The organism is Atopobium fossor DSM 15642 (assembly GCF_000483125.1).
Classification (GTDB): Bacteria; Actinomycetota; Coriobacteriia; order Coriobacteriales; family Atopobiaceae; genus Atopobium; species Atopobium fossor.
Genome location: NZ_AXXR01000003.1, coordinates 57,672 through 115,342, shown reverse-complemented (window position 1 = coordinate 115,342; position 57,671 = coordinate 57,672). Strand labels below are relative to the sequence as shown.

At 45.6% G+C, this 57,671-nt stretch carries 60 protein-coding genes (2 of these 60 cut by a window edge); 41 read left to right on the top strand and 19 right to left on the bottom strand.

The window, feature by feature from the left end; translation table 11 throughout:
• From G469_RS07855 to G469_RS0100540, 4 genes are all read left to right on the top strand, one after another.
• Positions 1-927, top strand: the 3' portion of a protein-coding gene (locus G469_RS07855) for a helix-turn-helix domain-containing protein (protein WP_051353663.1). 129 nt of this gene lie to the left of the window's left edge; only the last 927 of its 1,056 coding nucleotides appear in the window; the start codon falls outside the window, past its left edge; the stop codon is at positions 925-927.
• Between the two features lie 160 nt (positions 928-1,087).
• On the top strand, positions 1,088-1,783 hold the full coding sequence (locus G469_RS0100550) for a TetR/AcrR family transcriptional regulator (RefSeq protein WP_028263390.1): 696 nt from the start codon (positions 1,088-1,090) through the stop codon (positions 1,781-1,783).
• Positions 1,784-1,792: 9 nt separating this feature from the next.
• Complete coding sequence (locus G469_RS0100545; RefSeq protein WP_028263389.1) at positions 1,793-2,143, top strand: arsenate reductase family protein; 351 nt, start codon at positions 1,793-1,795, stop codon at positions 2,141-2,143.
• Positions 2,122-2,568 carry a hypothetical protein gene (locus G469_RS0100540; protein ID WP_028263388.1) on the top strand — a complete coding sequence of 149 codons (447 nt, stop codon included), beginning with the start codon at positions 2,122-2,124 and terminating at the stop codon, positions 2,566-2,568. The genes G469_RS0100545 and G469_RS0100540 overlap by 22 nt, the downstream gene beginning before the upstream one ends.
• 106 nt (positions 2,569-2,674) lie before the next feature.
• Here the strand turns inward: G469_RS0100540 and G469_RS07850 are convergent, their stop codons facing one another.
• Genes G469_RS07850 through G469_RS0100520 form a run of 4 tightly spaced genes read right to left on the bottom strand, consistent with a single transcriptional unit; the run spans position 2,675 to position 7,065 of the window.
• Positions 2,675-4,642 (bottom strand): hypothetical protein, encoded by a 1,968-nt coding sequence (locus G469_RS07850; RefSeq protein ID WP_051353662.1) that lies wholly within the window; start codon positions 4,640-4,642, stop codon positions 2,675-2,677.
• Between the two features lie 37 nt (positions 4,643-4,679).
• Positions 4,680-5,465, bottom strand: a complete 786-nt coding sequence (locus tag G469_RS0100530; RefSeq protein WP_028263387.1) for a metal ABC transporter permease — start codon at positions 5,463-5,465, stop codon at positions 4,680-4,682.
• A 6-nt stretch (positions 5,466-5,471) separates the two neighbouring features.
• Entirely contained in the window at positions 5,472-6,119 is a 648-nt protein-coding gene (locus G469_RS0100525) for a metal ABC transporter ATP-binding protein (RefSeq protein ID WP_245579091.1), read from the bottom strand.
• Position 6,120: 1 nt separating this feature from the next.
• A complete protein-coding gene (locus tag G469_RS0100520; protein WP_028263385.1) occupies positions 6,121-7,065 on the bottom strand; it encodes a metal ABC transporter solute-binding protein, Zn/Mn family in 945 nt (314 codons plus the stop codon).
• A 196-nt stretch (positions 7,066-7,261) separates the two neighbouring features.
• Between G469_RS0100520 and G469_RS07845 the strand changes: the two genes are divergently transcribed.
• From G469_RS07845 to G469_RS0100500, 4 genes are all read left to right on the top strand, one after another.
• Entirely contained in the window at positions 7,262-8,113 is an 852-nt protein-coding gene (locus tag G469_RS07845) for an AIM24 family protein (RefSeq protein WP_084522247.1), read from the top strand.
• A gap of 278 nt (positions 8,114-8,391) precedes the next feature.
• Complete coding sequence (locus G469_RS0100510) at positions 8,392-9,450, top strand: NAD(P)-dependent alcohol dehydrogenase (RefSeq protein ID WP_028263384.1); 1,059 nt, start codon at positions 8,392-8,394, stop codon at positions 9,448-9,450.
• Positions 9,451-9,543: 93 nt separating this feature from the next.
• Complete coding sequence (locus G469_RS0100505) at positions 9,544-10,620, top strand: CobW family GTP-binding protein (RefSeq protein ID WP_028263383.1); 1,077 nt, start codon at positions 9,544-9,546, stop codon at positions 10,618-10,620.
• A complete protein-coding gene (locus G469_RS0100500; RefSeq protein WP_051353661.1) occupies positions 10,617-11,351 on the top strand; it encodes a hypothetical protein in 735 nt (244 codons plus the stop codon). The genes G469_RS0100505 and G469_RS0100500 overlap by 4 nt, the downstream gene beginning before the upstream one ends.
• Here the strand turns inward: G469_RS0100500 and G469_RS0100495 are convergent.
• Positions 11,335-12,189: a DeoR/GlpR family DNA-binding transcription regulator gene (locus G469_RS0100495; RefSeq protein ID WP_084522246.1), complete on the bottom strand. Its 855-nt coding sequence runs from the start codon at positions 12,187-12,189 to the stop codon at positions 11,335-11,337. The two genes, G469_RS0100500 and G469_RS0100495, sit on opposite strands and share 17 nt — an antisense overlap.
• A 416-nt stretch (positions 12,190-12,605) precedes the next feature.
• Between G469_RS0100495 and G469_RS0100490 the strand changes: the two genes are divergently transcribed.
• The 6 genes from G469_RS0100490 to brnQ all read left to right on the top strand — a co-directional run bounded on the left by G469_RS0100490 (position 12,606) and on the right by brnQ (position 18,676).
• A complete protein-coding gene (locus G469_RS0100490; protein WP_028263380.1) occupies positions 12,606-13,457 on the top strand; it encodes a class II fructose-bisphosphate aldolase in 852 nt (283 codons plus the stop codon).
• Between the two features lie 21 nt (positions 13,458-13,478).
• Positions 13,479-14,396 carry a 1-phosphofructokinase family hexose kinase gene (locus tag G469_RS0100485; protein ID WP_028263379.1) on the top strand — a complete coding sequence of 306 codons (918 nt, stop codon included), beginning with the start codon at positions 13,479-13,481 and terminating at the stop codon, positions 14,394-14,396.
• Positions 14,397-14,460: 64 nt separating this feature from the next.
• Entirely contained in the window at positions 14,461-15,978 is a 1,518-nt protein-coding gene (locus tag G469_RS0100480; RefSeq protein WP_028263378.1) for a PTS fructose transporter subunit IIC, read from the top strand.
• A gap of 346 nt (positions 15,979-16,324) precedes the next feature.
• Positions 16,325-16,777, top strand: a complete 453-nt coding sequence (locus G469_RS08800) for a LytTR family DNA-binding domain-containing protein (protein WP_051353660.1) — start codon at positions 16,325-16,327, stop codon at positions 16,775-16,777.
• 10 nt (positions 16,778-16,787) lie between these two features.
• Entirely contained in the window at positions 16,788-17,267 is a 480-nt protein-coding gene (locus G469_RS07835) for a hypothetical protein (protein WP_051353659.1), read from the top strand.
• 77 nt (positions 17,268-17,344) lie between these two features.
• Positions 17,345-18,676, top strand: coding sequence for a branched-chain amino acid transport system II carrier protein (gene brnQ, locus G469_RS0100465; protein ID WP_028263377.1), 1,332 nt, complete (start codon positions 17,345-17,347; stop codon positions 18,674-18,676).
• A gap of 115 nt (positions 18,677-18,791) precedes the next feature.
• Here the strand turns inward: brnQ and G469_RS0100460 are convergent, their stop codons facing one another.
• Entirely contained in the window at positions 18,792-19,727 is a 936-nt protein-coding gene (locus tag G469_RS0100460; RefSeq protein ID WP_028263376.1) for a 3-hydroxyacyl-CoA dehydrogenase, read from the bottom strand.
• A gap of 215 nt (positions 19,728-19,942) precedes the next feature.
• Between G469_RS0100460 and G469_RS0100455 the strand changes: the two genes are divergently transcribed.
• The 12 genes from G469_RS0100455 (at position 19,943) to G469_RS0100400 (ending at position 30,745) form a co-directional block, all read left to right on the top strand.
• Entirely contained in the window at positions 19,943-20,512 is a 570-nt protein-coding gene (locus tag G469_RS0100455; protein WP_028263375.1) for a nitroreductase family protein, read from the top strand.
• A gap of 231 nt (positions 20,513-20,743) precedes the next feature.
• Positions 20,744-21,055 carry a hypothetical protein gene (locus G469_RS0100450; protein WP_028263374.1) on the top strand — a complete coding sequence of 104 codons (312 nt, stop codon included), beginning with the start codon at positions 20,744-20,746 and terminating at the stop codon, positions 21,053-21,055.
• Complete coding sequence (locus G469_RS0100445) at positions 21,052-21,321, top strand: hypothetical protein (RefSeq protein ID WP_028263373.1); 270 nt, start codon at positions 21,052-21,054, stop codon at positions 21,319-21,321. The genes G469_RS0100450 and G469_RS0100445 overlap by 4 nt, the downstream gene beginning before the upstream one ends.
• Before the next feature lie 154 nt (positions 21,322-21,475).
• Positions 21,476-22,390, top strand: coding sequence for a substrate-binding domain-containing protein (locus G469_RS07830; RefSeq protein ID WP_035425199.1), 915 nt, complete (start codon positions 21,476-21,478; stop codon positions 22,388-22,390).
• Positions 22,391-22,395: 5 nt separating this feature from the next.
• Positions 22,396-23,265, top strand: a complete 870-nt coding sequence (pstC, locus tag G469_RS0100435; protein ID WP_028263372.1) for a phosphate ABC transporter permease subunit PstC — start codon at positions 22,396-22,398, stop codon at positions 23,263-23,265.
• Positions 23,262-24,116: a phosphate ABC transporter permease PstA gene (pstA, locus tag G469_RS0100430; protein WP_051353658.1), complete on the top strand. Its 855-nt coding sequence runs from the start codon at positions 23,262-23,264 to the stop codon at positions 24,114-24,116. Before pstC ends, pstA begins: the two co-directional genes overlap by 4 nt.
• 41 nt (positions 24,117-24,157) lie before the next feature.
• On the top strand, positions 24,158-24,922 hold the full coding sequence (pstB, locus tag G469_RS0100425; protein WP_028263370.1) for a phosphate ABC transporter ATP-binding protein PstB: 765 nt from the start codon (positions 24,158-24,160) through the stop codon (positions 24,920-24,922).
• Positions 24,923-24,927: 5 nt separating this feature from the next.
• On the top strand, positions 24,928-25,581 hold the full coding sequence (phoU, locus tag G469_RS0100420; protein ID WP_028263369.1) for a phosphate signaling complex protein PhoU: 654 nt from the start codon (positions 24,928-24,930) through the stop codon (positions 25,579-25,581).
• A 15-nt stretch (positions 25,582-25,596) separates the two neighbouring features.
• Positions 25,597-26,295, top strand: a complete 699-nt coding sequence (locus tag G469_RS0100415) for a response regulator transcription factor (protein ID WP_028263368.1) — start codon at positions 25,597-25,599, stop codon at positions 26,293-26,295.
• A 6-nt stretch (positions 26,296-26,301) separates the two neighbouring features.
• Positions 26,302-27,684 (top strand): sensor histidine kinase, encoded by a 1,383-nt coding sequence (locus tag G469_RS07825; RefSeq protein ID WP_051353656.1) that lies wholly within the window; start codon positions 26,302-26,304, stop codon positions 27,682-27,684.
• A gap of 91 nt (positions 27,685-27,775) precedes the next feature.
• On the top strand, positions 27,776-28,075 hold the full coding sequence (locus G469_RS0100405) for a metal-sensing transcriptional repressor (protein WP_028263367.1): 300 nt from the start codon (positions 27,776-27,778) through the stop codon (positions 28,073-28,075).
• Between the two features lie 9 nt (positions 28,076-28,084).
• Complete coding sequence (locus G469_RS0100400) at positions 28,085-30,745, top strand: heavy metal translocating P-type ATPase (protein WP_051353655.1); 2,661 nt, start codon at positions 28,085-28,087, stop codon at positions 30,743-30,745.
• 1 nt (position 30,746) lies between these two features.
• Here the strand turns inward: G469_RS0100400 and G469_RS0100395 are convergent, their stop codons facing one another.
• From G469_RS0100395 to G469_RS0100375, 5 genes are all read right to left on the bottom strand, one after another.
• A complete protein-coding gene (locus G469_RS0100395; RefSeq protein WP_028263365.1) occupies positions 30,747-31,562 on the bottom strand; it encodes a metal ABC transporter permease in 816 nt (271 codons plus the stop codon).
• Positions 31,563-32,279, bottom strand: a complete 717-nt coding sequence (locus G469_RS07820) for a metal ABC transporter ATP-binding protein (protein ID WP_051353654.1) — start codon at positions 32,277-32,279, stop codon at positions 31,563-31,565. It lies immediately after the preceding gene.
• The gene (locus tag G469_RS0100385) at positions 32,276-33,328 is read right to left on the bottom strand and encodes a metal ABC transporter solute-binding protein, Zn/Mn family (protein WP_028263364.1); all 1,053 of its coding nucleotides are present in this window, start codon (positions 33,326-33,328) and stop codon (positions 32,276-32,278) included. The genes G469_RS07820 and G469_RS0100385 overlap by 4 nt, the downstream gene beginning before the upstream one ends.
• A 15-nt stretch (positions 33,329-33,343) precedes the next feature.
• Positions 33,344-33,754 carry a Fur family transcriptional regulator gene (locus G469_RS0100380; protein WP_028263363.1) on the bottom strand — a complete coding sequence of 137 codons (411 nt, stop codon included), beginning with the start codon at positions 33,752-33,754 and terminating at the stop codon, positions 33,344-33,346.
• 159 nt (positions 33,755-33,913) lie between these two features.
• Positions 33,914-34,510, bottom strand: a complete 597-nt coding sequence (locus G469_RS0100375) for a DUF3267 domain-containing protein (protein ID WP_028263362.1) — start codon at positions 34,508-34,510, stop codon at positions 33,914-33,916.
• A 197-nt stretch (positions 34,511-34,707) separates the two neighbouring features.
• On the opposite strand from G469_RS0100375, the gene G469_RS0100370 reads away from it, so the two are divergent.
• Entirely contained in the window at positions 34,708-35,178 is a 471-nt protein-coding gene (locus G469_RS0100370) for a deoxycytidylate deaminase (RefSeq protein ID WP_028263361.1), read from the top strand.
• Positions 35,179-35,184: 6 nt separating this feature from the next.
• Positions 35,185-35,817: a GNAT family N-acetyltransferase gene (locus tag G469_RS08795; RefSeq protein ID WP_051353653.1), complete on the top strand. Its 633-nt coding sequence runs from the start codon at positions 35,185-35,187 to the stop codon at positions 35,815-35,817.
• Between the two features lie 47 nt (positions 35,818-35,864).
• Here G469_RS08795 and G469_RS0100360 read toward each other — a convergent pair whose 3' ends face one another.
• From G469_RS0100360 to G469_RS0100345, 4 genes are all read right to left on the bottom strand, one after another.
• Entirely contained in the window at positions 35,865-36,197 is a 333-nt protein-coding gene (locus G469_RS0100360) for a hypothetical protein (protein WP_028263360.1), read from the bottom strand.
• On the bottom strand, positions 36,191-36,463 hold the full coding sequence (locus G469_RS07810; protein WP_035425195.1) for an AbrB/MazE/SpoVT family DNA-binding domain-containing protein: 273 nt from the start codon (positions 36,461-36,463) through the stop codon (positions 36,191-36,193). Before G469_RS07810 ends, G469_RS0100360 begins: the two co-directional genes overlap by 7 nt.
• Before the next feature lie 178 nt (positions 36,464-36,641).
• Positions 36,642-38,453 carry an ABC transporter ATP-binding protein gene (locus G469_RS0100350; protein WP_028263359.1) on the bottom strand — a complete coding sequence of 604 codons (1,812 nt, stop codon included), beginning with the start codon at positions 38,451-38,453 and terminating at the stop codon, positions 36,642-36,644.
• Between the two features lie 39 nt (positions 38,454-38,492).
• Positions 38,493-39,680 (bottom strand): cation diffusion facilitator family transporter, encoded by a 1,188-nt coding sequence (locus G469_RS0100345; RefSeq protein WP_245579090.1) that lies wholly within the window; start codon positions 39,678-39,680, stop codon positions 38,493-38,495.
• Between the two features lie 270 nt (positions 39,681-39,950).
• On the opposite strand from G469_RS0100345, the gene G469_RS0100340 reads away from it, so the two are divergent.
• A complete protein-coding gene (locus tag G469_RS0100340; RefSeq protein ID WP_028263357.1) occupies positions 39,951-42,449 on the top strand; it encodes an ATP-dependent helicase in 2,499 nt (832 codons plus the stop codon).
• 2 nt (positions 42,450-42,451) lie between these two features.
• Complete coding sequence (locus G469_RS0100335; protein WP_028263356.1) at positions 42,452-43,159, top strand: 5'-methylthioadenosine/adenosylhomocysteine nucleosidase; 708 nt, start codon at positions 42,452-42,454, stop codon at positions 43,157-43,159.
• A gap of 15 nt (positions 43,160-43,174) precedes the next feature.
• Here G469_RS0100335 and G469_RS0100330 read toward each other — a convergent pair whose 3' ends face one another.
• A complete protein-coding gene (locus G469_RS0100330) occupies positions 43,175-44,044 on the bottom strand; it encodes a DegV family protein (protein ID WP_028263355.1) in 870 nt (289 codons plus the stop codon).
• Between the two features lie 161 nt (positions 44,045-44,205).
• On the opposite strand from G469_RS0100330, the gene nhaA reads away from it, so the two are divergent.
• Positions 44,206-45,618 carry a Na+/H+ antiporter NhaA gene (gene nhaA, locus G469_RS0100325; RefSeq protein ID WP_211225384.1) on the top strand — a complete coding sequence of 471 codons (1,413 nt, stop codon included), beginning with the start codon at positions 44,206-44,208 and terminating at the stop codon, positions 45,616-45,618.
• A 23-nt stretch (positions 45,619-45,641) separates the two neighbouring features.
• Here the strand turns inward: nhaA and G469_RS0100320 are convergent, their stop codons facing one another.
• Positions 45,642-45,887: a hypothetical protein gene (locus G469_RS0100320; RefSeq protein ID WP_051353652.1), complete on the bottom strand. Its 246-nt coding sequence runs from the start codon at positions 45,885-45,887 to the stop codon at positions 45,642-45,644.
• A gap of 114 nt (positions 45,888-46,001) precedes the next feature.
• On the opposite strand from G469_RS0100320, the gene G469_RS0100315 reads away from it, so the two are divergent.
• The 10 genes from G469_RS0100315 to G469_RS0100270 all read left to right on the top strand — a co-directional run bounded on the left by G469_RS0100315 (position 46,002) and on the right by G469_RS0100270 (position 56,805).
• Positions 46,002-47,291 (top strand): aminotransferase class I/II-fold pyridoxal phosphate-dependent enzyme, encoded by a 1,290-nt coding sequence (locus tag G469_RS0100315; protein WP_028263352.1) that lies wholly within the window; start codon positions 46,002-46,004, stop codon positions 47,289-47,291.
• Between the two features lie 90 nt (positions 47,292-47,381).
• Positions 47,382-48,134, top strand: a complete 753-nt coding sequence (locus tag G469_RS0100310) for a tetratricopeptide repeat protein (RefSeq protein WP_028263351.1) — start codon at positions 47,382-47,384, stop codon at positions 48,132-48,134.
• 40 nt (positions 48,135-48,174) lie between these two features.
• Positions 48,175-48,489 (top strand): STAS domain-containing protein, encoded by a 315-nt coding sequence (locus tag G469_RS0100305; protein WP_028263350.1) that lies wholly within the window; start codon positions 48,175-48,177, stop codon positions 48,487-48,489.
• 10 nt (positions 48,490-48,499) lie between these two features.
• A complete protein-coding gene (locus G469_RS07805; RefSeq protein ID WP_051353651.1) occupies positions 48,500-49,021 on the top strand; it encodes a twin-arginine translocase TatA/TatE family subunit in 522 nt (173 codons plus the stop codon).
• Between the two features lie 25 nt (positions 49,022-49,046).
• Entirely contained in the window at positions 49,047-49,823 is a 777-nt protein-coding gene (gene tatC / locus G469_RS0100295) for a twin-arginine translocase subunit TatC (RefSeq protein WP_028263349.1), read from the top strand.
• Between the two features lie 86 nt (positions 49,824-49,909).
• Positions 49,910-52,462, top strand: a complete 2,553-nt coding sequence (locus tag G469_RS0100290; protein ID WP_028263348.1) for a DNA topoisomerase I — start codon at positions 49,910-49,912, stop codon at positions 52,460-52,462.
• Positions 52,462-53,091 (top strand): dTMP kinase, encoded by a 630-nt coding sequence (gene tmk / locus G469_RS0100285; RefSeq protein WP_028263347.1) that lies wholly within the window; start codon positions 52,462-52,464, stop codon positions 53,089-53,091. The genes G469_RS0100290 and tmk overlap by 1 nt, the downstream gene beginning before the upstream one ends.
• A 1-nt stretch (position 53,092) precedes the next feature.
• Positions 53,093-54,250, top strand: coding sequence for a DNA polymerase III subunit (locus tag G469_RS0100280; RefSeq protein ID WP_051353650.1), 1,158 nt, complete (start codon positions 53,093-53,095; stop codon positions 54,248-54,250).
• Positions 54,250-55,830 (top strand): PSP1 domain-containing protein, encoded by a 1,581-nt coding sequence (locus tag G469_RS0100275; RefSeq protein WP_028263345.1) that lies wholly within the window; start codon positions 54,250-54,252, stop codon positions 55,828-55,830. The genes G469_RS0100280 and G469_RS0100275 overlap by 1 nt, the downstream gene beginning before the upstream one ends.
• Before the next feature lie 204 nt (positions 55,831-56,034).
• Positions 56,035-56,805 carry a hypothetical protein gene (locus G469_RS0100270; RefSeq protein ID WP_028263344.1) on the top strand — a complete coding sequence of 257 codons (771 nt, stop codon included), beginning with the start codon at positions 56,035-56,037 and terminating at the stop codon, positions 56,803-56,805.
• On the opposite strand, the gene dtd is transcribed toward G469_RS0100270, so the two are convergent.
• Together dtd and G469_RS0100260 are read right to left on the bottom strand one after the other, a co-directional pair.
• Positions 56,802-57,254: a D-aminoacyl-tRNA deacylase gene (gene dtd / locus G469_RS0100265; RefSeq protein WP_028263343.1), complete on the bottom strand. Its 453-nt coding sequence runs from the start codon at positions 57,252-57,254 to the stop codon at positions 56,802-56,804. The genes G469_RS0100270 and dtd overlap by 4 nt on opposite strands.
• A 14-nt stretch (positions 57,255-57,268) precedes the next feature.
• Positions 57,269-57,671 carry the 3' portion of a pyridoxamine 5'-phosphate oxidase family protein gene (locus tag G469_RS0100260; protein ID WP_028263342.1) on the bottom strand. The gene runs 68 nt beyond the window's last position, so the window shows 403 of its 471 coding nt (coding positions 69-471); the start codon falls outside the window, past its right edge — the gene reads right to left on this strand; it ends in the stop codon at positions 57,269-57,271.

Below are 57,671 nucleotides of genomic sequence, written 5' to 3'. Positions count from 1 at the left end.
ATTCAAAAGATTATGGCGTTGGCTAAGCTCTTTGATGTCTCTACAGATTATCTACTGCGCGATGAGTTGGATGAGCCTGTAGCGTCTGTGTGCGTTGTTGGAAATACGCAGGATACAGTTGCAGCACAGGTAGATGTTCCTACGGCCCACTCTGTTATGGAAGCTCTTTCTGGCACCGCTGATAATAAGCCTGCTCACGTGGTAACACTAGACGAAGCTAACGCATTTTTAGAAACCACGCAAAAGTTGTCTAACCGTACTGCTTTTGGAGCGTTTTTATGTGCAGCAAGCCCAGTGATTCTTCTAGCCACTTCGACCATGATGGAGCATAACTATCTAGGCGAAGAGCAGGCTATGGCTATTGGTATGACTGTGTTGTTTTGTATGGTTGCCGTGGGCGTAGCTCTGTTTATTGCTCAGGAATCCAAACTTTCGCGCTTTGAATACCTTTCCAAAGAAGTGCTTACCTTGCAGTATGGCGTAGAGGCAGTTGTCCGTCGCAAGCAGGAGGCACATAATCCAGTTAATCATTTGCTGATGATCATAGGTGTAGTGCTATGCATTTTGTCTCTCGTTCCCTTGTTTTTGCATGTGTATATGACAGATTTACTGGGCTTAGATATTTCAGTCTCTGTGATGCTTTTTATAATCGCAATCGGGGTATTTTTATTAGTAAAATCTGATATTGAAATGGATAGTTTTAAGAAGCTACTCCAAGAGGGAAAGTATGATCCTACCGAGAAGCTCATGGCTTCTCGCACATCTTGGCTTCCTAAAATGTATTGGCCTGTGGTTCTAGCTATCTATTTGATTGCCAGCTTTACTACAAACAGGTGGGATAAAACATGGATTATATGGGCAGTTGCTGGTATTTTGTACCCCGTCGTAAGTACGTTTGTTCAGAAATTTACTACTCTTAACAAGTAAAGATCATACTCTTACAGAAAATATTCAGAAAATTTATCCTTTTTGATAGGTGTGCCGTAACTGCACACCTATTTTTTTGTAACCTTGACATATATGAGCGTACTTTCATATTCCAAATCGGGGTACACTTATGCTCAAGTTAACAAGGAGGGGGATTATTGTGCCACGTCAGCATGTAGCCAATTCGGCTTCAAAGACTTCACTCACCAATAAAGGTACTGCCTCGCGCGAGCATATTATTCAAACTGCGCTACAGGAATTTTCTACCCATGGCTATGAGAAGTCTTCCATGCGCGCCATAGCTGCAAGTGCAGGACTTACTACGGGCGCTATTTACGGGTACTTCCCTGGTAAAGGGGAGCTTTTCGATGCGATTATTACTCCCGTTGCAAACCAGTTACTCTCTTTATATGATGCTGCTCAAGAGCGATTCTTGGATTTACCTGAAGAGGATCGAACATTAGATACTATGTATGAAATGGAACAGGTATTTATTGAACAGCTTGCCCAAGTAATGTATGACAATCGTGACGCTTTGTTGTTGCTGTTGGAAAGCCCCGAAGGCACCAGTTGGCAAGACTTTATTTCTGAGCTTGCAGACATTGAGGACAAGGCTAAGGTAGCGTACCTAAATTCCAGAAATAAAGCCTCTCATAAAGCTCATTCTCAAGAGCAATCTGCCGATACAATCAATGTAGATGAACTATCGCCTGCTCTATCCAAAGTTTTTGCCATCTCGTACTTCAATACCTTGTTTACTGTGTTTAAGTTTGAACCCGACTTCAAGAAGGGGCTTGCTTCCATGCGCGTACTGGTAAAGTTCTTCCATTCTGGTTACGAAGCAGTTATGCCCTAAGGAGTAGTTATGCTGTTTGTTGAATATCCCAAATGCACCACCTGTAAGCGTGCCAAGAACTGGCTTGATGAGCATGCTGTTTCATATGAGGATAGGCACATCAAGGAACAAAATCCTACAGCGGCTGAGCTTAAAGAATGGCATGCAAAAAGTGGTCTGCCTCTTAAAAGGTTTTTCAATACCAGCGGTCTTCTCTATAAGTCTTTGAACCTCAAGGAAAAACTTCCTACCATGTCAGAAGATCAGCAGTATGAGCTTCTTGCTACCGATGGTATGTTGGTAAAAAGACCAATTATTGTTGAAGGTAACACCATTTTGGTTGGCTTTAAAGAGTCCGAGTGGGAAGAAAAGCTCTTATAGCACGTGGCGTCATGATACAAAATAAACATGAGTATGCCGTTGCTGATGAGGTTGATTTTCTAAGAGTGCGTACCTTGCTTGTTGCTCGTGCTCAACAGATGCAACATCCCAATAGCATGAGTGACCAGCAGATTGAAGAATTATTACGTCAGCAGCAAGTTGCCAATGCACCAAAGATACTTGCAAAACCTTCGCTTATCAAAAGCGTGTTTGTCCCTACCGCTTCATATGCGCTCATATGGATAGTGCTTTTAGTTGTTGGTACGATTATTGCTTCTGTTTTACAGGAAGATAGAGAGTTTTTAGTAGGTCTACTTACAGGCATGCTGGTACTTGCCCCCATACTTGTTTTGACGCTATTCATTAGATACATTGCACTAGTGATTGCACATAAGAGATCAAAGAAGCAAGCAATGTTAAAGTAACCAAACGACCTCAAACAAATAGACAAAAACGCCCGCGTAGCTGAATAAATCCAACTGCGCGGGCGTTGCAAAGAGAGGGCTTTTTGACGCCTGAACTACTCAAACGCTACTCTGTACCAGCGCTTTCTGCGCTAGCATCCGTACTGGTGTCTGTATTGGTATTGACATCTGCGTGATTGGTGTTGTCAGGCTCGTCAATCTGGTCTACCTGATCTGTCTTGTCAATTTCATCCATATCACTGTCTGCGGAGTCTGTATCGGTATTCGTATCCACATTAGTATCTGATTTTGAGTCTGTCTCTGCGGGCTTCTCGGGCTGCTCAGCAACAGGTTTAAACTGGTATTTCTTGCCATACACAATTACGGTACCATCCATATTAAATTGGATGTCTTCTATAGGAATATAGGGAAGATTGAGGTAAGCTTCTTCAAACTCATCGCGCGTCATGCCATAAATCTTTGACCACTTGGCAATGATTTCTTCTTGAGTCATGTTGCCATTAGGCTTGTTGCTTTGAGGTTTTTCTACTTGTATACCAGGCCATTTATAAGAGGGGTCGTAGGTAAATTCCTCGGTGGTACCATCCTCGTAGTAGACCAACCAAATGTTTTTAGCTGCGGCAATAATGCGTGTTGCTTTCTTGGCAGGGTGCTCATGGTCATCGTCAGAGCCATTTTGGTTATCCGTGTTACCGCCTGCATCTGGTGAAGGAGTTTTGCCTATAGAAGAATCTGAGCCCCAGCCATTCTCACCTTTAGGACGTGCCTCAGGATTAGCAATCAAGTATTTAATGGTTGCAACAACATCACGAGCGGAAGCATTACCAAAAGCACTGGCAAAGTAGCTGTCCTTGCAACCCTGGATGATGGTCTCCAAGGTTATATAGTGGTAGTGATCGTGGTGAGGAATAACAAAGGCATTGCGGTTACGGTCAAAGCCATTGGCGTGAATCAGATTGCCATAGGTGATGGTTTTAATATCCACTATCAACTTGGGTTTTACCTCGTCATACGAGAATTTCTCACTCTGATCAAGAGGATCGAATTTGTGACCATGGTTGGGATCGTACTCTTCAATCTTGATATCAGGATATAAAGCAGAAGGATCTTCATAGGTAATTGACTCGGTACCGTCTGCATGATGCAGGTGCCAGTGATTCTCGTGATGCTCAATGCCAATCACGCGCTTGGGATCATTGGGATCTTGGACGATGGGACCTCGAGGAGGTTGAGGCTTACTGTGATCACCATGGTCACCATGGTTACCGTGATATTCACCAATTACAATGCCGGGGAATACGCCAGTAGGATCATCCTTGGTAATGTACTCGGTGTTATCTGCGGTGTAGCAGTGCCAATGGTCGTCGTGACGCAAAATCTTAGTAATGGGCAAGCGACGTAGCTCATCAAGATTTACCACACGTACGGTATGTAATCCTGGGTTACCGGGAAGGCTTCCACCCTGATTGGAAGAGCTGCCACCTTGACCACCTTGATTGGTCTGGTGACCAGCCTGATAGGTGTTGCCATTTCCGTTGCCGCTACCGCCATAGTTGCGACGATCACCATGGTTGCCTACATACTCACCAACAGCAGCATTGGGGTAGTAGGGGCGAGGATCTTCATAAGTTATAAACTCAGCACCGCCAGCAGTAATAATGTGCCAGTGGTTGTCATGCTTAAGCAGACGCACTACGGTATTGGGATCAAGACGCTTGAGTGAATCTCCTTCTAGCACCCTAGCGGTATTCTTAAGATTGGCAACACTTCCAGCCTTTGTTGGATCAGAGTAAGTAATAATCTCACGGCCGTCCTTGGTAAATACGTGCCAGTGGTCTCCGTGCTTAATGATTTTTACAATCTCATCGGATGATACAGCAGGGGCATCAATGAGTACCTGAGTTGTAGTGTCTGCAGCATAATTGCCCTGTTTTTGCTGGAAGGGCGTGGTTGTAATAGCAGTGGAAGTATGAGTTACTGTTTGTTGTTTAGGTTGATTGGCAAGTGTAAATCCACCAACACCCAACGACACAGCAAGCAAGCCAGCTACAACTGCCCCAGTCTTACTAATCATGCTAACTCCTTATCTATATAGCGCCTAAGCGCCTTTATTACTTACGTTTACAGATGAGCGAAACAATCAAAATACCTACAGATAAAAGCACAATAACCGCGCCAGGTCGTAGGTTGTAGATGTACGAGATGTACAAGCCTGCATATACTGCCAACACCGATAAAAGCATGGATATGCCTAAGGTGGAGCGGTAGGTCTTGCTAAACTGCATAGCACTGATAACAGGTACAACCAACAGGGACGAGACAATCAACGAACCAATAGTTTTGGCTGCAATGGAGATGGTGATAGCAACCAAAAATGAGAACACAAAGCTCAACAGTTTGGTATTGATGCCCAAAAGGGGTGCAGACTGTGGATCAAACACACTGAGGTACAAGCGGTTGTACAGTATCTTGTAGGTGCTAACAACAAGAGCCGCCACGGCAATAACCAGGTAAAATTCCAAATCCCCAATGGTTACGATGGAGCCAAAAAGATAGGAACTAATAGAGTTGCTATTCCCAGCCAGGCTGGTAAAAATACCTGCCAAGCCAATGGATGCCGCTAATACAATAACGGTAGAAATCTCCTGATAGGCCTTAAGACGTGCACTAATGATTTCGATGGAAAGACCAGCCACAATGCAAGCTACCACCGATCCCAGCAAGGGATTAAAACCAAAGCATAGGCCAATTGCTACACCCGCCAAAGAAGCATGAGAAAGAGTATCTCCCATCATAGATAGACGCTTAAGCAAGATGGGCAAGCCAATGCACGGTAGGATACCAGCTAAAATACTGCCTACAATAAAGGCGCGCTGCATAAATTCATACTCAAACATGAGCGCTCACCTCCATTGAGCATGCTCTAGCTCGCAGCAACAGCCATCCTCTAAGCAGATGGTCTTATCAACAAAATCGCGGGCTTCTGATAAGTGATGTGTGATAATAACAACGGTTTTACCCTGATCACATAGTTCTCGCAGGATTTGATATAACTCTGCCGAGAATTTCTTATCAATTCCCGAAGTGGGTTCATCCAGCAAGATAAGCTTGGCGTCCTTAATGAGTGCTAACAGCAACCCAATGCGCTGTAGTTGACCACCGGAAAGCTGATTAAGCTTCTTGTGTACATGCGCTTCTAAACGGACAGTGGCAAGAAGTTGATCTACGCACACCTCTTTTTTAAGGTGCTTGAGGTGTATGCGAACTACTTCTTCAATGGTTGTTGGAAAATGCTTATATCCTAAAATCGAATATTGCGAGACATAGGCAATGTCGTTGTAGTGATTGTTGGTAGTGCGCACATCACCAAATAGACGGATTTCTCCTGCGCTGGGCTTGAGATTTCCCAAAATGAGGTTCATAAGGGTTGACTTACCTGCGCCATTCTCTCCAACAAGTGCTACAAATTGAGACTGCTCTACACTAAGCGTAACGCCCATAAGAACAGGCTCATCTTCGTAAGCAAAACAGACGTTTGATATGTCTAACACCTTACTCACTGAAGGATTTCACCAACTCGTCCAAGTTGTGTTCCATAAGCTTGAGGTAGCCCATCTGCTGTTCTTCTTCAGTGAGGCTTTCCATAGTGTATATAGTTGCCGTTTTGGTGCCTGTGTTCTTTGCTAACGTCTCGGCAACCTTAGGGGTAGCCTTACCTTCAAAGAAAATGGTGCTAATGTTGTGCTGCTTTACAAAATCAGCAATGGTTGCAAGCTGGGCTGCGGAAGGCTCGTCTTCGGGGGAGATACCCGTAACAGCAACCTGCTTAAGGCCATAATCATTAGCAAGATAGTTAAAAGCTGCGTGTGAAACTACAAAGTACTTCTCGGAACTAGAAACCTTGGACAGCGTGTCCTCAAATTTCTTGTCCAACTCTTTAAATTCTGCAGAGGCTTTTTCATAGTTTTGCTTGTAATAGTCTGCATTTTCGGGGTCTATTGCCGAGAATTTGTTGTAAAGCGTGTCAAGTTCTATCTGGGCGTTTTTAATAGAAAGCCAAGTATGTGGGTTAACACTGGAGTGGTCATCTACGGCAGCATCCTTGCTTTGCAGCAAGGTTAAGCCTTGAGATAAATCCAAGAACTTGTCGTCATCCTTGGCGGAAGCCTTAAGATCGTCGATAAAAGACTCCATGCCAGCACCGTTGTATACGATGAGGTCCGCCTTGGTGATTTCTGCCATATCGGCTGCCTGGAGCTCAAAATCGTGAGGTTCCTGGTTGCCCTTAATAATCATCTTGACGTCCATCTTGTCCCCAACAATGCGCTTGGTGAGGTCGTATACAGGAAAGAACGTGGTGTAAACCGTTTTTTTAGTGCCTGCACCAGTTGTAGACATGCCATCAGTACCATTTTTATTGCTGCATGCTGCAAGAGGCATGGCAATCATACTGGCTACGAGGACAGCCAGTAATAGTTTAGTAATACCCTTACGCACGGTACCTCCTTAGGGTTTAGCTGGTTTTCAATCTCTTTTTCAATTTGAAATTGAAAACCAAATTAGTTTTGTATAACAAGTTAACATAAGCTAACAATTCTGCAAGATACTCTATAAAAGAGTTACAAAATATTTGACTTAAGGTATAATTCTGAAAAGGCGCAACGCTTCGTTTGCGCAGTTGAATGGAGGAATTATGGCTTTTTTTGATGGCGTTACGGGGGGCACTTCACCCAACTCCGGCGGAGCTTCGTCTTTTAGCGTTTCTCGCCTAGAAAATGAAGAGCGCAGTGTAGTGGCAAAACTTGGCCGTTTTAGTGTGCTTGAGTACACACGTGACCGCTCAGTTGGGCCAGACAATGCAGTAACCGAGTACTTTATGTCCAAGATGGATGTCCGTCGTCGTCAGGTCATTATTGATTTGGATGGCTCTGTGCCAGCGGTATTGCAGGCGGGTGCTATGCAATGGGTTGCTGGTAATGTTGAGAGTGAGACGGGCATTAAAAGTGCAGGTGACTTCTTTGGTAAAGCCTTGCGTGGCGCTGTTACTAATGAATCTGCCATAAAGCCTGAGTATTCCGGCATAGGTAAACTGGTTCTGGAACCTACCTACAAGTACATTATTTTGCAAGATGTAAGCAGTTGGCCTGGCGGCATGGTTATTGAAGATGGCATGTTCTTGGCATGCGATGGTAGCGTGCAGCATTCTGTTGTAGCGCGTTCCAATCTGTCCTCTGCACTTGCAGGCGGCGAGGGCTTATTTAATCTTTCGCTTTCCGGCAACGGTGTTGTGGCGCTAGAGGCTAACGTTCCCATGAGCGAGCTCATAGAAGTTGAGCTTAACAACGACACCCTCAAGATTGATGGCAACATGGCTGTTATGTGGTCTGCTGGTTTGCAGTTTACGGTGGAGCGTTCCAGCAAGAGCTTGCTTGGCTCGGCCATTAACCAGGAGGGTCTGGTCAATGTATTCCGTGGTACGGGTAAGGTTTTGATGAGTCCTGTTGCTCCAACAAGCAGTCTGTTTGCTGCTACGCACAGCGAGTAAGCTATCGAGAAGTTCTGTGTAACATGTGAGATTTGACACGTATTGCACGTGCAAGATACCCCAAAGTTGCAGTGAGGTTGTTGTGACTTTGGGGTAGTTTCTTATACAGAATGCCATGAGGATTTGAAATCAAAAAATTTCTTAAAATGCAATAGTACACATTCAAAATAATATTAGGTATGCTGAATATATCTTCCATATTATGCGTGTAAATAGTAAGGATTCCGCAAAGAAAGCGGTTTCATATACTCTGTAGATTTCTACAGGAAGGGGTTTTTATGAAGGGTTACGCAATGCTCAAGATTGGCGAGTCTGGCTGGATTGAGAAAGAGCGTCCAACCTGCGGTCCTTTGGATGCCATTTGTAAGCCACTTGCTATTGCTATTTGTACATCTGACGTACATACCCTGTGGGAAGGCGCTATTGGTGACCGTCACAATATGATTTTGGGTCACGAGTGCTCTGCCGAGGTTGTAGAGGTTGGCGAGTGTGTTAAGGACTTCAAGCCTGGCGATCGCGTACTGGTGCCTGCAATTACTCCTGACTGGAACTCTCTTGAGGCTCAGGCTGGCTATTCCATGCACTCTGGTGGCATGCTTGCTGGCTGGAAGTTCTCCAACTTCAAAGATGGCGTGTTCTCTGAGTTCTTCCATGTAAATGATGCAGATGGTAACTTGGCACATATGCCTGAGGGTATGGATCCTGCAGATGCCTGTATTTTGTCTGATATGGTTCCCACAGGCTTCCATGCAGTAGAGCTTGCTGATGTTCAGTTTGGTGATACTGTCTTGGTAATTGGTATTGGACCTGTAGGTTTGATGAGTGTCGCTGGTGCGGCACTTCATGGTGCTTCTCGCATTATTGCCGTTGGTACTCGTCCTGTATGTGTTGAGGCTGCAAAGGGCTATGGTGCTACTGACTTTATCTCTTACAAGAATGGTCCCATTGCTGATCAGGTCCTAGAGATGACCAATGGCAAGGGTGTAGACCGCATTTGTGTAGCTGGTGGCGGTGTAGAGACCTTTGAAGAGGCCGTTAAGGCTCTTAAGCCTGGTGGCAAGATTGGTAATGTTAACTACCTGGGCTCTGGTGATTTTGTAACCATTCCTCGCGTTGAGTGGGGCGTTGGTATGGGTCACAAGGATATTCGCGGTGGCCTCATGCCTGGCGGTCGCCTGCGCATGGAGAAGCTATCAAGCCTAGTAGAGGCTGGTCGTCTTGACCTACATCCTGAGGTAACCCATGTATTCCATGGCTGGGATCACGTAGAGGAAGCACTGTTCCTCATGCGCGATAAGCCCGCAGATCTTATTAAGCCCGTTGTTGTTATTGACTAACGTCGGCTTGCTTTGGCCGCACGCTTGTTGTGTGGTGTAGATACACGTTGCAGGGTCGTCGGGTTTCTCGACGGCCCTGTTTTTGGAGTGGTAATGGATATCTTGATTGTCTCTGGCTTTTTAGGTGCAGGTAAAACTACGTTTATTCGTGAGTTGGCGCGTCGTACGGGTCGCGATTTTGTGGTGTATGAAAACGAGATTGGCCAGGCAGATATAGATGCACAACAACTACGGAATTCTTCCGAGCTAGAGGTATGGGAGTCTACCGAGAATTGCATTTGTTGCTCGGGCAAGCAGGACTTTGCTTCTTCTGTGCTCACCATTGCCAATACGTTTGATCCTGATTACTTGGTGGTTGAGCCTACCGGCATTGCGCGACTAGGCAGTGTGCTAGAAAATTTATCCAAGGTAACATATGAACACATTCGTTTATTGCCATCTGTTACCGTGGTTGATGTGCTTAATTGCGAGCATCAGCGTTTAGTACAGCCAAGCGTGTTTGATAATCAAGTTGCAGCTGCTTCTACAATTGTGTGTTCCAAGGTTGCCCATGGTACGTCAGATGAGGCTGCTGCTCGAGTGAATGATATAGTGCACAAAGCTAATACTTCTGCTGCACTTGTATGCGAGCCTTGGGATGCACTTCCAGATGAGTGGTGGGCCTCGCTGCTTAGTATGCCTGCTAAGAAAACAGCTGCTGGTAATCTAACGCAGGATGCTGCTAAAAGTGTAATACTATCTGATACGAGCGATGAGGTCGATGAGCTGGAGACGTTAGCACTTAAGTATGTAGCACTACCCACTCCTTCGCATCTTATTTGGATTGTTGACGCTTTGGCGTGCGGAGCATTTGGCCAAATCTCTCGTGCAAAAGGCGTTGTAAAGTGTGGAAATCAGCTTGTTCGTTTTGATGTGGTTGATCGTTCATGGGCTCTTACCGGTGCGGAAGATTCTATTGATGAAGAAGATATTCGTGCCGTTTTTATTGGTCGGCATCTTAACCGTCATGCGCTGCGAGAGTTCTTTGTACCAGTGTTGCAGCGTGAGCATGCAGAGATTAAGGGCCATCACCACCACCATGAGCCTGGTGAACATAAACATGGCGAGCATGAACATGGAGAGCATGAACATGGGCATGATGACTGCCACGATGGGTACGAGCATTCATGAATCCCGTTACCTTAACAATTGCGTCCAGGTCGGGCAAAACCGCCACACTGTATAGACATGATTCATTGGATGTCTACCTTCCACTTATAGTACTCAATGCTAGGAATCCCAGTGCTTCGGAGCTTTTTGTACAGTGTCAGGAATTGGACTGCAAACCATTTAACTTGTTAGTGATTTCTGGCTTTGACTGGAACAATGATTTGTCACCTTGGCAGTCTGATTCTGTCATGAAGCATGATGGAGGTTTTGCAGGGTATGGACCCAAGCATCTAGATTTTATCGTGAGACAAGCTTTGCCTGCTGTGTTTACACAACTAGGATTTACAAAAAAAGATACGCTGCCGCCTTGTTATCTTGCCGGGTATTCTTTGGCAGGCTTGTTTGCACTTTGGGCTCAGTTTGAGACTGACGTATTTTCTGGTGGGGTAAGCAGTTCGGGTTCGTTGTGGTTTCCAGGCTTTTTTGATTTTGCAGTAACGCAGAGTATGCTCAAGACAAAATATCCTAAAATCGAATATCTTTCTTTAGGAAGTCGAGAATCAAAAACGCGCCATCCACTTCTAAGCCAGTCAGAACAGTTAGCAGTTGCTTTGTCTTCTCATTTTAAAAAGCAGGGGGCTGTCTGTACGTTTGAACTCAATTTAGGTGGTCGCTTTACTGACGAATGGTTGCGCCTTGCAAAAGGTATTACATGGCTGCTTCAAGAAGTACAAACTAAGACTGAGCAATAATAAGCTGTGTAGTACTGCCTTCCAAAGATTCGGTTAGCTGCTGTTTGGGATCCTTCTCACAAATAATAAGATCTGCTTCTTGAGGGCTGGCAAATTTAATCAAACCCTGTGCGCTAATTTTACTGGAATCTATAAGCACGCAGGTTTTTTGTGCACAGGTCATAAAAGCACCTTTGAGCTCTGCCATTTCTTGATTGTTGGTCATAAGGCCACGCCTTGGCACAAATGCAGTGGGACATACAAAAGCAATATCAGGATGTAGAGATTCGAGCATTTGCAAGGAAAGCCAGCCGCTCGAGTAGCGGTGCCCCTTACGTAGTTTGCCACCCAAAACAATAACGTCCATAGCGGGCATAGAGCGGTCAACCAAGTCTGCAATGGTAAAGTCATTAGTGATAAGCGTAATACCTGTTTTGCCTGCTAAAGTTCTTACAAATTCAACAGCTGTGGTGCCTGAATCTACCAAAATTGATGTGTTGTTGGAAACCAGCTTTGCTGCTGCTTGCGCAATAGCCCGCTTGCCTTCTGCATTGAGGTTAACACGCTGGTCTTGCAAAGAAACGGTAACAGTGCGCGCAAGGGCAATAGCACCACCGTGAGTGCGTCGTAAACGGCCGTCCCTCCCTAATACATCTAAATCATTGCGTACGGTGACGCGAGAAACACCAAACAATTCTGCAAGTTGATTGACTTGAACCGAGCCCTCGCGGTCTAACAAATCCATAATGCGGGCACGACGTGCTTCCACAAAGCCAGTAATGACATTGTCAGTTTGGGTGGCTGAACTGACGGAACTAAGTGGGGGTAGTGTTGTAGAGGAGGAGGGTTTTATAGTCATCAGGATCTTCTTAGCAGTATACTTAAATGTGTATAAAACGTGTAGAAACTATGAAGCGTTGTTCTAAAATAATGATAACAGTTCAACTTGTTTTTTCTTGCTTTTATCGATAAACGGTGCACATCAAAACAAAACGTAAACAAAAGATAAGAGAAGCATGATTGAATGTCTGTAATCTTAAATTATTTGCAGGTAAATAGATATAAATAGCATGAGAACTATGCTAAAAAAGCGCGTAAAATATACCTAACAGCACATTTGTTTTATGGATAAAAACAAGCTCTAAAGGAAAGTTTTCTATCGTAAAACAAGATCTGTTTGTCCATGTAGTACTGCATGTAATTGTGAAGAACTACAGAGGTCTTGTGCCAGAAGTGCTCAGGACAAGACAGAACAAGTGGGAAGGAAACCCTGCAATGCTCGTAAGTACTAGGGAAATGTTGTTGGATGCACAGACACAGCACTATGCAGTTGGCGCTTTTAATGTAGAGAACCTCGAGTTTGTGATGGCTGTTATTCGTGCTGCTGAGGTTAAAAAATCACCTGTGATTATGCAAACTACCCCTGGTACGCTAAAGTATGCGGGTTTGGATCATTTTGCTTCCATGGTACGTACGGCTGCAAAAAATGCAAGTGTGCCCGTAGCTTTACACTTGGATCATGGTGATGGTTTTGACCGCTGCATACAGGCAATCCGTGCAGGTTATACCTCCGTTATGATTGATGGATCACATGTTGCGTTTGAGGATAACATTGCGCTTACCTCATCTGTTACTAAGGTTGCCCATGCAATTGATCTGCCAGTAGAGGCAGAACTTGGTAAGGTGGGCGGTAAAGAGGATGATGGTCCTGCGGTAGAAGGAGAGAATCCCTATACCGATCCCGATGAAGCAGTAGAGTTTGTAGAGCGTACAGGCTGCACTTCGTTGGCTGTTGGTGTAGGTACTGCACACGGCGTTTATAAGGGCATTCCCCATATTGAACAGAGTGTTCTTAAGAAGCTTCGTTCGTGCTTGGATATTCCTTTGGTATTGCATGGAACTTCTGGGGTGCCTGATGAACAGGTAGCAGAGGCAATTCAAAACGGTATTTGTAAGGTTAACTATGCAACCGAATTACGCCAGGCGTTTATGGCTGGCTTTATGGAGTATATGGCTGCTAACCCGGATTGCTTTGATCCTAAGAAGCCTGCAACTTTTGGCATGGCAAATATCCAGAAGGTTGTTGAAGATCACATGGATAACCTTGGTTCTGCCAATCGTGCATAAGAGCAGGTATGGGAGTAGGTAATGATTTACACCCTCACAACTAATCCTGCAGTGGATATGAATATCACGAGCGATGAGCTGCGTTTTGATAAGGTCAATCGCACACGGGATGCCGTGTATACACCTAATGGTAAAGGTTTAAATGTGTCTTTTACCTTGGCACAGTATGGCGTTGATTCCCAAATCCTTGGTTTCTTTGGTGGCTTTACCGGTAACTACATTGTGGATGGCGCCTCTAAGATTTGCCCCGTCAAACCAGTGTGGATTGAGGGCATTACGCGTCTGAACGTATTTCTCACCGTGGGTAATAAGGAATACAAGCAGGTAAATGCTGGTGCACCAGTAAGCCGAGAAGCTCAGCTACAAATGCTCGACCTTATTGATAGCTTGAAAGATTTGGATTGCTTGGTTATTTCTGGCAGCTTATCTCCCCATATGAACCCTAGCTATTACGATGAGCTCATTGATGTGGCACAGGCAAAGGGTGCGGAGTTTGTACTGGATATTTCCCATCCATGTTTGGCTCATTTGGTGGAACGCAAGCCTTTGCTCATTAAGCCAAATGACGAAGAAGTAGCAGATATTTTTGGTGTGGATGTTCGCTCTGAGCGGGACATTATCAACGCATTACATATATTGCATGAACGTGGTGCAAAAAATATTTTGCTTACACTGGGTGGAGAAGGCGCATATTTTTATGATGGGCAGCAGGTATATCACGCTACAGCTGCCAAGGTTGATGTTCTTTCTACGGCTTGCGCGGGTGACGCAACCCTTGCGAGTTTTTTGTCTGTTTGGAAAGACAGCCGTAGTGAGGTCAAACGTGCTTTATCTCGTGCTATGGCAACGGGTGCCAATGTTGCTATGAGTGCTGGTTTGGGAGACTTTGCTTTAGTGGACGTGCTGTCCAAACAAATTGAAGTCTCACAGATAAAGTAGGGTAATCGCGCGTAAGCGCAAAGGGGGATGTGCCATAGAGCACACAAGAAGGGAGGAGTTGCACATGGCTGAAGACACACAGGTCTACGACATCATCGCAGCTACCGGTTGTCCAACGGGCATTGCACACACCTTTATGGCCAAGAAGGCGCTGGAGGATGCTGCAGCTGCCAAGGGTCTTACCATTAAGGTAGAGACTCACGGTCAAGTAGGCATCGAGAACGAGGTCACGCCAGCCCAGATCAAGGCTGCCAAGGCTGTAGTTGTTGCTGCCGATAAGGACGTTAATGCCGAGCGTTTTGCTGGCAAGCCTATGGTTTCCGTAGGTGTTAGCAAAGCAATTAAGAAGGAGGATGCCGAGGCTCTTATCGAGCAAGCTTTGGCTGCTCAGGCTTCTGGCGAGATGACCACTGAAGTTGCAAATTCTGGTGCCCAGTCTGCTGCTCCTGCAAATGAGTCTATAGGTCACCAGATTTACAAGCACCTTATGAACGGCGTAAGTCACATGCTGGTATTTGTTGTTGCTGGTGGTGTACTTACTGCTATTTCGTTCCTCTGGGGTATTACCTCATTTGATTCTACTGCTGCAGACTACAATGCCTTTGCTGCATTGCTTAAGACCATTGGTGGTATTTGCATGGGCCTTATGGTTCCCGTGCTTTCTGCTTATATTGCAGAGTCCATTGGTAAGCGTCCTGCATTAGTACCTGGCTTTTTGGCAGGCATGATTGCAATTCAAGGTCTTCCCGTATCCCCAGATACAGGTCTTATTGATGCCGGTGGCGCTGGCGTAGGCTTTGGTTTCTTGGGTGGCATTATTGGTGGTTTCTTGGCCGGTTATACCATTTTGCTTTTGGAGAAGGTCTTTGCTAAGCTTCCCGAGAACCTCAACGGTCTTAAGGCAATGTTCCTCTATCCTTTGTGCTCTGCCTTTATTGTTGGCCTAGTAATGCTTGGCATTTCCGGTCCCATGGCAGCAATTAATACTGCAATGATGGACTTCCTTAAGGGTCTTTCTGCTTCCGGTCCTATCGTATTGGGCCTTGCTATTGGCTGCATGTGTGCATTTGACATGGGTGGTCCTGTTAACAAGGCTGCTTACGTAACCGGTACTGCAATGCTTACCGAGGCTCTAGCTACTGGTGTTGGTACCTCTACCTATAACTTTGGTACTAACTTCATGGCTGCGGTTTCTGCTGCTTGCATTGTTCCTCCGCTGATTACTACCTTTGCTGTTCTTCTGGGTAAGAAGTACTTTACTCAGGAAGATCACGATGCTGGCTTGGTTAACTTCATCTTGGGCTGCACCCACATTACCGAGGGCGCTATTCCTTTCATGACCAAGAATATTTGGCCAGTTATGCCCATCATGATGCTTGGTTCTTCCATTGGTGCCATTCTCACCATCTTCTTTGGTGTACATGATCCAGCGCCTCACGGTGGCTTCTTGGTATTGCCTGTTGTTGACGGCGGCCTGATGTGGGTTGTAGCAATACTGGCTGGTACCATCGTTGGTGGCTTGTTGTTCTTGCTCTTTAAGCGTAACCAGTACATCAAGAATGGCAATAAAGTTATTGACTAAGCTTCCGCCCGCAAAAGTTGTGCTTTACAAGCTGTCTAACTAACCAATCGTTGCTTCTTTTGAATAGATAAAATACTAGGAGCAATAGAACCCAGTTCACATGTGAGCTGGGTTCTATTTTTATATAGCTCGATTACCCTCTAGTCATTATTAATATTAATAATGACTAGAGGCAACAGCTACAGCATTTTATCCAGTGCTCTTCATCCAACTCTATGTGCATCCAAACAGCATAAAAAAGGGTTATGGTGCAACTGAGTTGGCAATGATTGCATCTTGGCTGTCTGTTGAGGGTAGATGAACGCGCGCTTTGTATACTTGAGCCATCGAAGAGAGGGATAGAGTAATGCGAATTTTTATTGACGAGAAGCGCGGTTTTGAGGGTATTGAAGTACATCTGGTAGTAGATCCAGACAATCCTCGTCTACCACGCTTGCTTGAGCTTTTGCGGGTTAGTGAAGGTAAGTTTATTGCATATGAAGGTTCAGGAACTGTACGGAAGGTGCTTCCATTTGCACAGGTGGCATTTATAGAGGCCCATGAGCCAGGAGCACTTATTCATTGTATGGATGGACGCGTTTTTGAAAGCGCTCAGCGTTTGTTTGCTCTAGAGAATGCCCTAGGAGGCACAGAGTTCATCCGTATTTCAAAGCAGCTTATTGTTAATTTTGATGCTGTGGTTGGTATTAGGCCAGAGCTCAATGGTCGTATGGTGCTTGAGCTACAGGGCGATACCACTGTGTTGGTATCACGGACATATGCAAGCGTCATTAAACAAAAACTAGCTTCATGGAAGTAAGGAGAGTGCTATGGGTTTCTATTTTGCAGAATCTTCTCACGAAAAAAACAATGCTTTTACTCGTATGTTGCGCGGTGCAGCACAGGGATGCGTTCTAGCTGTTGTCATGCTTGTGGTGGGGGTGCTTCTGGATTATGTTATGAAAGGATCCTTTTTGCATAACAACCTCATAGCAAGCATTATTGTTGCAGGAGTTGCCGGAGGAATTTTGCAAGAATTTTGGTTTGACTACGATACCAAGATTCTGGCTTCATTACACTACACGCTACGTATCTTAGGCTTTGGTCTGAGCTATTTTGTGGTGCTCTTTGGTTGTGCATGGTTTGGTATGTGGCTGCCTGTTACTAATATTGCCGCATGGGTTACGTTTGTAATTCTCTACCTACTCATCTTGGCAATGCATACCATAGTGATCAATGCTGCATTTAAAAAGCAGGGTGGTACCTATGTGGAGCAGCTTGAAGAGTATAGAAAACATCAGGATAAATAATTGTTTCTTCGCAGTGTGCTACAGGGCTTTTTTTGATAACGTAGGATAATTATTATCCAAACGAACAAAGGAAGCCCATGCAAGAGCAGACTGCCATGCGCTTAAGTACAAAAAACTCCATCGTAGTTGGCATTACCCTTTTCTCGATGCTCTTCGGTGCTGGCAATCTTATTCTTGCTCCTATGGTTGGCGCTCAAGCTGGTACTGCTGCAATTCCTGCTTTAGCTGGATTTATTGTTTCTGCAGTTGGATTGCCTATTTTGACCATCGCTGCTGTTGCAAAGATTGGTTCTGCAGCGCAATTGGGCAATCTGATTCATCCGGTATTTTCCAAAGTGTTTATGGCACTTGTTTATTTATCAATTGGTCCGTTTTTGGCAATACCCCGTACAGCCTCTACGTCTTTTAGGATGTTATTGCCGTTATTGGACCTTTCTCAGGATGGCGTAGCCCTTGCACAGGTGCTTTTTACGCTTGCATTTTTTGCGGCAGCTTTTGCACTGGCAATGCGACCTACTATGCTCAATAAACTTATGGGTACGTTTTCTGGTCCCGCTCTTATTGTTCTTATTACGTTGCTTGTAGGTAAAACGCTCATGTTTCCACCTGCCACTCCAGAGCTCACTCAGGTGGCCGCCTATGCTTCTAATCCAGCAGCAACAGGCTTTATTCGCGGCTATGAAACTATGGATATGCTGGGCACTCTTGCCTTTGGTGTAGTAGTTGCATTAAATATTAAGTCTCTAGGGCTGGAAGATCCTAACGCTATTTCTGGTCAGGTGATTTACTCTGGTATTGTTGCTGGCATTATTATGGCAGCGGTATACATCGGCATGGGTTTTATTGGTTTAACCACCGGTCCTTTAGTTGGTGCTACTGTAAATGGTGCGGATATTATTTCTTCTGCAGCCAATATGCAGTATGGAGTTGCTGGGTCTGTATTGGTGGCGGCAATCTTTTTAATTGCCTGTCTTAATGTGTGCGTTGGTCTTGTTAGTTCTATTTCCGAATACTTTGTTACTACGGAGGTAGGGGAGCATCTAAGTTATAAGCAGCTCACAATTATTACTGTTTTAGTTTCTGCTGCATTTGCTAACTTTGGTCTTGACGCTATTTTGGCATATTCGGTACCAGTGCTTTCTGCCTTGTACCCCGTTACAATTATTCTGATGATAATGGGACTTGCTGGTGGGATTAAGCCTGCTACTGCACTTGCATGGAGGCTTACTGTGGCAGTGTGTATCATTATTAGTGCTTCTGTAGCTATAAGAAACGGTTTTGCTCCAAAGACGTGGATTGTGTTTGATGTGCTTCCTTTGGCAAAGCTTAGCTTGGCTTGGCTTATTCCTTCGGTTGTAACCTTTTTGCTTGGCTGGATGTATAGCGTTGCTGCAGGTAAAAAGCATTAAAAGTTGACGTAGTATTTCATAAAAATTTATGCGAATCAAAGAAGGACCTCCTCATAAAAGGAGGCCCTTCTCGTAAAAGGTTTATTGACAAGAAAACTCGAAAACTTACATGGTCTTACTTGCTGTAGTTGTAAAAGCCCTTGCCTGCATTAATGCCAAGCTCACCAGCATCAATCTTGGCTTTAAGCTTTGCAGCAATTTTTGCATGCAAAGAAGTGGGATCTGATGCGTCAGGCTGCATGACATTGATGTTGTAAGCAGTGGTCAAACCAACAATGTCTAGGATGCGGAAAGGACCAGCGGGGGCACCTGTGCCAAGCATCCAGGTTTTATCGATAGTCTCTGGATCAGAGACATCGTTAGCCCAAAGCGCGAGACTGGAGTTAAGGAAGGGAACGAGCATAGAATTGAGGATGTATCCTGGCTGCTCCTTGTGGAGTTGTAGGGGAACCATGCCAATTTGATCTGCAAATTCTACAACCATATCGTAATACTTTTGCTCTGTGCCAGCATGACCCATGACCTCGCCAGTGTTGTGAGCCCAAATCTCGTTTGCAAAGTGCAAGGCCAAGTATTTCTCAGGGCGACCAGTAGCCTGAGCAAAAGTGCTAGGAAGCATGGTAGAGGAGTTAGTTGCTACAACGGTGCGCTCGGGGAGGTACTTTGCAAGCTCCTGATAAAATGCGGTCTTTTGCGCGGGATCTTCTGCAATAGATTCAATAACAAAGTCTACATTTGCAGCCTCTTCGTAGCTGGTGGTGAGCTTAAGGCCGTTGTATGCCTTGAGCACCTGCTCCTTAAGAGCATCAATGCCATTAGCATCAGGCTTTACACCCCAGCTTGCGGGCCAGGCGATATTTTCATTAGTCTTTGCATCTTCAAGAATACCCAAGTAAATATCGCGCAGGCGATCAAACTTAGGCTGAGCACGCTTAATAGAATCCTCAGAACGTAGCCATACTGTGGTGTCAAAACCCTTAAATGCAGTTTGGAATGCAATCTGGCTGCCCAAAACGCCGCCGCCTGCTACCGTAACCTTCTTAAAGCTCATGACAAACCTTCTTTCTTATAAAACGCGCGGGATGCGCGTTGTGTATGTTGGAACTACAGCCCTTCTGCCCACAATATGCGTTTCAAAACAGATATTTCGCAATTCTCAAAAAAAAGATTGTATACAACCAAATTTAAAGGGGGATACCTAGAATAATCACAAAAGAATGCGGACTGAGGCAAAGTTTCCTCGGCTCTATAAGGAAGGATCCAACCATGTCTTTGTTTGATGCTCTTGAGAAGCGCCGTACGGTGTATGCTCTTAATAAGCAGCTTCCTATCTCTGATGAGGAGGTTATCAACATTGTTAAGCGTGCTACCGCGCTGACTCCCGATGCCTTTAATATGAAGAGCGCTCAGGCCTTTGTGGTAATGGGCAAAAAGCAGGATGAGCTCTGGGATGCTATCTATGATGCTTTTGATGGTAAGGTTGCTCGTGAGAAGATTGATGGTTTTAAGGGCGGTGCTGGTAGTGTCTTGTTTTACATTGACGAGAACAAGGTAAAGACAATGCAGGAGCAATTTGCTCCCTATGCTGCAAATTTCCCTATCTGGGCTAACCAGGCAAACGGTATGCTTCAGTCTAATATTTGGTCTGCTTTTGCAGAGCAGGGTATTGGTGCAAACTTGCAGCACTACAATCCCGTTATTGATCAAAAGATTGCAGAACTGTTTGATATCCCCGAGGGCTTTAAGCTGGTGGCACAGATGGTGTTTGGCGGTATTGTTACCCCTCCCGATGCTAAGCCTGCAGATGATGGAACGCGTGTAAAGGTTATCCGTTAAGGTGTAATAAGCTTGCTACCCTGGGCGAGAAACCCAAGCAAGATTATCCAGATTAACATTCTTTGCCGAGACTGCATGGTTATGTGGTCTTGGCTTTTTGCACCGATAATCCAGCGCTTACTCCATTGGACTTCTTAGCAAAAGACAGACGGTGTATGGAGGAGCTCAATCCATTATGATTAGGAGCATCATTTGGATGATTTAAGCCTTGCGGGGCATAAAGGATGTTGCATGAAGAAGGTTGTTAGAGACCAAAAGTTTCGTGATGAGTACGCACAAGATCTTAAATATAAGCGTGTGACGCTTGGAATTGGTACAGTTTTGATGCTTGCTTGGGTTTTAGCGAGCTACCAATTTAAGGGTTGGCCCGTACGCTTACTACAGGTTTTAGTGGGTGCGTATTTTATTGCATATACGGTTAATGATGCACGCTTTAATTTTGAAAAGCTGGATAACCTTGGCAGATTCAGATGTATCTTGGGTGTGGTATTGGGCATTATTTTGATTGCTCACGCGGTGATTTTTATGGTGATGTCTGTATGAAACGTTTAAAAGCGCGCTTTATGGCGCATCCCGTAGGTACCTCTATTGAGTTTGCTTGCATACTTATTATGATTGGCTACAACTTATTTGCCCTGACTTTTAATGCGTACAATTATCGCATGAGCCAGATGACCATGGGCATGTGTTTTGTTGCGTTTGGAATTACAGAGTTCATCATCAATCCCAAGAAAAACAGCAAGTTGCTCTCACTACTCTTTATTCTCATGGGCATTATTGATTGTGTGTTGGCTATTTTTCCACACTAAGAGGCATACTTGCTTTTGGAGATGCGCGTTTTATTATACGGAGCTTTACAAATATTTGACATTTTAAAAACCTGCCTTTGACATGCGACTTCTATTGTTTTTGTTGAACGTCCGTACCGTTCAACATGAAAACAAAAAAGGAAGTGGTTCGCATATGTTACAAAAGCTCATGCAAGGCACCTTACGGGTACGTGGATTTTTCTGCACGGTAGCAGCTGCTCTTTGTGTGGTTGCTTTGGTTGGATTGAGCGCCTGTGGTTCTTCTCAACCTGCTGAGACAGGCTCATCTACAGGCGCAACTGGTGCAATCTCTGTAATTTCTCGTGAGGATGGTTCGGGAACTCGCGGGGCTTTTATCGAGCTTCTTAAAATTGAAGACAAAGAGGGCAATGACGCTACTACATCAAGCGCTGTTGTAAGTAACTCTACTGCAACTGTTATGACTACGGTTGCTGGCGATAAGGCCGCTATTGGATATATTTCTCTTGGCTCATTGGATGATAGCGTAAAAGCCATTGCAGTTGATGGGGTAGAACCTACTGCTACCTCCGTTAAGGATGGTTCTTATAAAATAGCGCGTCCCTTTAACGTTGTTACTGGTTCTGAGCTCAGTGACAATGCAAAAGATTTTCTTGCCTTTATTCTTTCCTCGGAGGGACAAAAGATTGTCGAAGATAATGGCTATGTTGCTGCTGTAGATAATCAAAGTGCGTATACTGCATCCAACATCAGTGGCAAGATTACGGTTGCCGGTTCTTCTTCGGTAACTCCCGTTATGGAAAAACTCGCAGAAGCATATCAAAAGCTTAACCCCGGCGTATCTGTTGAGGTCCAGCAGTCTGATTCATCCACTGGTGTTCAGGGTGCTATTGATGGCGTGTGTGACTTGGGTATGGCTTCTCGTGAACTTAAGGATTCCGAGAAAGCAAAGGGTGTTTCTTCAACGAGCATTGCTATGGACGGTATTGCAGTAATTGTCAATAAGGATAATGCCCTCTCTGGTCTTAAGGCTGATCAGATTCGATCTATCTATTTGGGCGAAATCGCTGATTGGTCGGAGGTGGCATAAGTACTATGCGCAACCTTTCAAAAGCACATGATGCTTTGGAATTTGTTGCGAAGGTGCTGTTTACTCTGGCTGCTGCTCTTTCTATTCTTGCGGTCATTCTGATTTGTGTTTTCCTTTTTGCAGGTGGTGTACCTGCCATTGGCACTATTGGTCCTGCCAAGTTTTTACTTGGCAGGATTTGGAGACCTTCATCGGAGATATACGGCATCTTCCCTATGATTCTAGGAAGTGTGTATGTAACAATTGGGGCACTTATCATTGGTGTTCCTTTGGGCATTTTTACTGCGGCATATCTTTCGAGGTTTGCAAAGCCTAGTATTGCAAAGGTTCTTTCGCGTGGCATTGATTTGCTGGCTGGAATTCCTTCTGTTGTCTTTGGTTTCTTTGGTTTGATGGTATTGGTTCCCCTTATTAGAAGCATCTTCCATGTTCAAGGTATGAGTCTTCTTACTGCCAGTATTATTTTAGGAATTATGGTGCTGCCCACTATTGTCTCGGTTTCAAAGACTGCAATGGATTCGGTTCCAGATAGCTATTATGAGGGGGCACGTGCTCTTGGCGCAGATCATGAGCGTGCCGTATTCCGCACCATTTTACCTGCGGCTTCTTCGGGTGTGCTGGCTGCAATTACGCTTGGCATAGGGCGTGCCATTGGCGAGACCATGGCAGTGGTAATGATTGCAGGAAATCAGCCCATTATTCCAACAAATATGCTGCGGGGTGTCCGTACGCTTACCGCAAATGTTGTCCTGGAAATGGGCTATGCGGCCGACCTACACCGTGAAGCTCTTATCGCAACAGCTGTCGTGTTGTTTGTCTTTGTCTTGCTTATCAATTTGACGGTTACGGCTCTTAAGGCGAGGAGTGCTGCATGAGTTCTGTAGAGATGGGTAAAACGCCTTGCCGTAAAGTATCTTCATATGTGCTTGGTGCTTTGGTTCGCATAGCAGCGCTTTTTTGTATTGCCACCATCGTAACCATCGTGGGATACATACTTGTGAAAGGTATCCCAAGTATCAAGCCAGGTATGTTTGCTTGGGCGTATACATCCGAGAATACCTCGATGGTTCCCGCGCTTATCAATACACTGCTGGCTGTAGTGCTTACGCTTGTCATTGCGGTGCCCTTAGGTGTCATGGCCGCTATTTTTTTGGTTGAGTACACCACACGTGGCAATAGATTTGTTCGTATAGTGCGCATCGCCGCGGAAACCCTCACAGGCATTCCTTCAATTGTTTATGGACTGTTTGGTATGTTGTTCTTCGTTACCTTTTTACGCTGGGGTCTTTCCTTGCTTTCGGGTTGCATGACGCTTTCTATCATGGTTTTGCCAACTATTATGCGTACAACAGAAGAGGCTTTGCTTGCGGTTCCTGACTCGTATCGCGAAGGTAGTTTTGGTTTGGGAGCAGGCCGCTTGCGCACGGTTTTCTCGGTAGTGTTGCCCAGTGCTATTGCGGGTATTTTGGGGGGCGTTATCCTGTCAATCGGCCGCATTATTGGTGAATCTGCGGCATTAATCTTTACAGCTGGTACGATTGCTCAGATTCCTTCCAATGTATTTGGATCTGCACGTACTATGGCAGTACATATGTATGTCACCTCAAGCGAAGGCATGCATCTTGATGCAGCGTATGCAACTGCAGTGATTTTGCTGATGCTGGCATTTTTGGTAAATGGCTTGGCAGCTTTTGTAGCACGAAGAATCGCAAAAGAACATAGGTAAAACATCTGTATGCAATCCATGGCTATGGAAAAGGAGGGGTCGTGTTGGGGCTTACTCAAAAAATTGGTGTTCAGAATCTAAATTTGTATTACGGGAATTTCCAGGCGTTGCATGACGTTAGCATGTCTATTCCTTCAAATAAAATTACGGCTTTTATTGGACCATCGGGTTGTGGTAAATCAACTTTGCTCAGAACCTTTAATCGCATGAATGATTTAGTTGAAGGTTGTCGCATTGAAGGTAAGGTCACGCTTGATGATCAAGATATGTATGCACGCAACTGTGATGTAAATCTGCTTCGCCGGCGTGTAGGAATGGTTTTCCAAAAACCAAATCCATTCCCTATGAGCGTTTTTGATAACGTTGCGTATGGCCCTCGAACACATGGCATTCGTAACCACCACCAGCTCGAAGAAATTATCGAGAAATCCCTCAAGAAAGCTGCTATTTGGGATGAGCTTAAAGATCGTTTGCACAAAAGTGCGCTTGGTCTTTCTGGTGGTCAACAACAGCGCTTATGCATTGCACGTGCCCTTGCTGTTGAGCCCGAAGTCTTGCTGTTAGATGAGGCAACAAGTGCTTTGGATCCAATTTCTACGGGTAAGATTGAGGATTTGAGTCAGGAACTTAAGCGTGATTACACCGTTGTTATGGTCACTCATAATATGCAACAAGCGGCCCGTATTTCAGATAGATGTGCATTTTTTCTCTTGGGTAACATGGTTGAGTTTTCTGGTACTCACGAGCTATTTAGTCATCCGCAAGATAAGCGTACTGAAGATTACATCTCAGGAAGGTTTGGGTAGATTGCATGAGGAACAGATTTAATGCACAGCTCGAAATGCTTGATGCGCAAACGCTGGTAATGGGTACGTCAATTGAAGATGCTGTTACGCAAAGTGTAGATATGTTGGAAGACCCTCGTGAAGATATTCTCGAACGTGTTATTGAGGGCGATGATGACATTGATAGACAAGAGCGCGAAATAGAATCTTTATGCCTTAAGCTGCTCTTGATGCAGCAACCCGTTGCATCAGATTTACGCCATGTCTCTGCTGTGCTTAAAATTGCTGGTGACATGGAACGTATTGGCGATCAGGCAGCCAACATTGCCGAGATAGTCAGGGCAGATTCATGGGCACCTGCTCAGGGGCTAAAAGACAGTATGGTGGCTCTTGGACGACGTTCTCAACATATGGTGCATGCCGCAATGGAAGCCTATGCAGAAGATGACCTCACTAAAGCACGTTTAGTTGTGGCACACGATCAAAAAGTAAATGACTCTTTTAAAAATGCTCGTGAGAAGATCGTTACAGAGATTCGCTGCCAAAAAGGACCTGTTCCCATGTTGGTTGATGCGCTTATGATTGCAAAATACTTTGAACGCATTGGTGACCATTCAAAAAATATCTGTAACTGGTTAGAATATAAATTAGAGGGAATTTATAAGGAAAAACGCATTTGATAGGACCATTTTTGTATGATTTTCTATCTTGAAGATGATCAGCAAATACGTGATTTGGCATTGTATGCGCTTGAACGCACCGGGCATGAAGTTCGTGGTTTTTCTCGTGCAACAGAGCTGTATGAAGCTCTAAAAACCACCATTCCCAATCTTATCCTTTTGGATGTTATGCTCCCCGAAGAGGATGGTGTGAGCGTTCTTAAGCATGTGCGAGCAGATCAAGCTACACAAGATATTCCCGTGATGATGCTTACGGCTAAAAGTACTGAGTACGATAAGGTCAAAGGGCTTGATGCTGGTGCAGATGACTATCTTACAAAGCCCTTTGGCATGATGGAACTTGTTTCACGTGTGGGAGCCTTGCTGCGTCGAGACGAGCGTGCGCGCCGTCACGCACGTACCAAGGCTCAATTCTTAGAACTTGGGAGCATCAAACTTGATCCAGAGCGGTATGAAGTTTGCGTTGCTGGTAAAGAAGTACGTCTCACACACAAAGAATTTGAACTTTTACGCTATTTGTTAGAGAAGCGCGGATATGTCCTTACGCGCACGCAGATGCTTGAGCATGTATGGGGCTATCGCGATGGTTATGAAACTCGTACGGTTGACGCCCATATTCTGACACTTCGCAAAAAAATTGCCGACATTGATCCAACCGCTGCTGAATGTATAGAAACGGTTCATGGTGTTGGCTATCGTGCGCAGGGGCGGTAATTTTTTGTGAGAACAATTCGAGAAAAAAGTGTAGCTCATAACATTGCCATGAGCATTGCTCTTGTCGTAAGCGTTATTGTGCTTATAGCAGCCGTGGTGCTCTCGTTTGCCACCTATTCTTTTATAGATTCACAAACCGATGCAGAAGTACTTATGCGCACAGAAGCGCTGGCAGCAGCTGTGAATGGTTCTGATGGTGATGACGTTGCTGTTATCAAGGATCAACTTAAGATTACTCCTGCATATGTACGTGTGACATTCATTCAACATGATGGAACGGTGGTATACGACAGTCTTGCTCCTGCTTCTACCCTTACCAATCATGCAAATAGACCAGAGGTCAAGCACGCTCTTGTAACGGGGCAGGGTTCGAGCATGCGTCGCTCAGATACACTGGGTGAGGAGACCATTTACCGAGCTGTTCTTCTGGATAATGACATGGTGCTGCGCGTTGGCATTGCACAATCCAATATTTGGGGTGTGTTTTTAAGAACGCTCCCATTTTTGGTGGTTATGCTCATAGCAGCGATTATTGCCTCAATTATTGCGGGGCGCTTGGTAGCGCGTAGCTTTGTGCGTAAGCTCGATGGTATTAACCTAGATCATCCCAGCACCACACAGGCGCCAAAGGAGCTCCGTCCACTTTTAGGACGTATTGAAGAGCAGCAAATTCGTCTTTCCGAGAAGGATGCAGATCGCCGCCGCTTTACTTCTAATGCTTCACATGAACTTAAAACACCACTTACCGTTATTTCGGGCTATGCCGAACTCATTGCGGGAGGACTGGCTCTTCCGGAAGATGTACCGCATTTTGCACGGCTTATTCATGATGAAACTGGTCGTATGCGTGAAATTGTGGATGACTTACTGGCGCTTTCTCATCTAGAAGATTCAAGTGTGCTGTCCGTTGATTTTTCTGAAGTTGTTTCGCTTGCGCGCATTGCTAACGAGACCGCTGGACGCGTAAGCGTTGAGGCGCAGCGTCGTAATGTCAAACTCGTAGTGGATATATCAGACGATGATGTTTGCAACTCAGCAGTGACTATAAAAGGTAATGCACGTCTGATTTCTGAGCTTGTGCTTAACCTCATAGAAAATGGTGTTCGCTATAACGTTGAAGGTGGAAGTGTAACGGTTTGTGCATACACCAATGACAAACAACAGGCTTGTTTACGCGTGGCAGATACTGGCATAGGTATCCCTCCAGAGTTGCATGAAAAAGTGTTTGAACGCTTTTATCGTGTGGATAAGAGTTCTTCGCGCGATACCGGTGGTACTGGACTTGGTCTTGCAATTGTTAAGCATATTGCCCAACTGCATAGTGCACAAATTGTTGTAGATACCAATGTTCCTCAAGGTACTGTTTTTGAGGTACGTTTTCCCATCTAATTCTTGTTGAGATTTTTTGTTTAGGGATACCTCTCCTGGGTATAGTAGTGTCAAGTTAATAAACCCCCATAGGGTATATAAAGGAACAAATATGGACAAACATCCACAGTGCCACAAGAAGCATACGCCACGCTCTGAACAGCTGGTAAAAGATGTAACAACGCGTCTTAATCGTGCAATTGGACAGCTTAACGGTGTAAAGCAAATGGTGGAGGAAGATCGGTATTGCGGAGATGTTCTTACACAACTGGCAGCAGCACAAAGTGCGGTTAAAGCGGTATCGCGCATGGTGCTAGAAGACCATTTACAAAGCTGTGTTATTGAGGAAGTCCAGCAAGGTAATACCAAAGTTATTTCGGAGGTTGTAGATCTTCTTAAGAAGTTCTCGTAAGGAAGTACTATGAGTGCACAACATGAATCTCAGGTTAGCCAGGTTGCTCAAAATGGCCAGGTTGTTGAGGTGTTTGATATTGAGGGTATGACTTGTGCGGCATGTCAGGCGCGTGTGCAAAAAGTGTCTGGTGCTGTTGATGGTGTAACTCACGCAAGCGTTAATTTACTCAAAAATTCGATGGAAGTTACCTACGATGGTAACCCACAAACCGTGCAAAATATTATACAAGCTGTCGATAAGGCCGGCTATGGTGCAATGCCACGTCACATGAGTAGCGGTATAGCAGCTGTTGACGCAAAGGCAGCAGCTAGTAGTGCAGAGGTTACGGCAACTGTGGACCCTGCAGTAAACGCGCAGAAAGCTATTGATCATAAGCGCAAGCAGCTTATCTGGTCATTGGTTTTCTCGATACCTTTGTTTTATGTGGCTATGGGTCCTATGTTTGGATGGCCCCTACCGTTTGATATGAGTGCTACGCAGGGTGCTGGCGTGCGTGCGTTGCTACAACTTGTGCTTGCTACACCGGTTTTATTGGTTAATCGCGAGTATTTTGTTATGGGTTTTAAATCTTTATTCCATAGAGCGCCCAACATGGATGCTCTTATTGCATTGGGTTCGGCAGCATCATATGTCTATAGTGTAATAAGTTTGTTCCAGATTATGTGGGGCTATGGTTGGAGCGATACCTATCTGGTTCTGGAGGCAGCGCACAAACTATATTTTGATTCTGCTGGCATGATTTTGACCTTGATTACACTAGGTAAGTTTTTTGAGGCTCGTGCTAAAGGCAAAACTACCACTGCTATTTCTTCACTTATGGACCTTGCACCTAAGACTGCGACCGTTGTACGTAATGGTGCAGAAGCTACCATTCCCACCAGCCAGGTGGTAGTAGGTGACGTGCTTGTGGTGCGTACGGGTGAGTCGGTGCCAGTAGATGGCACTATTGTGGATGGTTTGGGCGTGCTGGACGAGTCTGCCATTACGGGCGAGTCCATTCCTGTAACTAAAAAGGTTGGGGAGCAGGTAATTGGCGCCACAATTTCCAAAGCTGGATGGTTTACTATGCGTGCTGATGCTGTTGGAGAAGACACAGCGCTTGCAGGTATCATCCGTTTGGTGGACGAAGCTACTAATACTAAGGCGCCTATTCAGCGTGTGGCAGACAGTATTGCTGGTGTATTTGTGCCGGTAGTTATGGTCATTGCGGCACTTACCTTTGTGACATGGTTAGTTGTGTTTGCTCCAGGTGACATAGCAACAGCGCTTAATTATGCCGTGTCTGTCCTGGTAATTTCTTGTCCTTGTGCTTTGGGTCTGGCTACACCAACTGCGATTATGGTGGGTACAGGACGTGGTGCCAAGTTTGGTATTCTCATCAAGGGTGCCGAGGCTCTGGAGACTGCGGGTACTCTGGATGTCGTGGTGTTTGATAAAACAGGTACTATTACCGAGGGTAAACCAAGTGTGAGCTCTGTAGTTCTTGCTGATGATACAACCGAATCCGAACTGTTGGATTATGCCTTGGCTATAGAATCAAAATCCGAGCATCCTTTAGCAGGCGCTATTGTTGCGTATGCTACCAAGAAGCTTGATGAACTGGCATCTTTTGGTAATGGCTCGCGATGTGGTAATGCTGAGGTACAAGACTTTACACAGATAGCAGGTGCTGGCTTGACTGCTCATATAGGCGACAAATTAGTTCATGCTGGCAATGCACGTCATATGCAGGCCAACGGTGTGGACATTACAGCTCTTCTTGATAAAGCAAATCAAAGTATGGAGCAGGGCGCAACATCGCTGTTCTTTAGCGTAGATGGTCGTGCACTGGGCATGATTGCAGTGAGCGATGCCATAAAGTCACAGTCTATTCAGGCGATTAATCACCTTCATAACCTAGGATTACGTGCCATTATGCTTACGGGTGATCAGGAAAAGACTGCCCGCGTGGTTGCACAATCTGTTGGTGTGGATGAGGTTATCGCCAGTGTGCTTCCCAATCAGAAGGAGCACAAGATTCGCGAGCTTCAGCAATCGGGCAAAAGAGTTGCTATGGTAGGTGATGGCATCAATGATGCTCCTGCATTGGCGCGAGCAGATGTGGGCATTGCTATTGGTGCAGGTACAGATGTTGCTATTAACTCTGCCGATATAGTGCTTATGCATTCCAATCCTGCAGATGTGGCAACGGCCATAGAGCTGTCTCGTGCCACCATGACAAACATCCGCCAGAACCTATTTTGGGCTTTGTTCTATAACATTATTTGTATTCCTGTAGCAATGGGCGTGCTGGTACCCTTTGGCATTACGCTCAATCCTATGATTGGCGCTCTGGCCATGGGTTTCTCGTCCGTGTTTGTAGTAACCAATGCGTTACGTTTGTTTGGCTGGAAGCCAAACGTTAAAGTGACGAGTAATGCCTCTTATGAGGTTCAAGAGAAGGGAAATTCTCCTATGGCAAGCAAGACTCTTTCTATTGATGGCATGATGTGTCAGCATTGCGCAGCACACGTAACAGAAGCCCTTGAGGGTGTGCATGGCGTAAAGAACGTTGTGGTTTCTCTTGACGATAAGACCGCAACGCTTGATGCTGGGCTATTGGTATCTGACGCCAAGCTTATGAAGGCTGTTGAAGATGCTGGCTACAAGGTAACCAGCATTGTGTAGATTAGTATTGTGCTTGGTGAGAAAACCTAAATAAAAGTGAGCGTATAGCAAAGATAATCACCAAGATTGCTACAGAAAGCAATACGATGGTGCCGCCAGGTTTGAGACCAAGGTAGAAGGAAATAGTAAGACCAGTTAGAGTGGATACAACACCTACGCTGCAAGCAACAATGCAGGTGGTCTTCCAACTTTTGGCTAACTGGAGTGCGCATGCAACGGGAACCACCATCATGGAAGAAACCATGAGTGAGCCAACTGTGCGCGAAGCTACGGCAACTATAAGAGCGGTTATTGCAACAAATGCAGCATTCATAGCGGGTAGGTTAACGCCGGAAATACGTGCTTGGGTTTCGTCATACGCAAGTAAAAATAATGAGCGACGTGCCGCAATACAAAACACCACAGCTATTGCGGCAATGCCAACCACAAATAAGGTTTCCTCGTTAGAGACCGTAAGAATGCTACCAAACAAAAATGCGCTGAAGTTTGCAGCATTGGGCACAAAGCCAGAAAGTACACCCGCTAAGCCAATGCCTGCAGCAAGAACTACGGCAACCGCTAGTTCGGACTGCTCCTTAAAGCGTGTACGAATGGCCTCAATACAAAATGCACCAGCCAAACATGCAGCTGCTGCGCCAAATACAGGGTTAATGCCGCCAATAAGGCCGGCGGCTACACCAGCAAGAGAAGTGTGGGAGAGCGCATCGCCTACCATAGAAAGTCTGCGCAGTACAACGGTTACACCAATAAGAGGCAGAGTAATACCCAACAGCAGGCCAATGATAAGACTGCGTTGCATAAAAGCGTACGCTAACATTTAGGCCTCCTGCCTAGAGAGCAAAGCGTTAGGCGTGCATAAACAGCCATCTTCAAGGGATAAAATGGTGCCGCCTGCAAGGTCAATCGCATCTTGATCATGCGTTACGAGCAAAACTGATAGCACACGTTGTTGCTTAATGGTGTTGATAAGTTCAAAGAAGTCGCAGGTACTTTTTTGGTCAATGCCTGTGGTGGGTTCATCCAAAATAAGAAGATCGGGTTTTGATGCAAGGGATGCTGCTAAACGCACACGCTGTAGCTGGCCTCCAGATAAGCTGCCAATAATCTGCTGAGCATAGTCCTGCATGCCAACCTGTTTAAGAGTTTCCAATGCACGTGCGCGACGTACTTTACCACCTCGAATGCCTATACAGCTTGACTGCACCAGCTCCAAAGAAGTGGCAGGAAAACGTACCGCGCTGGTGGGCGGAAGCTGTTGGACATAGCCAATACGATTCCAGTCTTCAAAACGCGTGGCGTTAAAGCCAAAGAGCTTGGCAGTGCCTTCATGGGGGACAAGCTCGCCAATAGCGGTTTTGATAAGCGTAGATTTGCCAGCACCATTAGCACCAAGCAAAACTAACGTATCTCCCCAGCCAAGCTCGAGAGATACGTCAGACAGTATCTGTTTTTTGCCCAGACGCACACTCACATGAGCTAGCGATAAGGGCGACGCAGCTACAGTACTATATTCGCCGCGTGGGTCGTCTATCACGAAAGAGCACCTACCAGTTTCTTCAAATTAGAACGCATAACTGAGAAGTAGTCTTCACCAGCAGCAATTTCTTCATCACTCAAGCCTTCTAGGGGGTTGAGTTCTTCCATCTTTGCGCCAGCTTCTTGGGCAATTGCCTGAGCTACCTTGGGACTTACCAGCTCTTCACTAAAGATGGTCGTTACGTTGTTTTTCTTAACGTAATCTGCAATCTCTGCCATACGCTTTGCATCAGGCTCTGCTTCGGCATCGATATCCCCAATGGAGTACTGGGTCAGACCGTACTTGTTACAAAGGTACCCAAAAGCAGCGTGAGAAACTACGACAGTTCGCTGAGAAACGCTGACCAACTGCTCAGAAAACTCGCTATCTAGGACATCACACTCAACTTCCCACTTAGCAAAGTTTGCGCTGTAAGTATCCTTGTTATTGGGGTCAAGTTTGATAAGGGCATCCATGATGTTTTTCATTTCTGCCTTAGCGTTTTGGGGATCAAGCCAAACATGAGGATCATAGGCACCATGGTCATGATCGTGCTCGTGTTCGTGCTCATGTTCTTCGGTTTTCTCGTCATGTTCATGTTCTTCGTGCTCATGTTCATGTTCGTGATCATGATCCTCATGCTCGTGCTCAGGATCTGTCTTGGCAGCCTCTAGCAGTGTGATGCCATCAGATGCGGCAAGTGCAGTAGGGGCACCGTCACCCAAACTCTTAAGGGTGTCATCAACCCAGTGCTCCATGCCTGCTCCGTTGTAAACAAGCAGTTTGGCGTTGGAAAAGTTTACCATGTCCGCAGTAGAAGGCTCCCAATCGTGAGGCTCGGTGCCAGCGGGGACAAGGTTCTTGACCTCGATTTTATCGCCACCAATTTTCTTGGCAAAATCTGCCATGGGATAAAAACTTGCTAGTACCTGTAGCTTAGAGCTGTCTGCTGCACCGTTAGTAGCAGGTTTATTGCAGCCGGAAAGTCCTAGCAGAGTGGGGGCAACTACAAATGCAGTAGCTCCACTCAAACGCAAAAAGTCGGCGCGGCTCATGTTCCTGTTCATGTTTTTCTCCAAATCCTAGTGATTGGCTTGTTGAGAAAGGCAGTCGGGACAGGTGCCATACAAAACAGTCTTGTGTGCGTCAACCTTAAAACCATGATGAGCCTTAATGTGCGAGGTAAAATCATCAACCATGTGGCAGTCTAGGGGAAACGCCCTACCGCATTCCAAGCAAACAAGCTGCGCTGCACTTTGCTCAGGAGATAGACGGTACAAGGCCTCGCCCTTAGGAGAAATGGCTTTAAGGAGCTCGTGTTCTGCAACAAGATGCTCAAGGTTGCGATATACCGTAGTGCGACCAATCTCGCTACCTGCCGTGCGTAGAGCTTCGTGCACACCGTCTACCGTAAGGTAACGCTGAGTATTGTTGCTCAGGCAAGCGAGAATATCTTCACGCTGACGGGTTTTGTATGAGCCTCGCTGTGGCATAGCCGTAACCTTTCTCGTTTTCAATATGAAATCGAAAACCAAATTCATACTAGGACAAAGAGCTAGGATGTCAATAAAGTCTTTAGCTTATTCCATAGCAATATCAGCAAGTTTGAAAAGAGTTGGCTGTTCTTGCATTTGAATAAGCTATCCACATGCCTATGAAGGAATTTTATATATATCATCCTCATAGAACATAATCTTATCCTTTTTATGCGCTTGCTTTAGTACAGTAATCACGTTGTAAACGTCAAGATATGGTGAAACTATACCCATACCTGCCATTCCAAACATAATGCCATTGAGTACCTGCTGCTCTGCTGGGGTAATAACAAAAATAATAAGAGGTACGAGGCCAAGTATAAAGGGCAATAAACTCATAAGAATAAAGCGTCTTCTTGTTAGGGGATGTGAGGCTAGGGCAACAAACATCATCTTGCCCTTTAGTTTTCCTATTGTAACCTTGGCAGCTTTTGGATAAACAATAGCATGAAGCCATTCGTGTACAATCAGCAAAACAAATCCAGCTATGAAGCCACTTATAACTGCCAAGATGGATACCACCATCGTGTGGCTAACAATTGTTTTGATAAACATTGTCATGCATAAAAAAGCACACAAAATTGCTGCTATAGGGCTTGCTTGTTTTGTCAGCTCATCAATTGAAGGTGGAGTATCTAGCTTAATTGCGTTTTTTGGTAGCTGCCCGCGTTGATATGCTTTTATGTCGTTGATGCTTGGTTTAATGACAATCATTTGCACCTCCTGACAAATCATAATTTTGAGAAAACTAACAACACATATCCTGCATTCAATCAATTTGAGAAAAATACTCAATGCAAGATAAGTATAAAGTTGTGCCAGACAAATGAGCAAAATGCTATGCTTGCTCAAAAGATTCTACTGGTGAAGCGGGCCTATAGGGGTTTGCCAGAAGAGCATGGGAGAGTCACATGCCAGATAAACGCAATGACGTTATTAGCTGGGACGAGTTCTTTATGAGGGTTGCTATGGCGGCGTCCATGCGCTCAAAAGACCCACGCACACAGGTTGGTGCATGTATTGCAGATGTGCACCATCGTATTTTGTCTGTGGGATATAACGGTACACCTTCTGCAATCTCTGATGACGAGTTTCCTTGGGGTGATTCCAGTGATCCCTTGGATGATAAGCACAGTTATGTGATTCATGCTGAGGCAAACGCCATTTTGAATTACCGTGGCAATCTTAAAGACATGCAAGGTGCCACCGTATATGTGACATTATTCCCTTGTCATGAATGTGCCAAGATGTTGGCTCAAGCAGGTATTGGCGAGGTTGTGTATTTGTCTGATAAGTATAAAGGTACAACCGATAACCTTATTTCTCGCCGAGTTCTGGAGAGTTGTGGTATTGGTTTTAGGCAAGTTGCTGTAAGCGATTGATAGCATATGGTACAGAAAGCTTCCAAGAATACCTTCAAACGGATACATGTAATACCCGCCCAGAAAAAGGACCTTCCGGCTATCTGGCAACTTTATGCAAGGGTTTGTGGAGCTGATTGCGAGCTGCCGCTTACTGCAGCTATCAGTACGAATGGTAATACCCCTACCCATGCAGCTTCTAATGAGGTTGCTAATGCAGCTGGGTGGATTTTAGGTATCTATCCCAATAAGACTGATTTTGAGAAGCGCATTGCTGTTGAAGAGTTTTTCATAGCACAGGTAGATACTCCAAGTGGCATTGTGCTTGCAGGTGCCTTTGGACTAGATAGTATGGATGATTCAGACTATGCGCAGGCTTCTTGGAAGCAACAACTACATGAGGATGAAGTAGCATCTATTCACATGCTTGCAGTTTTACCTGAGTTCCGTGGTCTTGGAGTTGGAGATGCCATGATGCGCGCAGCTCATTGTATGAGTTGTGATTGGGGTAAAAAGGCAATCCGTCTTGCAGTTGTTAAAGGGAATGTTGCCGCTTGCACGTTATATGAGCGTCATGGTTTTGAATGTGTGGACACACTAAGCGTGTATTACGAATCTTCTGGTGAGACGCCTCTTTTGCTTTTTGAGAAGGCATTATAGCTGTTTAAAAATCAAAGATCCAAAATCCAAAAATACAAAACATGCTGTTAATCATAGTAATAGGAGTCAATCTTCTGACGCCATCCTTTAGTGGCTTGGAACATGCTTATAAGCAGAATTTCCCTATGCTTAATATTTGCTTCATAGACAATAATGTAGTTGCCTGCATTAATGCAGCGTGGATTAGTCATATGATTTTGCCCAGCAGGTTTTATGATTAGGGTTCCAACGTATGCCATCGATCTAATTCTATTGATTGCGGTGTGAACGCATCGATCAAAGTATTCTGCTTCCTCTGCACCAAAGTACTGTAGGGTGTATCCGTAAGCAGTATGATAGTTTTCCCTAAATTGGTCGGATACCAGGATGGTATTTAACATGATACTTGAGCCACTCTGTTCTCGGGTCCACCAAGTACCGTGAACCTTCCTTGTACCTTTTGAAGTTCCGCAAGTTCGACTTCCTTACGAAACTCTTCTTTTGATTTGAGCGATAAAGGATTTTTTGGTACAGCAATAAGTTCTACGCGTTTGCCATCGCTAAGAAAGGCAATCTGGTCTGAGATGTCTACACCCAAAATTTCTCTAATGGATTTAGGAATGGTAACCTGACCTGTTTTGGTAATTGTACCTGCTGCAATTGCCATCTTCTTTACCTATCTTTGGAAGTTGTCTTCTCATTATTAATATTAATAATGAGAAGACGCGGGAGAAAGAAAAGATGGGTAAGTGGATGTTGGGCTGTTAGAAACTACATTATCACAGGTTTTTCTTATTAAATTCTAGCATGTCAAATAGCTCCAAACAGCTCAAAACAATTAACGCTTACTTGTCATCAGTATCTAAGAATGCACCAGTTTGGCGGTTCCATAGTTTGGAGTATTCACCATCGGCTTCTGCAAGTTGGGTATGGGTGCCGTCCTCTACAATCTTGCCATCGGAGAGCACAACAATACGATCCAAAGAAGCGACAGTGGATAAGCGATGGGCAACTACAAGAGTGGTACGGCCCTTCATGAGGTTTTCTAGTGCATCTTGTACCAGCGCCTCGCTTTCGGAGTCCAAGGCAGAGGTTGCTTCATCTAAAACCAGAATGGGTGCATCAGTTAAAATCGCGCGAGCAATGGCAATGCGCTGACGCTGTCCTCCAGAAAGTTTAACGCCGCGCTCGCCAACCATGGTGTCCATACCGGCGGGCAAACGGTCTATAAATTCAAGTGCATTTGCTTGGCGTGCAGCCTCGCGGATTTGCTCGTCCGATGCATCGGGACGGCCATAGGAAATATTATCCTTAATGGAGCGATGGAACAGCAAAGCCTCTTGGGGTACATAAGCAATCTGCCTGCGTAAACTCTGTTGCGTAGCATGGCTTATGGCCTGACCGTCTACATAAATATGTCCATCTTGCACATCGGACAGGCGGAGCAAAAGCTTGGTAAGCGTAGTTTTACCTGAACCAGAACGACCGACTAAGCCAACACGTTGTCCTGCAGGAATGTGCAACGTAAGATCCTCAAAAACCTTATCGTCCTTAGTGGCATCAAGGTAGGCAAATCTCAGGTGGTCAAAGTCGATGGCACCGTTGGTTACTACCAACGGCTTTGCATCAGGGTCATCTTCTACAAGACGTGGCTCGTCAAGAATTTTGGTCATCTCGGCAGCATCACCAATGGCGCGGTTAATGCGTTGCATCATGGAATTGATGTAATTAAATCGCATGGATAGTTGGTAGGTGTAGGTGAAAATCATGACTAATGTACCTGCGGAAATACCAAACCATGCGTTACCACCTGCTACAAAAATTGATGTAATAAGCATGATGAGGGTAATAAGACCGCTGGTAGTAAAACCACGTTGCATCATGGCGCGCATGGAGCGGTTTGCAGCACTCATGGCTTGAGTGTCTGCTTCATTGAAGAGTTGCTTTTCAAAGTCTTCTCGACCGCAGGTCTTAACAGCCAAAATGTTGGTTACTGCATCAGAGAGCACGCCGGAAAGTTTATTTTGGGCGGCGGATGTTTCTACGGATAAAGGCACTATGCGCTGGTACATGCGGGTAGCAACAATCACATAAACCACGAGCATGAGGGCTAGCACCACCACAAAGGAAGGAACTATGGGAGCCAGTATAACAATGGTGGCTATAACGGAAGCAATGGTAGGAATAAGCGAGTACACCACAACGTCTACCAGGGCGGAATAGCCACCCATAAAACGTGTGGTTTGCGAGACTAACGATCCACCAAAACGACCGGTGTGGAAGGTCATAGACTGGTTAGAAAGCGTATCAAAACATAAACGGGATAGCTGATAGTCTCCATTAATCTCTAGTTTGTATACGGCATAGTCTTGCAGTTTGGAGCATGCTTGTCCTATGGCATTAACCGCAAGCAAGGCAAGTACATAACCACCAAATACCTGCCATACTTGATCTGCGGGAACAGGAGATTTTTGAACGCGGTCTACAATAAGACTCATAACCCAAGTATTTACATAGGTTAAGAGCGTGACATAGGCAACAGAAGTAAAGACAGCTAAAAAAGCAGCACCTGGTTTAAGTTTGGTTACTTGCCAAAAGCGCCAGAGAGTACGGTGTACAACAGCTTTATCAAGCTGTGCGGTAGAGCGTTGAGACATGAAAAACCTTCCTATATTATGCTTTTGTACAGGTAAAACTTAGATTTCGATGCTTAAGAAATTTTGATCAATGGTAATTTTGCAAATTGCCTGTGGGTACTGTTTGCTAACCATACGGTCAATGGCAGTTTTGAGTTCATCATCGGTCATGGGCAGATTAATGGGCCGCACGCAGTCAAAAATGATGTTGGTATGTGTGGGACCAGGAACACAGCGCAGGTCATGGATGGTCAAACGGGGGTCAATGGAGCGTACGCGGCGAGCAATCCAATTGCGCATATCATCTAGGTTGGGATCGTTCGTCACAATTGGGTCGTAATGCAGTACGCATACGATGCCCTCTTCTAGGAAGCGTTGTTCAATATTGTCTATGGTGTCATGGCTTTGCAGGGGGTCGAGCTCCGCAGCCATCTCCACGTGAGCACTAATAAATACACGGCCGGGACCATAGTTATGGACCATTAAGTCATGGGTGCCTAGTACGCCATCGTAGCTCATGATGGCATTATGAATATACGTAACAAATGTGGGGTCGGGCGCAGAACCTAACAGTGGATCAATAGTGTCTTTTATGAGGCCAAAGCCACTATAAATAATGTACAGAGCTACTGCAAAACCAGCCCATCCATCAAAGTTAAAGCCAATGAGCACTGATAAGAGATTAGCCATCAAAACGGCAGAGGTGGTAATAACGTCATTGCGTGCATCTACAGAAGCAGCAATGAGTGCTCCAGAATTGATTTTCTCGCCAACAGATTGGTTGAATGAAGCCATGTAAAACTTCATCAAAATAGATATAACTAGCACAAGAGCTGCGGGAATACCAAAGCTTACAGGAGCAGGACTTATAATTTTTTCAAATGAAGTTTTAAAGAGTTCTACGCCAATGACCATAACAATAACAGCAACAATCAGTCCGCTTAGATACTCGTAGCGACCATGACCATAAGGGTGCTCAATATCTGCTGGTTTAGCTGCTAATTTAAAACCAAACAACGAAATAATGTTGCCGCCTGCATCGGAAAGATTGTTAACAGCATCCGCAAAAATGGAAACCGAGCCAGAAAGTAGCCCAACGAGCGCCTTACATACAAACAGCACTGCATTAAAACCAATGCCGGCAATTGAGGCTGCAGCACCGTATATACGGCGATCTTTGGGGTTGTTAAGGTCGGTTGCATTGGGAGCCAGGTGGCTCATAATCCATTGTTCCAACATGCTATCCATTTCAACTTTGTATCACAGCGTGCTTTATGAACTTATTTACCCAGTTGAGCTTTGGCTATCGTGCGAATTAGCTTTCTTAGAGAAAAAATGTCCGAGCGCACCGTTAGACTTAATCCGTAAAACAAAATGACACTTTGATGTGCAGTCAGATTTGATTTTTGCGGAGCATATATGTCTAACGAGCAAGATTCTTTATTCTCTTTTGCAACTTTTGAAACACGTGAGCAACCTCATACAAGGTCTGTCTCAACTCATGGTGTGGCACCTAGTATGCCAACTACTGTACCTGGCATTGATCTTGCCAGTCTTAATGAGGCGCAGCGTGCAGCTGCGAAATGTACCTCTGGTCCGTTATTGGTGCTTGCGGGTGCAGGCTCAGGCAAAACGCGTGTGCTGACGTATCGTATTGCGCATATGATTGCCAATCAAGGCGTACGTCCGTGGCAAATCCTTGCTATTACCTTTACCAATAAGGCCGCTGCAGAGATGCGCGAACGTCTGAATGCCTTGCTTCCTGGCGGCACACGTGGCATGTGGGTGTGTACTTTCCACGCGATGTGTGTGCGTATATTGCGTGAGGACGCAGAGCGCTTAGGTTTTCAGCCAAACTTTACCATCTATGATGACGATGACTCAAAGCGTCTAGTCAAAGCTATTATGAATGATTTAGATATTGAGCCAAAATCGTTTCCACTCAATGCTATTCGTGCACAGATTTCTACTGCCAAAAATGCCATGATTACGCCAGATCAGATGAGTGATGAAGCAGAAAGTCCTTTGGCATGTAAGAGTGCACAAGTTTATAGTGAACTTCAGCGTCGCTTGATGCGCGCAAATGCTATGGACTTTGATGATCTTCTTGTTAATGCATATGAACTGTTGTCTAAACACCCTGATGTACTAGAAAAGTATCAGCGCCGTTTTATACAGATTTCTGTAGATGAGTATCAAGATACCAATCACGTACAGTACAAAATCACTAATGTATTGGCGGCGCGTACGCGTAATTTAATGGTTGTTGGTGACGACGATCAATCTATTTATTCTTGGCGTGGTGCGGATATTCAAAATATCTTGGATTTTGAGAAGGACTATCCAGACGCTCGGGTGGTCAAGCTGGAAGAGAATTACCGTTCAACGGGACATATTTTAGCAGCAGCAAATGCAGTGGTTTCTAACAACTCACGCCGTAAGTCTAAGCACTTGTTTACCTCGCGTGGTGATGGAGACAAAGTACATATATATCAAGCGGCAGATGAGCGCGATGAGGGTCGTTGGATAGGTTCGGAGATCGATAAAGTTCACGATAAGGGCACCAGCTACGATGACATTGCGGTGTTTTATCGCACTAACGCACAGTCCCGTATTTTGGAAGATATGTTCTTGCGTGCGGGGGTTCCCTACAAAATCGTGGGTGGCACGCGCTTTTTTGACCGTCAGGAAATTCGTGACGTCATGGCATATCTTAAGCTTGTGGTTAACCCTGATGATGACGTGGCAGCTCGTCGTGTTATCAATACGCCGCGTCGAGGTATTGGCACCACATCCATCAACAAGATTGCCAGCTTTGCTGCGTCAGAGGGCATTTCCTTCTTTAGCGCAGCTCAGGCTTGTGTGGCCGAGGTAGACCTGTTGTCTACCAAGGTACGCAATGCACTGGCTGAGTTCACCAACGTTATTGAGTCTTGTCGTCATATTTCGGGAGACTTGGCGGATGTTGTAGAGGCTATTGTCGAGAAGAGCGGTATTATTCGCGCCTATGAGACCGAGAATACTATGGAGGCGCGTGGCCGTATAGAAAACGTGCAGGAATTCTTTGGTGTTGCAGCAGAATTTGACGAGGACCATGAAGATGCAGCAGAAACACTGGAGTCTATCGAGCAACTCAAAGAGGCTGGTGCTATAAGTGCTGATGAAGCAGATGTTGCTAGCGCCCAAGCTGCTGTAGTTCCGGCTACGGCAACCAACTTACGTCCTCCCGTCGCAGCAGAAAAGCTTCCTGCTCTTATTGAGTGGCTTGCCCTGCGTAGCGATCTTGACTCACTTGCGGGTTCTACCAGCGCAATTACCATGATGACCATTCATTCAGCTAAGGGTTTGGAATTTCCCGTAGTTTTTGTTGCAGGTATGGAAGATGGTATCTTCCCACACACGGCCTACGATGCAGATCCGGCGTCTTTAGAGGAAGAGCGCCGTTTGGCTTATGTTGCCATCACGCGTGCAGAGTGTCGCCTGTATCTTACCTATGCGCTTACTCGTCGCACCTATGGTTCTACACAAGCAAATCCACGCAGCCGCTTCCTTAACGAGATTCCAGAAGAGCATATTACCAATGTTGGCGTGGGTTCGTCTGGTTTTGCAGGAGTAGGTTGGGAAAAGCGTGGAGATCGTCGTGGAACTTATGGTTCTGGGCAGGGTTCTGATATGTATGGCGGTCGTGTGTTTGGTTCTGCTACGCGTTCATCCAACTTAGGTTCTCGTAAAAATGCTGGCAGAGGCTCTAGTTTTGCAGATTTTGCCAGCGATGCTTCTGCGAAGAATTTCTCGGCAGAAGATTCAAGGGCTTCTCGTGAGACACGCAGCTCTGCTCGTATAGAGCGCACGAGTTCGCAAAGCTTTGCTGTAGGGGATAGCGTCTCTCATAAGACCTTTGGACCTGGTGTGGTAAGTGCGGTGGATGCCGATACCATTGAGGTTGTCTTTAGCCGTACTGGGAAAAAGAAGAAGCTCATGAAGGGTTTTGCACCTATTGTTAAGGTGGAGGGATAGTCATGAAGCTTGGAATAATTTGTGCTATGGATGTGGAAGCCGCACTGCTCAAGGAGTGTATGCGCAATGCAACAACCACTACCTATGCACACATGGATTACGTAGAAGGTACGCTTGAGGACTGTCCCGCTGTGGTAGTTCGTTGCGGCATTGGCAAGATTAATGCTGCGGTGTGCGTGCAAAATTTAGTCAATCGCTTTGGTGTGACACACGTTATTAATTCTGGTGCGGCTGGCTCGTTGGATAATCGCATTGATATTTTGGACATTGTGGTTTCTACCGACGCAATCCATCATGACGTAGATGCTACTATTTTTGGCTATGCTGCAGGTGAAGTACCTGGTTTGGGTGTGGCATCATTTTTTGCAGACGAGGATCTGCGTGCGGTGGTGCGCGCGGCCATTACTCAGGCTCACGAGAAATACGCGGTGTTTGAAGGCCGCGTTGCTTCTGGAGATCAATTCATCGCAGATGATGCTACCAAAACACGCATCAAAGATACGTTTGATGCGCTTTGTTGCGAGATGGAAGGAGCCTCCATTGCTCAGGCGTGCTGGCTGAATGACGTGCCCTTTGTCATCATTCGTGCTATTTCTGACAAAGCAGATGACTCAAAGCAGATAGAATACCCCGTCTTTGAGAAGATCGCAGCACATCAAAGTGCCAAGGTTGTTATGTTGGTAGCAGCTCAGTTGGCGGCCCGCTTGTAGTTTTTACAAAACTTTTTATGAAATCAAAATATCTGGCTGCACGCATAGGCCAACTAGGTCAGGCCCTGTATGGACTAACAGCTCTGGCGTTGCAGGAGAAAAAACAATACGAGTAAGGTTGGTAATGCGCTTTTTGATTTCTGATTCAAGATAAGAAGCAATTTCTGCAGAGTTGGAAACGCAAATACCTACAGCAACGTGCGGGAAGTTCGTGGCGTGCTTCTCTACAAATTTGAGTTCTTCTTCAATGGCTTTCTCAAAGCCACGTGCTTTTTTAACAGGGGCGTACATGCCGTCTGAGTTGCAGGTGATAACAGGCTTGATGTTGAGCATCGTGCCTAAACGATAAGTGGCTTCAGAAATGCGTCCACCTTTGCGCAGGTAGGATAGGGTCTTGGTGCAAAACCATAGACGTGTATCGTTTACAAGTTGCTCGCATTTGGCAATAATCTCGTTAAACTCTAAGCCTTTCTCGGCAAGCAGGGCAGCAGCTTGGACAACCATGCCTGCGCCCAAACCAATGTTCTTGGTATCAATAACATGTACCGTAAAGTTGCTCACCTGCGAAGCAATGAGTTGCACGGTGTGATTGGTAGAGGACAAACCACTGGAGATGGTCACGAAAATTGCTTGCGTGCAGCCGCCATCTCTAGCCTTATATAATGCTGTCAAAATACTATCTGGACTAGGTAGGGACGTTTTGGGAATTTCCTCATTAAAGCGCGCAATGACATCCGCTGACGTAATGTTAATGGTGGACTCAAATGAACTTCCATCAGAATAACTAATGGTAAGAGGGACAATTTGTACGTTATGCTCGCGTGCAAATTCGGCGCCGGTATCGGTGCCAGAATCGGTAAGAATTGCAATTCGCTGGCTGCTCATAAAAGTCCTTTCCAGCATATACACCCGTGCTTTGCTTAAAGTATAGGCTACCCATTCTTGTGAAGGATTTCTACTTCAGCATAACGTCAATATGTAATCGTTCATATGAGCGGGTATATTTTTTATTGAAACTTTTTATCTACAATCATAAAGGAGTATCTATGGCCAATCGTTCTGGCAATCTCGCTAAGCATGATATGCCAAAGCGTTCGACCATTATTAGAGAGCCTGCTGTTGTAAGACGTCTTGCACGTAGCTCTCAAATAAGTAAATTTACATCGGATAGCACTATTGCTGCAGCGGTTATGGTTTTTGCCGCTCTGCTTGCTGTTATGGTTGCTAATTCGTTTTTGTTCGAGCCTTTGCACCATATTTTTATGACACAAATTGGCGTCAAGTTTGGTCACTTTGTTTTGACCATGTCTATCGAAGCGTTTGTGAATGACTTTCTCATGGCTATTTTCTTCTTGCTCGTAGGCATTGAGCTTAAGTATGAGGTAACCGTGGGTGAACTTCGCCGTCCTCGTCAGGCAGCACTTCCTATGTTGGCTGCCGTGGGTGGCGTAGCAATTCCGGCTCTTATATTCTTGGCATTTAATTGGGGTGGGCAGCAGCATGGTTGGGCCATACCCATTGCTACAGATATTGCTTTTGCTCTAGGAGTCATGTCACTTCTGGGCGATAAAATCGCTGCAGAGACCAAGGTGTTTTTCCAAACGCTTGCCATTGCAGATGATATTTTGGCCATTGTAGTTATTGCCTTGTTTTATGGGCACAGTCCTTCCATCTTTTGGATGGCGGCTGCAGGCGTTGCAATTCTCATCTTGTGGGGTCTTAATCGTGCACGTATTTATACAGTTAAACCTTATATTATTGTAGGTCTATTGCTGTGGGCTTGTATGTATAAGTCTGGTATCCATGCCACTCTAGCTGGCGTTATCTTGGCGTTTTTCTTGCCTGCAAAGTCTGACATTCGCCTGAGTGCCTTGCGTGATTGGCTTAATGGTCAGGCTCGTAAGTTGGATGATGTGTACGATGACGAGTCTCACGTGTTGGGTCAGCATAGCTTTACTAAAAATGCCGAGAAGGTCGAGCACGTACTACATCACGTTACACCGCCACTGGTTCGTGTGGAACATGAGATTTCTGTGCCCGTTAACTTTATTGTCTTGCCGCTGTTTGCCTTTGTCAACGCACAGGTTCGCTTGGTTGGTGCAGATTTTGGTGCTATTTTAGCGGATCACGTTGCTCTTGGTGCATTCTTTGGTGCCGTGCTGGGTAAGCCTTTGGGCATCATTTTGGTTACCTGGGTGCTTGTTAAGTTGGGCTTCTCAAAATTGCCCAAACACGTAAGCTGGGATCAGGTTATTGCGGTAGGAGTTATGGGTGGTATGGGCTTTACTATGTCCATCCTCATTGCTGGTATGGCATTTCCTCACGCGGAGGAAGTATTGGCAGCAAAATGTGCCATTTTGTTAGGCAGCGTAGTTGCTGGTGTTATTGGAATAGTGTTTGTTCGCGCACACGATGCCATCGTGCACAAAGCACTAGGTACAGAAGATGAGGCTCAGTAGCAATCTTGTTGAGGTATAGCTTTTTAGCTTACTGTTCCGTATACGTAGCCCCAGCCATGGGCGGTAATAATTGAGTTGAGCTGGTCGCACAAGCGCGCGCGATAATAGTTGCCCGTAGGCACCAGCTCAACAACCTCCATAAGCTCGTTAGATAAGTCGTTCATCTCGGCACGGACCACTATGTCTATATGGGAAACTATCTCATCAGTTGCATATAGTTCATCAACCAAACGCTGAAGTTCTCCATATTCTTCCGCTTGTGTATTCATGCAACTCCTTACATCACTCATATGAATATAGGCATAGTACCCAATATGGCCTGACATTTGTGGGATAGTAAGAATGCACATTACATTGGCGTTTGGATAGTGTTTGGAGCGGTCGTGTCAAATTATTATCAGTCGCTTACTAACGAGCAGCTGGATCAGGAACTTTTCCAACTCGAACAGCAGGTTTCTGAATTTCGTAGCATGAATTTGGCATTGGATATGGCGCGCGGTAAGCCTAATTCTGACCAGGTCAATTTGTCCCGTCCTCTTGTGGATGTACTTTCGTCCTCTGTGGACTTTATCGATAAGGGCGTGGATGCTGCAAATTATGGTTGTCCGGAAGGATTGCCTTCAGCACGACAGCTGGCAGCAGAGCTTTTGAATGTTAACCCAAACAATGTGTTAGTAGAGGATTCTTCCAGCTTACATATCATGTACGACACCATAGAAAACGCTTTTACTCGAGGCATTGGTGGTAGTGAGCCTTGGTACAAACAGGGGACCATAAAGTTTTTGTGTCCCAGCCCAGGGTACGATCGTCACTTTGCACTCACAGCTTCTTTTGGTATTCAAAATGTAGCTGTGGAACTAACTAAAGACGGACCTAATATGGATGAGGTCTGTCGTCTGGTGGAAACGGACTCATCTGTTAAGGGTATTTGGTGTGTGCCCAAGTATGCTAATCCCACAGGTATTACCTATTCTGATGAGGTGGTTCGTCGCTTTGCAAGGCTTAAGCCTGCAGCACCAGACTTTAGGATTTATTGGGACAATGCCTATTGTGTACATGATTTAGAGGAACCTGCAGACGAACTTCTCAACATCTTTGATGCACTGGAGCAAGCGGGTACAACAAACTTGGTATATGAGTTTGCCTCTACATCAAAGATTACTATTCCTGGTGCGGGTATGTCTTGGGTTGCAGCTTCTGATGAAGATATTGCTCAGCTTGCGACAGCCTTTTCTTTTCATCGTGTTTGCCCCAATAAGATGGTTCAACTGGCACATGTGCGCTTCTTGCAAGATGCTCAGCACGTTGCCGAGCACATGAAAAAACATGCTGCTCTTGTGGGACCGCGCTTCAATCTGGTGTTTTCTAAGTTAGAAAAGAGCTTATCTGCACTGGATATTGCACGGTGGACCCACCCCAAGGGAGGCTATTTTGTAAGCTTTGATGGTCCCGAAGGTTCTGCAAAAGCCATTGTTGCCCTTGCTGCTCAGCTGGGAGTAAAGTTAACAAGTGCTGGCGCTACCTGGCCCTACGGTAAAGATCCACGTGATACTAATATTCGCATTGCTCCTACATTTCCTTCCATGGAGGAATTAGATCAAGCACTGGATGTTTTTATCGTCTGTGTTAAATACATTGCCGCTCGTTTGGAAAAACAACACCGTCAGTCGTAGCTTAGAAAGACTTCTGTAAAATAAAAAGCTGTCACTTTATATATAGTGCTATAGGTATAAGAAAAAATCTGAGTCCACGAAGGATTGGTTATGGCAAAAAAGAAGCATAAAACAGCACGCGAACGGTTTACCGTTGTCGTTGTTGCTATCCTTGCGGTTCTGATGGTCTTGTCCATTTTGTTGCCTTCATTATCGTCCATCTTTATGGCTACTGCACAAAAGGGCGCTGCTTCGTCTGCGCAATCTGCTGTAAACACAGATGCTGCTATTACATCCATGTCTGATGTGGACGAGAGATACGGCAAGCTGGTTGAGGAGTACAAAACTACCCTTGCTTCTGATAGCAACGATCTTGCTGCCCTTCTCAATTTGGGAAATAGTTACATGGCTTGGGCAGGTACTGCTACATCTTTTGCTTCGGATGATGCAGGCAAAGCTCATGTAAATGATTTATATAAGCAGTCAATGGACGCCTATGATAAATACCTTGCACTTAATGATTCTGCAGATGTTTACGTACGCCGCACCATGGCACAGTACTATTCGGGAGATACGGATGCGGCACTTGCATCCATGGAGAAGTACACCGCAGGCGCTGGTAAAGATTATGGTCCTGCTTGGGCCTACCTAGGCTTGATGTATCAGACTACTAATAATACCGAGAAGGCCAAGGAGGCATATAATTCCGCCATTTCTGTAGATGCGGACGATGCCTATGGCGCAAAATCTTTTGCACAAAACCAGCTTGCTAGCATGGAAGGCACCTCTTCTGATGCAACAAATACCAATTCAAATTCTACTGGTCAAAGCTTGCAGAGCCTTTTGGGTGGTTCTTCTCGATAAGTCTCATAAGCTTACGTAAGCAAGTTTGAAAGGACACACTATGGACCTTTTAGTTACAACACAAACTACTGCAACTGGCATTACCCTTATGGTAAGTGGCGAAGTAGACGTTTCCTGTGCAGACGAGCTTCGTAACGCGCTTTTTGCTGCATTGGAGTCAAAACCTGCTCAGATTATTGTTGATCTTTCCGAGGTAAGCTATATAGATTCTACCGGTATTGGTGTATTGGTTGGTGTAGCTCACAAGGCAGCCGAACAAAACGGCATACTGTCTGTTATTCACCCCCAGAAAAATGTCGCTCGCGTACTTTCCTTGCTTGGGGTAGATTCCGAGCTCAATGTAGTGCTGGACTAGGAGGCACCTAGTGTTTGGTATTGGAGAGACAGAGCTTGTACTCATTTTGCTCTTTGGCTTCTTGATGTTTGGACCAGATAAGTTACCTGGTATGGGTAAAACCATCGGTCGTGCTCTTCGTCAGTTTAGGACGGCACAAGACGGTGTAACTAAGGTTGTTCAGTCTGAGATTATCGATCCCATTAGCAAAGGTGCAGATGCAGATATGAGTTCCTCCATTGAGGATGAGCTTGATGCAGACATTGACGTGAGCAAGAAGGAAACTTTTGCTCAAAAGAAAGCTCGTCTTGCTGCAGAAGCTGCTGCCGAGAAAACCGCGGAAGTTTCATCTTCTGAAGAAGACGTTATGTCCCAGGAAGAAGCCTCTTCCAAGCCCGAGCCCGCACCAGCACCCACTTCTGAACCAGACCCTGAGCCCGAGATTTCCACAAGTGCTGCTTCTCTCTATGGTCTTACTACCACCGCAGCTCCTGCAGTAGTTGCTGCAAAGAAAGATGCAAGCGATTCTGTAAAGGAGGAGGGGGACGAGTAGGCGCAAGCCTCATCCCTGTTACATTATGCCTATCGGACCAGCTCGTATGCCGTTGCTCGATCACTTAGGAGAGCTTCGTCGTCGTCTTACTATTATCGTTGTTTCCCTTATCATTGCTGCGCTTGTGATATATGAAGCAACGCCAATCCTTATTGACGTTATTCTTGACCCCATACGTGACTATATTCCTGGTGGACAGCTCGCAGTACTTACCGCTTTAGGTGGTTTTACCATTCGTTTTATGGTAGCAATGTATGCTGGTCTTATCGTGTGTACACCCATTGTTATTTGGGAAATTCTGGCATTCTTTCTACCAGCTCTTAAGCCTAACGAGCGCAGATGGGTTGTTCCTACGGTGTTAGCTATGGTGCTGCTGTTCTATTTGGGCATGGTTTTTTGTTACTTTGTAGCGCTACCCGCCGCATTTGGCTGGCTCAATGAGCAAGCCATCGATTTCGCAAAAGTAATTCCACAAGCTGAGGATTATATCAGCTTGATTACATTGTTAGAGATTGGCTTTGGTATTGCCTTTGAGTTACCTCTTGTGGTGTTTTATCTTAGTGCCTTGCATGTGGTGCCATATGCCACCATGCGTGGTGCTTGGCGGTATATTTACGTAGGGCTTATGGCAGTGTCCGCAGTTGTTACACCTGATGCTTCACCAGTAACTATGATTTTGATGTTTGCTGCACTCATTTCTTTGTATGAGATTTCTTTGGCAGTAGCACGCCAGGTTATCGTTATTCGTGATGGCAAGCAGGCCCTAAGGTGGACACGTGAGGACTACGCTAATCGCAACTAGTGTTTACGAATACCCGCCTTTGTGGGTATGCTCATAGCACTGTTTGCGATTATTGTTTTTACTAATTGATTTAAAGGAGCATGCGAGTGAAGCTTGTAGTTGCAGAAAAAAATGATGCAGCCCAGCAAATCGCACGCCTATTGTGTGATACGGGTAAGCCCAAATCTGACAAGGTGTATAACACGCCGGTGTACCGCTTTGAACACGAAGGTGACGAGTGGGTAACCATTGGTTTACGTGGACATATCCTAGAGCCAAATTTTCCGCCAGAGATGCACTATCGCAAACGTGGTGGCTGGTTTGGTGTAACGGAAGATGGGGAAGCGCTTCCTTGCGATGTTCCCAAAACGCTTCCTACACCTCCCTTTGCTTCCAAACGTCGTCCTTATATGGAGGATGGCATCTCTATTAAGTCGTGGAATATTGCCTCTTTGCCTTATTTGGTATGGGCACCCGTAGAGAAGCTCCCTGCCGAGAAGGAAATTATTCGTGCACTTAAAAATCTTGCCAAGAAGGCAGATTTTGTCATCATCGGTACAGACTTTGACCGTGAGGGTGAACTTATTGGTTCGGATGCACTTATCCAAATCCGTGAAGTTGCACCTGATGTTCCAGTAAGTCGTGCCCGTTACTCTGCTTTTACTAAGCGCGAGATTGATCATGCGTTTAGCAATTTAGTTGAGCTTGATCAAGACCTTGCAGACGCAGGTGATTCTCGTCGTTATATTGATCTTATTTGGGGTGCTGTGCTTACGCGCTATTTAACCGTTGCTAAGCGCAGTGGCTTTGGTAATACGCGTTCTGCAGGTCGTGTACAAACGCCAACATTGGCTTTGGTGGTGGCTCGTGAGCGTGAGCGAATGGCGTTTATTCCAGAAGACTATTGGGTAATCAATGGTATTGCAGCCTCTGGTGATGATGAGTTTAAGATTGCTCACGCTAAAAATCGCTTTACAGATGGTGTTGCAGCTCAGGCGGCTTTTGCTGCTTGTGATGGTGTCACCTCTGCCAAGATAGTTGATGTGATCAAGCGTGAGCGTAAATCTAATCCACCCGCTCCTTTTAATACAACATCTTTGCAGGCTGCAGCTGCGGCAGAAGGAATTTCCCCTGCACGTACTATGCGCTTGGCAGAGTCTTTGTACATGGATGGTCTTATCAGCTATCCTCGCGTAGACAATACGGTGTACCCCTCCTCACTGGACTTGCGCGGTGTTGTTTCCACACTTAAGGGAGTCGCTGCATATAAGGATGTTTGCAACAGCATTTTGTCTGGCGAGAAACTCCATCCTACACGCGGTAAGCAAGAAACCACAGACCACCCGCCCATTTATCCTACGGCCGCTGCTAACCCAGATAATTTGCAGCCCGCAGAATGGAAACTATACAATTTGATTGCTCGGCGTTTCTTGGCAACACTTATGGATCCTGCTGTTATTGAAGGAACTAAGTTTAAGATTGATAGTGCTGGTGAGTTGTTTCAAGCTTCGGGTGATGTCTTAAAGGTTGCAGGCTATCGTGCGATATATCCCTTTGGCCTAAAAAAAGATGAACAACTACCTGCTCTTGAGAAGGGCGATACCGTTGCTATTAAGAAGGTTGAGCTTGTGCAAAAACAAACGGAACCTCCTGCACGTTATAGCCAAGGTAAGCTCATTCAAGAGATGGAGCGCTTGGGTCTAGGCACTAAGTCTACTCGTGCATCCATGATTGAGCGTCTTTATGCCGTAAAGTATCTCAAGAATGATCCTGTAGAACCCAGCCAACTTGGTATGGCTATTATTGATGCTTTGCAAACCTATGCACCACATATTACCTCTCCAGAGATGACGAGTCAGCTTGAGCAGGATATGACCAAAGTTGCTGAGGGTAGCGATACACAAAACAGCGTTGTTACGCATTCGCGTGCGCTTCTCGCTGAGATGATGGAGGGTTTAATCGAGCATACTGAGGACTTGGGAGAATCCATTTCTGATGCCGTAACCGCGGATGCTCGTGTAGGTACCTGCCCTAAATGTGGCAAAGATCTTGTGCTTAAGTCTTCTGCAAAGACACGCGGTAACTTTATTGGTTGTATGGGCTGGCCAGACTGTGATGTTACTTTCCCCGTACCTTCCAATGTGCGCATTGATGCTCTGGAGGGAGATGCGGCAGTATGTCCCGAGTGTGGGGCTCCCCGTATCAAGTGTCGCCCCTTTAGGGGTAAGGCATTTGAGGTGTGTGTAAATCCTGCATGCTCCACTAATCAAGAGCCTGATGTTGTGGTAGGCACTTGTCATATTTGTGCTGAGCAAGGTCGTTCGGGTAAGCTCATTGCTCATAAATCCGAGAAGACTGGTAAACGTTTTATTCGCTGTACCAATTACGAAGAATGTGAAACAAGCTATCCTCTGCCCGCACGTGGTGAGCTGCACGCAACAGCTGATCGTTGCCCTGATTGCGGTGCACCTATGGTAGAGGTGCAAACAGCTCGTGGTCCTTGGAAATTGTGTCCCAATCCCGAGTGTCCTTCCAAGGAAAAGACCGTACGACGTGGTGTAAAAAAATCTACAGCAAAGAAGGCAACTACTAGAAAAGTAACAACCAAGAAAGCAGCAACCAAGAAAACACCCACTCGTACTGTAAAGAAGTCTTCATAATGGCGGGCGTATTTATTACCCTTGAGGGTATTGATGGCTGCGGTAAGACTACGCAGATTCAGCGTTTGTATAATGCGTTGATGGCTGCTGGGGTAGATGTTATTTGTCTGCGTGAGCCTGGTGGCACAAAGATTTCTGAGGCCATTCGTGCGGTACTCTTGGATACCAATAATGCCGAGATGAGCGACGAGTGTGAATTGCTTTTATATGAAGCTTCACGTGCTCAGATGGTCAAACAGGTTGTTGAGCCAGCTTTGGCTGCAGGTACTGTGGTTTTATGTGATCGCTTTTATGATTCCACCTATGCTTATCAAGCGGGTGGTCGTGGTATTGATGCTCCGCGTGTGCTTATGGCAAATAAGCTTGGCAGTTGTGGTGTAGATCCTACAAGAACACTTATCTTGGATTTGGATCCGCGCGAAGGTTTTGCTCGTGCAACAAAGGGCGGTACCGATCGTCTTGAAGCGGAGGGCTTAAACTTTCAAGCTGCGGTTCGTGAAGGCTATATGGTAGTAGCTCATGATAATCCTCATCGAGCACAAATTATCAATGCGTCGGGCACTCCTGACGAGGTATATCAGCGCATTTGCGCTGCATTGGTTGATTTGGTTCCTCAGCTAGGTGCATAACATGGATTTGGGAGAGCAACATATTCAAGAAGTGCCTGCGTTTAATCAGATTGTAGCGCAGCCACGTGTTAAGCGTTTCTTGACATCGGCTGTTGCTAGTGGGCGTATTTCTCATGCGTATTTGTTTGTAGGAGCACCTGGAGCTGGTAAAACACTAGCAGCTCAAGCTCTCGCGCAAAGTTTAGTTTGTCCTCATGGTGGAGATGCTCATTGCGATGACTGTATCCGTGTTGCTCATCGTACACACCCTGATGTTCATTGGTATAGCCCTGCTGGTGTATCTGACTATCTGGCAGGTCAAATTCGTGAGCTTATAGATGATGTACAACTAACTCCCGTACGCGCAAAGTCTAAGGTATACATTATTCAGCGGGCAGATATGCTGCATGGTACCAGTGCAAATGCTTTGCTTAAGACTATTGAGGAACCTCCAGCTGGCGTTGTGTTTATCCTCATTGCTCGTACGTTGGATAACGTGCTGCCTACTATTGTTTCTCGCTGTCAGACGGTGCCATTTAGTGTACTTTCTCCCCAAACAGGTGCCCGTGCTATAGAGCTGGCATGTGGTATAGACGATTATCGAGCACAGATTGCGCTTGCAATAACAGGCACACCTCAACAGGCGGAACAGTATCTCTTGTCTGCTGCACGTCAGGAAATTCGTACGCAGGTCATACGTGCTTTTAGTGAATTAGCTCATGCTGACTCTTGGGATATTCTGCAAGCGGCACAAAGAATTGCTCATGCTATTTCGCCGCAAAAAAAGAGTAAAAAGAAGGTAGATGAGGCTAAGCTGAGCGAGGAAGAGCAGCAAGAAGCTGCCATTGTGGAGCAATATCTTTCCAAGAAAGCTCAGAGTGAACTTGAGGCTATAAAAAAGCGTGAAGCTACCTCAAAAGATCGTTCGGGTATGATAGAGGCTCTAGCTGCAGCAAAATCTTTATTACGAGATGTGCTTATGTACTGTGAGCATGTGGATGTGGCACCTATCAATATAGACCATAGTGATGTCATTCAGCGTATAGGTGCAACTACTACTATCACAGGTGTAATTTGTGCACTAGAAGCTGTTGATGTGGCAATTGCAGACATCAACCATAATGTAACACCTCAGTTGGCTTTAGAAGTCATGCTGTTATCTGCCAAGGAGGCACTGTAATGCCCACCGTTTTGCCGGTGAAATTTCCCTATATTGTCCACGAGCTGTGGTTTGATCCAGTTGCTTCGGGTGCCTGTATGGGGGACCATGTAATCGTTTCTACTGAGCGTGGCACCGAGATTGGTTTGGTTACGCGCGATTCTTTTGTTGTCCCTGAAGAAGAGCTAGGCGAGACGCTGGGTGAAGCTACATTAAGCTCTGTAGTTCGCATTGCCACGGAGGAAGATCTTGCTCGTGCAGATGAACTTGCATGTAAGGGCGAAGAGGCGCTACCGATCTTTCATCGTTTGGCCAAAGCTTCTGGCTTAGAGATTAAGCCCGTTGGCGTGGAGTATCTTTTTGATGGCGAGAAGGCCGTGTGCTATTTTGCTGCAGAGGAGCGCGTGGACTTTCGTCAGCTTGTGCGTGATTTATCTCATGAACTGCATGAACGTATTGATATGCGTCAAATTGGTGTGCGTGAAGAAGCTGCCATTGTTGGCGGTTATGCCCACTGTGGCCAAGAACTGTGCTGTAGAAGGTTTGGTCGTGAGTTTGAGCCTGTATCTATCCGTATGGCAAAAGAGCAGGATCTCCCGCTTAATTCCAGCAAAATTTCTGGTGCTTGTGGCAGGCTTATGTGCTGTTTGCGCTATGAATTTGAAGCTTATCGTGAGTTTAAGTCTCGCGCACCCAAGCGCAATGCTGTTATCGATACTCCTTTAGGTAAGGCAAAAATTGTTGAGTACAACACACCTAAAGAGGAGGTATGTCTACGCCTTGAAAGCGGCAAACAAATTCGTGTGCCTTTGGCAGAGATGGATGCTTCTGAAGCTGCCTGTGCAAAGTCCAAGGAACTCGGCTGCGCTTGTCGTCCAGATACGGTTTCACGTTCTACCTTAGACAAACTGAGTTCGCCAGAGATTCAAATGGCGTTGGCTGAGCTTGACCGCAAGAATGGTTTGCTTCCAGAAGAGAGCATTGATGAGCAGGATATCTTTGTAGAGCCTACCAAGCGTCAGCGTCGTGCACGTCGTACTACTCAGTCTTCCAACTCTAATTTCCTTTCAGACAGCTCTATGGCTGCCGAGAAACCCGAGAATCCTGTTCATAATACGCAAGAGCACCCATCTGGTTCTCGTCGTCGCTCCGAGCATCGTGAGCTAGGAGTTGCACCCACAAAAACACGCCGCGAGCGCCGCAAGAATATGGTTTTTGAGCAAAGCACAATGACTTCTGATGTTACCCAGGCTAAGGCTCCAACCAAACGTCGTCATCATCGTGCGGCTGCACCTCATCAAACTATGGATTCTGCAACTACAAAAACTTCTGGTCAAATGACTTCCAAGCCAGCTGGTTCCCACAAGGTACGTCGTGTTCGTCGTCCTGGTGATAAGGGTGGTACTGTTGGAGCTCCAGCTTCTGAGCGTGCGGAAAATACCAATCGTCCTGGACGTTCTTCTCGTTCGCAACATGTAGCCAAACATGGCCGCAAACCAGAGAGTACCGCCCATACTTCTGGTGCAGAACATACATCTACACCAAAGGCTCGCCGTAGACGCAGGCGTCCTTCTGGTGAAGGTTCCAAAACAAGCGAGTAGATGTAAGTTAAGACGATCTACTCAACATAAAGCAAGCGATAAATACTCCCGTAAAGCTCATGCTTTGCGGGAGTACGCGTGTACATTGACTGGGGTAGAACAGCAAATAATCGAATTGTTTTTGTAGGTGCCTTGAGAAACACATTCATTTGAATTAGGCTAAGCCTATAGTAGCAACGCATTGGACGTTCTTATGGAGTTCGCATGGGCCTAATTTTATATATCATTATGCTTATATATAACTTCTATAAGAATGTGCTGAATCCTGTACTTTTTATCCTTGAGGTTGTGGGTAACTGGAAAATCTTTGGTGATTTAGATATTGCAAAATGGAAATCTCTTATTCCAGGTCTTTCAAAGTATGAACTAGGAAAGCGTTTTGATAAGCCTATTCCTGGTTTGGTATGGGCTGTTGGAGAGTTGGTATATTTTCTGGTTGGTGTCTACACCTTTTATACCTATGTGCAGATTCGCCTTGCACAAAGAGGTGGGTTTACGCTTGATACCTTGCATTTGTTGGATGTACATTCACAAATGACAGGCCTGCAACGTATGGCTATTCCTCTTGTGTTGTTTGGCATTATTGCAAGTTGGTTTGTTATTAAGCATCTTTGTGAATTTTACGATAAGGGTATTGTGTACCAACTTGGCCTTACGGTTTTGCCTAGGATTTTTATTCCCATACTTTTGTTTACGAAAGGCAAAACAAGCGACTCCTCTATAGAGCAAAACTCGTATACTCCTTCGTCTAGGTATGCAGCAGTGCAAGTTTCTACGACTGCGGTTCCTACTATAGATATCCCAGCACCAGCAATGCAGACAAAACCCCATAAAACAAGCTCAATACGCCAGGAAGGTGACGTATTGAGCTTTGGTGATTTACGTGTGCGCACCGAGGGTCCCAAGCTGCCTTGTATAGGGTCGCTTCCACTTACCAAGAAAGACATCGAACGCGCGCGGTATCATCGTAATTAAAAGCCTAGTGTCTTGCTATCAAGCCAGATGGTAACAGGACCATCATTTACCAGTTCAACCTGCATATCTGCGCCAAAGATGCCACGACCTACATGAGATACATCGTGTGCTGCAAATTCGCAGAACTTCTCGTAGAGCCTATTTCCAAGTTGAGGATCAGCTGCTTCTACAAAAGAAGGACGTTTACCCCGGCGCGCGTTTGCATACAGAGTAAACTGGCTTATTACCAGCACTTCTCCATCAATGTCGGCAAGAGATACGTTCATCCTTCCGTGCTCATCATTAAAAATACGAAGGCCATATATTTTGTTCCACAGAGCTTGTGCCGTCTTTTCTGTATCGTCAGGACCTACTCCGAGCAAAATCATAAAACCTTGTTTGCAGGATCCAACAATTTGGTTATCTACATAAACAGAGGCGTGGGTAACGCGTTGCAAACAGGCTCGCATACTAGTTTCCTCTATTAGTCATCATGATTTTGCTTAGCAGACCAGCTTGTAGGTGTAATCTTTACAAACTGAACAGCGCGAATGTACGTATCAATTACTGCGTCGAGTCGTTTCATTTCCCACTCGGGAGCAATTTTGCGGCTCATCCACGCGAGGCGTTTGCGTAGGGTTGACTCATCAGTTACAAACTCAGCGGTGCCAAATATCATGGCACTTTCATACCAGGTTATGTATTTCTCTTCGGGGATTTCCACGTTGTGAACAGCCACATAGCAAACGCTGGGATTTTTGGCTAGAGCCTTTGCGCGCGTACCACCACGGCGGCAATGGAACCAAAGACTGTGGTCATTATCATCCAGCACGGCATTTACAGGTGTAGCATAGGGCGTACCATCAGGTAAAACTAACGAAAGCGTG

Coding starts and splice junctions, on each gene's coding strand:
- brnQ (WP_028263377.1), top strand. CDS start 17,345: ATGCAAGAGCAGACTGCCATGCGCTTAAGTACAAAAAACTCCATCGTA.
- G469_RS0100395 (WP_028263365.1), bottom strand. CDS start 31,562: ATGTTAGCGTACGCTTTTATGCAACGCAGTCTTATCATTGGCCTGCTG.
- G469_RS0100455 (WP_028263375.1), top strand. CDS start 19,943: ATGTCTTTGTTTGATGCTCTTGAGAAGCGCCGTACGGTGTATGCTCTT.
- G469_RS07830 (WP_035425199.1), top strand. CDS start 21,476: ATGTTACAAAAGCTCATGCAAGGCACCTTACGGGTACGTGGATTTTTC.
- G469_RS07835 (WP_051353659.1), top strand. CDS start 16,788: ATGGGTTTCTATTTTGCAGAATCTTCTCACGAAAAAAACAATGCTTTT.
- G469_RS0100545 (WP_028263389.1), top strand. CDS start 1,793: ATGCTGTTTGTTGAATATCCCAAATGCACCACCTGTAAGCGTGCCAAG.
- G469_RS0100310 (WP_028263351.1), top strand. CDS start 47,382: ATGGCAAAAAAGAAGCATAAAACAGCACGCGAACGGTTTACCGTTGTC.
- G469_RS0100275 (WP_028263345.1), top strand. CDS start 54,250: ATGCCCACCGTTTTGCCGGTGAAATTTCCCTATATTGTCCACGAGCTG.
- pstC (WP_028263372.1), top strand. CDS start 22,396: ATGCGCAACCTTTCAAAAGCACATGATGCTTTGGAATTTGTTGCGAAG.
- G469_RS0100385 (WP_028263364.1), bottom strand. CDS start 33,328: ATGAACAGGAACATGAGCCGCGCCGACTTTTTGCGTTTGAGTGGAGCT.
- G469_RS0100375 (WP_028263362.1), bottom strand. CDS start 34,510: ATGATTGTCATTAAACCAAGCATCAACGACATAAAAGCATATCAACGC.
- G469_RS0100280 (WP_051353650.1), top strand. CDS start 53,093: ATGGATTTGGGAGAGCAACATATTCAAGAAGTGCCTGCGTTTAATCAG.
- G469_RS0100490 (WP_028263380.1), top strand. CDS start 12,606: ATGCTCGTAAGTACTAGGGAAATGTTGTTGGATGCACAGACACAGCAC.
- nhaA (WP_211225384.1), top strand. CDS start 44,206: ATGGCCAATCGTTCTGGCAATCTCGCTAAGCATGATATGCCAAAGCGT.
- G469_RS0100530 (WP_028263387.1), bottom strand. CDS start 5,465: ATGTTTGAGTATGAATTTATGCAGCGCGCCTTTATTGTAGGCAGTATT.
- tmk (WP_028263347.1), top strand. CDS start 52,462: ATGGCGGGCGTATTTATTACCCTTGAGGGTATTGATGGCTGCGGTAAG.
- G469_RS0100335 (WP_028263356.1), top strand. CDS start 42,452: ATGAAGCTTGGAATAATTTGTGCTATGGATGTGGAAGCCGCACTGCTC.
- G469_RS0100415 (WP_028263368.1), top strand. CDS start 25,597: ATGATTTTCTATCTTGAAGATGATCAGCAAATACGTGATTTGGCATTG.
- G469_RS0100345 (WP_245579090.1), bottom strand. CDS start 39,680: ATGGATAGCATGTTGGAACAATGGATTATGAGCCACCTGGCTCCCAAT.
- G469_RS0100370 (WP_028263361.1), top strand. CDS start 34,708: ATGCCAGATAAACGCAATGACGTTATTAGCTGGGACGAGTTCTTTATG.
- G469_RS0100445 (WP_028263373.1), top strand. CDS start 21,052: ATGAAACGTTTAAAAGCGCGCTTTATGGCGCATCCCGTAGGTACCTCT.
- G469_RS07810 (WP_035425195.1), bottom strand. CDS start 36,463: ATGGCAATTGCAGCAGGTACAATTACCAAAACAGGTCAGGTTACCATT.
- G469_RS0100380 (WP_028263363.1), bottom strand. CDS start 33,754: ATGCCACAGCGAGGCTCATACAAAACCCGTCAGCGTGAAGATATTCTC.
- G469_RS07850 (WP_051353662.1), bottom strand. CDS start 4,642: ATGATTAGTAAGACTGGGGCAGTTGTAGCTGGCTTGCTTGCTGTGTCG.
- G469_RS07845 (WP_084522247.1), top strand. CDS start 7,262: ATGGCTTTTTTTGATGGCGTTACGGGGGGCACTTCACCCAACTCCGGC.
- G469_RS0100405 (WP_028263367.1), top strand. CDS start 27,776: ATGGACAAACATCCACAGTGCCACAAGAAGCATACGCCACGCTCTGAA.
- G469_RS08795 (WP_051353653.1), top strand. CDS start 35,185: ATGGTACAGAAAGCTTCCAAGAATACCTTCAAACGGATACATGTAATA.
- tatC (WP_028263349.1), top strand. CDS start 49,047: ATGCCTATCGGACCAGCTCGTATGCCGTTGCTCGATCACTTAGGAGAG.
- G469_RS0100360 (WP_028263360.1), bottom strand. CDS start 36,197: ATGTTAAATACCATCCTGGTATCCGACCAATTTAGGGAAAACTATCAT.
- pstA (WP_051353658.1), top strand. CDS start 23,262: ATGAGTTCTGTAGAGATGGGTAAAACGCCTTGCCGTAAAGTATCTTCA.
- G469_RS0100450 (WP_028263374.1), top strand. CDS start 20,744: ATGAAGAAGGTTGTTAGAGACCAAAAGTTTCGTGATGAGTACGCACAA.
- dtd (WP_028263343.1), bottom strand. CDS start 57,254: ATGCGAGCCTGTTTGCAACGCGTTACCCACGCCTCTGTTTATGTAGAT.
- G469_RS0100460 (WP_028263376.1), bottom strand. CDS start 19,727: ATGAGCTTTAAGAAGGTTACGGTAGCAGGCGGCGGCGTTTTGGGCAGC.
- G469_RS0100485 (WP_028263379.1), top strand. CDS start 13,479: ATGATTTACACCCTCACAACTAATCCTGCAGTGGATATGAATATCACG.
- G469_RS0100330 (WP_028263355.1), bottom strand. CDS start 44,044: ATGAGCAGCCAGCGAATTGCAATTCTTACCGATTCTGGCACCGATACC.
- G469_RS0100340 (WP_028263357.1), top strand. CDS start 39,951: ATGCCAACTACTGTACCTGGCATTGATCTTGCCAGTCTTAATGAGGCG.
- G469_RS0100400 (WP_051353655.1), top strand. CDS start 28,085: ATGAGTGCACAACATGAATCTCAGGTTAGCCAGGTTGCTCAAAATGGC.
- G469_RS0100305 (WP_028263350.1), top strand. CDS start 48,175: ATGGACCTTTTAGTTACAACACAAACTACTGCAACTGGCATTACCCTT.
- G469_RS0100270 (WP_028263344.1), top strand. CDS start 56,035: ATGGGCCTAATTTTATATATCATTATGCTTATATATAACTTCTATAAG.
- G469_RS0100495 (WP_084522246.1), bottom strand. CDS start 12,189: ATGACTATAAAACCCTCCTCCTCTACAACACTACCCCCACTTAGTTCC.
- G469_RS0100320 (WP_051353652.1), bottom strand. CDS start 45,887: ATGAATACACAAGCGGAAGAATATGGAGAACTTCAGCGTTTGGTTGAT.
- G469_RS0100350 (WP_028263359.1), bottom strand. CDS start 38,453: ATGTCTCAACGCTCTACCGCACAGCTTGATAAAGCTGTTGTACACCGT.
- G469_RS0100505 (WP_028263383.1), top strand. CDS start 9,544: ATGGATATCTTGATTGTCTCTGGCTTTTTAGGTGCAGGTAAAACTACG.
- G469_RS0100510 (WP_028263384.1), top strand. CDS start 8,392: ATGAAGGGTTACGCAATGCTCAAGATTGGCGAGTCTGGCTGGATTGAG.
- G469_RS0100480 (WP_028263378.1), top strand. CDS start 14,461: ATGGCTGAAGACACACAGGTCTACGACATCATCGCAGCTACCGGTTGT.
- G469_RS0100500 (WP_051353661.1), top strand. CDS start 10,617: ATGAATCCCGTTACCTTAACAATTGCGTCCAGGTCGGGCAAAACCGCC.
- G469_RS08800 (WP_051353660.1), top strand. CDS start 16,325: ATGCGAATTTTTATTGACGAGAAGCGCGGTTTTGAGGGTATTGAAGTA.
- phoU (WP_028263369.1), top strand. CDS start 24,928: ATGAGGAACAGATTTAATGCACAGCTCGAAATGCTTGATGCGCAAACG.